This is a genomic window from Lysobacter sp. CA199 (assembly GCF_052078715.1).
In the GTDB taxonomy this organism is placed as follows: Bacteria; Pseudomonadota; Gammaproteobacteria; order Xanthomonadales; family Xanthomonadaceae; genus Lysobacter.
In genome coordinates this window covers 113683-170338 of sequence record NZ_JBQJIL010000001.1, presented here as the reverse complement: position 1 = coordinate 170338, position 56656 = coordinate 113683, and the positions used below count along the sequence as shown (strand labels likewise).

Annotated in this window: 48 protein-coding genes, 3 tRNA genes and 2 pseudogenes (2 of these 53 running past the window's edge); 27 read left to right on the top strand and 26 right to left on the bottom strand. The window is 66.3% G+C overall.

Translation table 11 applies throughout. The features are described from left to right. The 14 genes from murB to ACTOWJ_RS00705 form a co-directional block, all read right to left on the bottom strand. Nucleotides 1-334, bottom strand: the beginning of a protein-coding gene (murB, locus tag ACTOWJ_RS00770) for a UDP-N-acetylmuramate dehydrogenase (protein ID WP_441332674.1). The gene continues 707 nt to the left of window position 1, outside the view; 334 of the gene's 1041 nt are visible here — the first part of the coding sequence; its start codon is at nucleotides 332-334; the stop codon falls past the left edge of the window. 45 nt (nucleotides 335-379) lie between these two features. After that, nucleotides 380-1438 (bottom strand): quinone-dependent dihydroorotate dehydrogenase, encoded by a 1059-nt coding sequence (locus tag ACTOWJ_RS00765; protein WP_441332673.1) that lies wholly within the window; start codon nucleotides 1436-1438, stop codon nucleotides 380-382. 164 nt (nucleotides 1439-1602) lie between these two features. Next, nucleotides 1603-1824, bottom strand: a complete 222-nt coding sequence (locus tag ACTOWJ_RS00760) for a hypothetical protein (protein ID WP_441332672.1) — start codon at nucleotides 1822-1824, stop codon at nucleotides 1603-1605. Between the two features lie 101 nt (nucleotides 1825-1925). Then, nucleotides 1926-2216, bottom strand: coding sequence for a DUF4190 domain-containing protein (locus ACTOWJ_RS00755; RefSeq protein ID WP_441332671.1), 291 nt, complete (start codon nucleotides 2214-2216; stop codon nucleotides 1926-1928). A 143-nt stretch (nucleotides 2217-2359) separates the two neighbouring features. Further along, entirely contained in the window at nucleotides 2360-2587 is a 228-nt protein-coding gene (locus ACTOWJ_RS00750; protein ID WP_441332670.1) for a hypothetical protein, read from the bottom strand. A gap of 179 nt (nucleotides 2588-2766) precedes the next feature. Next, nucleotides 2767-3657: a hypothetical protein gene (locus ACTOWJ_RS00745; RefSeq protein WP_441332669.1), complete on the bottom strand. Its 891-nt coding sequence runs from the start codon at nucleotides 3655-3657 to the stop codon at nucleotides 2767-2769. An 84-nt stretch (nucleotides 3658-3741) separates the two neighbouring features. Further along, a complete protein-coding gene (locus ACTOWJ_RS00740; protein WP_441332668.1) occupies nucleotides 3742-4056 on the bottom strand; it encodes a hypothetical protein in 315 nt (104 codons plus the stop codon). A gap of 17 nt (nucleotides 4057-4073) precedes the next feature. Then, the gene (gene amaB / locus ACTOWJ_RS00735; protein ID WP_441332667.1) at nucleotides 4074-5606 is read right to left on the bottom strand and encodes an L-piperidine-6-carboxylate dehydrogenase; all 1533 of its coding nucleotides are present in this window, start codon (nucleotides 5604-5606) and stop codon (nucleotides 4074-4076) included. A gap of 117 nt (nucleotides 5607-5723) precedes the next feature. Beyond that, a tRNA-Arg gene (locus tag ACTOWJ_RS00730) sits at nucleotides 5724-5800 on the bottom strand. Between the two features lie 57 nt (nucleotides 5801-5857). Then, on the bottom strand, nucleotides 5858-6064 hold the full coding sequence (locus tag ACTOWJ_RS00725) for a tyrosine-type recombinase/integrase (protein WP_441332666.1): 207 nt from the start codon (nucleotides 6062-6064) through the stop codon (nucleotides 5858-5860). A 58-nt stretch (nucleotides 6065-6122) separates the two neighbouring features. Beyond that, entirely contained in the window at nucleotides 6123-10070 is a 3948-nt protein-coding gene (locus tag ACTOWJ_RS00720) for a zeta toxin family protein (protein ID WP_441332665.1), read from the bottom strand. After that, nucleotides 10067-10456 (bottom strand): hypothetical protein, encoded by a 390-nt coding sequence (locus ACTOWJ_RS00715; protein ID WP_441332664.1) that lies wholly within the window; start codon nucleotides 10454-10456, stop codon nucleotides 10067-10069. The genes ACTOWJ_RS00720 and ACTOWJ_RS00715 overlap by 4 nt, the downstream gene beginning before the upstream one ends. A gap of 450 nt (nucleotides 10457-10906) precedes the next feature. Then, on the bottom strand, nucleotides 10907-11155 hold the full coding sequence (locus ACTOWJ_RS00710) for a hypothetical protein (RefSeq protein ID WP_441332663.1): 249 nt from the start codon (nucleotides 11153-11155) through the stop codon (nucleotides 10907-10909). Continuing rightward, a complete protein-coding gene (locus tag ACTOWJ_RS00705) occupies nucleotides 11152-11541 on the bottom strand; it encodes a hypothetical protein (RefSeq protein ID WP_441332662.1) in 390 nt (129 codons plus the stop codon). Before ACTOWJ_RS00705 ends, ACTOWJ_RS00710 begins: the two co-directional genes overlap by 4 nt. A gap of 683 nt (nucleotides 11542-12224) precedes the next feature. Between ACTOWJ_RS00705 and ACTOWJ_RS00700 the strand changes: the two genes are divergently transcribed. Next, nucleotides 12225-12686, top strand: coding sequence for a hypothetical protein (locus ACTOWJ_RS00700; RefSeq protein WP_441333063.1), 462 nt, complete (start codon nucleotides 12225-12227; stop codon nucleotides 12684-12686). Nucleotides 12687-12932: 246 nt separating this feature from the next. On the opposite strand, the gene ACTOWJ_RS00695 is transcribed toward ACTOWJ_RS00700, so the two are convergent. Next, a complete protein-coding gene (locus tag ACTOWJ_RS00695) occupies nucleotides 12933-13103 on the bottom strand; it encodes a hypothetical protein (protein ID WP_441332661.1) in 171 nt (56 codons plus the stop codon). Nucleotides 13104-13597: 494 nt separating this feature from the next. Here ACTOWJ_RS00695 and ACTOWJ_RS00690 point away from each other — a divergent pair, with 494 nt between their 5' ends. The 9 genes from ACTOWJ_RS00690 to ACTOWJ_RS00650 all read left to right on the top strand — a co-directional run bounded on the left by ACTOWJ_RS00690 (nucleotide 13598) and on the right by ACTOWJ_RS00650 (nucleotide 22519). Further along, complete coding sequence (locus ACTOWJ_RS00690; RefSeq protein WP_441332660.1) at nucleotides 13598-14029, top strand: hypothetical protein; 432 nt, start codon at nucleotides 13598-13600, stop codon at nucleotides 14027-14029. 214 nt (nucleotides 14030-14243) lie between these two features. After that, a complete protein-coding gene (locus tag ACTOWJ_RS00685) occupies nucleotides 14244-14693 on the top strand; it encodes a helix-turn-helix transcriptional regulator (RefSeq protein WP_441332659.1) in 450 nt (149 codons plus the stop codon). Nucleotides 14694-14717: 24 nt separating this feature from the next. Further along, nucleotides 14718-15134, top strand: coding sequence for a VOC family protein (locus ACTOWJ_RS00680; RefSeq protein ID WP_441332658.1), 417 nt, complete (start codon nucleotides 14718-14720; stop codon nucleotides 15132-15134). Next, nucleotides 15134-17551 (top strand): ATP-binding cassette domain-containing protein, encoded by a 2418-nt coding sequence (locus tag ACTOWJ_RS00675; protein WP_441332657.1) that lies wholly within the window; start codon nucleotides 15134-15136, stop codon nucleotides 17549-17551. The genes ACTOWJ_RS00680 and ACTOWJ_RS00675 overlap by 1 nt, the downstream gene beginning before the upstream one ends. A gap of 232 nt (nucleotides 17552-17783) precedes the next feature. Then, nucleotides 17784-20069, top strand: a complete 2286-nt coding sequence (locus ACTOWJ_RS00670; protein ID WP_441332656.1) for a TonB-dependent receptor — start codon at nucleotides 17784-17786, stop codon at nucleotides 20067-20069. A gap of 27 nt (nucleotides 20070-20096) precedes the next feature. Further along, entirely contained in the window at nucleotides 20097-20375 is a 279-nt protein-coding gene (locus tag ACTOWJ_RS00665) for a hypothetical protein (protein ID WP_441332655.1), read from the top strand. After that, on the top strand, nucleotides 20365-20640 hold the full coding sequence (locus ACTOWJ_RS00660) for a hypothetical protein (protein ID WP_441332654.1): 276 nt from the start codon (nucleotides 20365-20367) through the stop codon (nucleotides 20638-20640). Before ACTOWJ_RS00665 ends, ACTOWJ_RS00660 begins: the two co-directional genes overlap by 11 nt. Next, nucleotides 20637-22172, top strand: a complete 1536-nt coding sequence (locus ACTOWJ_RS00655; protein WP_441332653.1) for a PepSY-associated TM helix domain-containing protein — start codon at nucleotides 20637-20639, stop codon at nucleotides 22170-22172. Before ACTOWJ_RS00660 ends, ACTOWJ_RS00655 begins: the two co-directional genes overlap by 4 nt. Continuing rightward, on the top strand, nucleotides 22157-22519 hold the full coding sequence (locus ACTOWJ_RS00650) for a hypothetical protein (protein ID WP_441332652.1): 363 nt from the start codon (nucleotides 22157-22159) through the stop codon (nucleotides 22517-22519). The genes ACTOWJ_RS00655 and ACTOWJ_RS00650 overlap by 16 nt, the downstream gene beginning before the upstream one ends. A gap of 156 nt (nucleotides 22520-22675) precedes the next feature. On the opposite strand, the gene ACTOWJ_RS00645 is transcribed toward ACTOWJ_RS00650, so the two are convergent. The 3 genes from ACTOWJ_RS00645 to parC form a co-directional block, all read right to left on the bottom strand. Next, a complete protein-coding gene (locus ACTOWJ_RS00645; RefSeq protein WP_441332651.1) occupies nucleotides 22676-23152 on the bottom strand; it encodes a hypothetical protein in 477 nt (158 codons plus the stop codon). An 89-nt stretch (nucleotides 23153-23241) separates the two neighbouring features. Further along, nucleotides 23242-23676 (bottom strand): hypothetical protein, encoded by a 435-nt coding sequence (locus ACTOWJ_RS00640; protein WP_441332650.1) that lies wholly within the window; start codon nucleotides 23674-23676, stop codon nucleotides 23242-23244. Next, a complete protein-coding gene (gene parC / locus ACTOWJ_RS00635; RefSeq protein ID WP_441332649.1) occupies nucleotides 23673-25916 on the bottom strand; it encodes a DNA topoisomerase IV subunit A in 2244 nt (747 codons plus the stop codon). Before parC ends, ACTOWJ_RS00640 begins: the two co-directional genes overlap by 4 nt. A gap of 132 nt (nucleotides 25917-26048) precedes the next feature. Here parC and ACTOWJ_RS00630 point away from each other — a divergent pair, with 132 nt between their 5' ends. After that, nucleotides 26049-26864: a glutaminyl-peptide cyclotransferase gene (locus tag ACTOWJ_RS00630; RefSeq protein ID WP_441332648.1), complete on the top strand. Its 816-nt coding sequence runs from the start codon at nucleotides 26049-26051 to the stop codon at nucleotides 26862-26864. 152 nt (nucleotides 26865-27016) lie between these two features. Here ACTOWJ_RS00630 and ACTOWJ_RS00625 read toward each other — a convergent pair whose 3' ends face one another. Further along, nucleotides 27017-27199: a hypothetical protein gene (locus tag ACTOWJ_RS00625; protein WP_441332647.1), complete on the bottom strand. Its 183-nt coding sequence runs from the start codon at nucleotides 27197-27199 to the stop codon at nucleotides 27017-27019. A 391-nt stretch (nucleotides 27200-27590) separates the two neighbouring features. Between ACTOWJ_RS00625 and ACTOWJ_RS00620 the strand changes: the two genes are divergently transcribed. From ACTOWJ_RS00620 to ACTOWJ_RS00555, 14 genes and pseudogenes are all read left to right on the top strand, one after another. Next, on the top strand, nucleotides 27591-28799 hold the full coding sequence (locus ACTOWJ_RS00620; RefSeq protein WP_441332646.1) for an efflux RND transporter periplasmic adaptor subunit: 1209 nt from the start codon (nucleotides 27591-27593) through the stop codon (nucleotides 28797-28799). Then, nucleotides 28796-31933 carry a multidrug efflux RND transporter permease subunit gene (locus ACTOWJ_RS00615; protein WP_441332645.1) on the top strand — a complete coding sequence of 1046 codons (3138 nt, stop codon included), beginning with the start codon at nucleotides 28796-28798 and terminating at the stop codon, nucleotides 31931-31933. The genes ACTOWJ_RS00620 and ACTOWJ_RS00615 overlap by 4 nt, the downstream gene beginning before the upstream one ends. 47 nt (nucleotides 31934-31980) lie before the next feature. Continuing rightward, nucleotides 31981-32688: a heavy metal response regulator transcription factor gene (locus ACTOWJ_RS00610; RefSeq protein WP_441332644.1), complete on the top strand. Its 708-nt coding sequence runs from the start codon at nucleotides 31981-31983 to the stop codon at nucleotides 32686-32688. Further along, complete coding sequence (locus ACTOWJ_RS00605) at nucleotides 32685-34100, top strand: heavy metal sensor histidine kinase (protein ID WP_441332643.1); 1416 nt, start codon at nucleotides 32685-32687, stop codon at nucleotides 34098-34100. Before ACTOWJ_RS00610 ends, ACTOWJ_RS00605 begins: the two co-directional genes overlap by 4 nt. A 598-nt stretch (nucleotides 34101-34698) precedes the next feature. Continuing rightward, on the top strand, nucleotides 34699-35277 hold the full coding sequence (locus tag ACTOWJ_RS00600; protein WP_441332642.1) for a sigma-70 family RNA polymerase sigma factor: 579 nt from the start codon (nucleotides 34699-34701) through the stop codon (nucleotides 35275-35277). A gap of 10 nt (nucleotides 35278-35287) precedes the next feature. Then, nucleotides 35288-36061, top strand: a complete 774-nt coding sequence (locus ACTOWJ_RS00595) for an anti-sigma factor (RefSeq protein WP_441332641.1) — start codon at nucleotides 35288-35290, stop codon at nucleotides 36059-36061. Nucleotides 36062-36227: 166 nt separating this feature from the next. After that, nucleotides 36228-36312 (top strand) — tRNA-Leu (locus ACTOWJ_RS00590). Between the two features lie 294 nt (nucleotides 36313-36606). Continuing rightward, a complete protein-coding gene (locus ACTOWJ_RS00585) occupies nucleotides 36607-37296 on the top strand; it encodes a winged helix-turn-helix domain-containing protein (protein ID WP_441332640.1) in 690 nt (229 codons plus the stop codon). After that, a complete protein-coding gene (locus ACTOWJ_RS00580; protein WP_441332639.1) occupies nucleotides 37293-38687 on the top strand; it encodes an ATP-binding protein in 1395 nt (464 codons plus the stop codon). Before ACTOWJ_RS00585 ends, ACTOWJ_RS00580 begins: the two co-directional genes overlap by 4 nt. A gap of 308 nt (nucleotides 38688-38995) precedes the next feature. Further along, entirely contained in the window at nucleotides 38996-39613 is a 618-nt protein-coding gene (locus tag ACTOWJ_RS00575) for a porin family protein (RefSeq protein WP_441332638.1), read from the top strand. A gap of 158 nt (nucleotides 39614-39771) precedes the next feature. Then, a pseudogene (gene asnB / locus ACTOWJ_RS00570) lies at nucleotides 39772-41691 on the top strand (asparagine synthase (glutamine-hydrolyzing)); the annotation flags it as partial. 689 nt (nucleotides 41692-42380) lie between these two features. Continuing rightward, on the top strand, nucleotides 42381-44198 hold the full coding sequence (locus ACTOWJ_RS00565) for a SpoIID/LytB domain-containing protein (RefSeq protein ID WP_441332637.1): 1818 nt from the start codon (nucleotides 42381-42383) through the stop codon (nucleotides 44196-44198). A 115-nt stretch (nucleotides 44199-44313) separates the two neighbouring features. After that, nucleotides 44314-45897, top strand: a complete 1584-nt coding sequence (locus ACTOWJ_RS00560; protein ID WP_441332636.1) for an N-acetylmuramoyl-L-alanine amidase — start codon at nucleotides 44314-44316, stop codon at nucleotides 45895-45897. Between the two features lie 271 nt (nucleotides 45898-46168). Further along, nucleotides 46169-47791 carry a dihydroxyacetone kinase subunit DhaK gene (locus ACTOWJ_RS00555; protein ID WP_441332635.1) on the top strand — a complete coding sequence of 541 codons (1623 nt, stop codon included), beginning with the start codon at nucleotides 46169-46171 and terminating at the stop codon, nucleotides 47789-47791. Nucleotides 47792-47897: 106 nt separating this feature from the next. On the opposite strand, the gene ACTOWJ_RS00550 is transcribed toward ACTOWJ_RS00555, so the two are convergent. The 3 genes from ACTOWJ_RS00550 to rnd form a co-directional block, all read right to left on the bottom strand. Then, nucleotides 47898-48851 (bottom strand): Vps62-related protein, encoded by a 954-nt coding sequence (locus ACTOWJ_RS00550; RefSeq protein ID WP_441332634.1) that lies wholly within the window; start codon nucleotides 48849-48851, stop codon nucleotides 47898-47900. Nucleotides 48852-49062: 211 nt separating this feature from the next. Further along, nucleotides 49063-49138 (bottom strand) — tRNA-Ala (locus ACTOWJ_RS00545). Nucleotides 49139-49241: 103 nt separating this feature from the next. Continuing rightward, the gene (gene rnd, locus ACTOWJ_RS00540) at nucleotides 49242-50345 is read right to left on the bottom strand and encodes a ribonuclease D (RefSeq protein WP_441332633.1); all 1104 of its coding nucleotides are present in this window, start codon (nucleotides 50343-50345) and stop codon (nucleotides 49242-49244) included. A gap of 213 nt (nucleotides 50346-50558) precedes the next feature. Here rnd and ACTOWJ_RS00535 point away from each other — a divergent pair, with 213 nt between their 5' ends. Then, entirely contained in the window at nucleotides 50559-52379 is a 1821-nt protein-coding gene (locus ACTOWJ_RS00535; RefSeq protein WP_441333062.1) for an SUMF1/EgtB/PvdO family nonheme iron enzyme, read from the top strand. A gap of 145 nt (nucleotides 52380-52524) precedes the next feature. Further along, entirely contained in the window at nucleotides 52525-53448 is a 924-nt protein-coding gene (locus ACTOWJ_RS00530) for a M48 family metallopeptidase (protein ID WP_441332632.1), read from the top strand. A gap of 450 nt (nucleotides 53449-53898) precedes the next feature. Here ACTOWJ_RS00530 and phbB (ACTOWJ_RS00525) read toward each other — a convergent pair whose 3' ends face one another. The 4 genes and pseudogenes from phbB (ACTOWJ_RS00525) to gluQRS form a co-directional block, all read right to left on the bottom strand. Then, a complete protein-coding gene (gene phbB / locus ACTOWJ_RS00525; protein ID WP_441332631.1) occupies nucleotides 53899-54639 on the bottom strand; it encodes an acetoacetyl-CoA reductase in 741 nt (246 codons plus the stop codon). A 201-nt stretch (nucleotides 54640-54840) separates the two neighbouring features. Further along, nucleotides 54841-55340: pseudogene (gene phaR, locus ACTOWJ_RS00520) on the bottom strand (polyhydroxyalkanoate synthesis repressor PhaR); the annotation flags it as partial. A 294-nt stretch (nucleotides 55341-55634) separates the two neighbouring features. Further along, a complete protein-coding gene (phbB, locus tag ACTOWJ_RS00515; RefSeq protein WP_441332630.1) occupies nucleotides 55635-56375 on the bottom strand; it encodes an acetoacetyl-CoA reductase in 741 nt (246 codons plus the stop codon). 42 nt (nucleotides 56376-56417) lie between these two features. Continuing rightward, on the bottom strand, nucleotides 56418-56656 hold the end of the coding sequence (gluQRS, locus tag ACTOWJ_RS00510) for a tRNA glutamyl-Q(34) synthetase GluQRS (RefSeq protein ID WP_441332629.1). 718 nt of this gene lie beyond the right edge of the window; 239 of the gene's 957 nt are visible here — the last part of the coding sequence; the start codon falls outside the window, past its right edge; the stop codon is at nucleotides 56418-56420.

The following is a 56656-nucleotide window of genomic DNA, read 5'->3' as shown; positions in this document are numbered from 1 at the left end:
CCGCATAGCCCAGCGCCAGCGATTGCAGAACCAGGCCGTGCCATTGCACCCCGGCGTCGGCGCGCACGATCGCGCGCTCGCCGTCTTCGCTCAGTACACGCACCTGGCGGCCGCTGAGTTCGAGCACCGCGCCTTCGGGATCGCCGGCGAACAGCAGATTGCTGCCGCCGCCGAGCGCCAGCGCCAGGCCGTCGCGCAGCGGCGCGGCCTGCAGCGCGTCCGGCAGCGCGGCGGCATCGTCGACCGATACCAGCCACGGCGCGCGCGCGTCGACGCCGAAGGTGTTGCGTTGTCGCAGGCTGGCATCGCGCACGATGCGGACGTTCGGGCTCATGCGCGGGATTCTGGGCGGGCGAAGAATCGTGGGATGGCGGCGCGCTCAGATCGTCGGCGGCACGTGGCCGCGGCTGGGCGCTTCCTTGCGGCGGCGGATCGCTTCGACGCATTCGTGGACCAAGCCCGGTCCGCGATACACCAGACCGGAATAGCACTGCACCAGACTCGCGCCGGCGGCCATCTTGGTGACCGCGTCGGCGCCGGTGAGGATGCCGCCGACGCCGATCATCGGGATGCTTTCGGGCAGCCGCGTGCGCATCTTGCGCAGGACGGTGGTCGACTGGCTCATCAGCGGAGCGCCGGACAAGCCGCCGGTTTCGTTCGCGAACGGACTGGCTTCCACGCCTTCGCGCGCGATGGTGGTGTTGGTCGCGATCACGCCGTCGACCTGCAACTCGCCCAGAACCCGGCCGGCGGCCTCGATATCGTCGTCGGACAGGTCCGGCGCGATCTTGACCAGCATCGGCACGCGCTTGCCCTGGCGCGCGGCGAATTTTTCCTGCGCCTCGCGCAGAATGCCGATCAGGCGCCGCAGCGATTGCTCTTCCTGCAACTCGCGCAGGCCCGCGGTATTGGGCGAGGAGATGTTGACGGTGATGTAGTCGGCCAGCGGATACACCCGTTCAAGGCAGTAGAGATAATCGTTCTCCGCGCTCTCGTTGGGCGTGTCCTTGTTCTTGCCGATGTTGATGCCGAGCAGGCCGCCGCGGCGCCGCGCCTTGGACACGTTGCGCACCAGCGCGTCGACGCCTTCGTTGTTGAAGCCCAGGCGATTGATCACCGCCTGCTGCTCGGGCAGGCGGAACATGCGCGGCTTGGGGTTGCCGGCCTGCGGCTTGGGCGTGACCGTGCCGATCTCGATGAAGCCGAAGCCCAGGGCGAGCAGGGCGTCGATATGGGCGCCGTTCTTGTCCAGACCGGCGGCCAGGCCGACCGGGTTGGGGAAGCTCAGGCCCAGGACCTTGGTCGGCAGCGGCTTGGGCTGGCGCGACATCAGCGGGTTCAGGCCGCTGCGATAAGCCGTTTCCAGCGCGGTCAGGCCGAGGCCGTGGGCTCGTTCGGCATCCAGGCCGAAGAGAAAGGGTCGGGCGAGGCTGTACACGTGGTCGATGGTGGCCCAAGCGGTCGTTGGGCCCGATTATCGCCCAAGCCGTGTGCCGCAGGCGAGCATCGCGGGCGATTGGAGGGACCGCGCAAACGACACCGCCGGCCCGAAGGCCGGCGGCGGGAGCGCTGAGCGGTACGGCGCGACTCAGCGCCAATGGATCAGATCGGCTCGAGCTGGCAGCCGTAGGCGCGCAGGCACTGACGGTATTTGACGAAACACTTGTCGTCCGGCGTATTGGCCAGGCAAGGTTCCAGGACGTCGGTGCGGCAGCGTTCGCAAAGCGCCGGATCGCCGGCGGCGAACGCGGTCAACGAGGCGGCGAAGCCGAACACCGCGAAAGCGACAGCGGCGGTACGGTTGCGGAGGGTGGATTTGTTCACGGCGCAATTCCCTGTGTGTTAGCCAGTCCTTCTGGCCGGTGCACGTTAGGCAGATGCGGGCGTTCCCACAAGTTGCGCCGCAACACGGCCTGGCGGCCGCTTCAGTGGTTGCCGGCGAAAGCCAGGATCGCGGCCAGGCCGCCGAAGAACGCGATCACCACCACCACCGTCAGGATGCCCATGATCACCGAAGCCCAGCCCAGGACCAGACCGCCGATGGCCAGGCCGTCGCCCTCAAAGCGCTCGGGTTCGCGGCGGATCTGACCGCGGGCCATATGGCCGGTGACGATCGCCGCGATGCTGCCTATGAACGGCAGCAGGCTCCAGCCGAGAATGCCGAAGATCAAGCTGAGGATGGCCAGGACGTTGGTCTGGCGGGCGGGGTTGTGCATAGCGACCTTCCATGAACAGTACCGGCCGCAGGATACGCCGCTGCGCCGCAGGCTGTGAATGCGCTGACGCGACGAAGCCCACGGCCTCGCGGCCGTGGGCTTCGGGCTTCGTGGCGATGGCGGCCGCGTCGCGGCCGCGAGGCTCAGAAATCCGGCGGCAGGCTGATGGCGCAGCCGTTGGCCATCTCGCACGACCAGAACGCATTGACGCAACTGTCGTAATCGCCACCGGCCGAGCGGCAGGCGTAATACTCGCCCAGGCAGTGATCGCAACCCTCGCCGGCGCTGGCGGTGAGCGTGGCGGCGAAGCCGAACGCGGCGATGGCCAATGCGCCCAGGCGCAGGCGGATGCTACGGTTCCGTGTGTTCACAAGACTTCCCTCATGTGTCGCCAGTCCATCTGGCGAAATCACGCTAGGCATGCCGGCCGAGCCGGTCAAGCGGCGGCGTCGCAGTCTGGGACCGCCGGCTCATGCTCGGCGCGCAGGCGCATCGGGCCCGCGTATTCAGCTGTTTGCGGTCCTCGCGAACGGCCCGAACCGGACGCTACTCAGCGTCTCACGGTAGCCTTGCCGTCGGCGATCGCCTGGCGGTAGTCGTGCACGTTGCGGCTGCGGTCGGGGGATTCGCGGGTGAGTTCGGGGATTGCTTCCGGCTTCATCCGTCCCGAGCGCAAGGCGTTCTTGTTCGCGGCGATGAACCGCAAATGCTTGTCTGTTTCCAGCTGCCGGATCCGATAGCGGTTCAGATCGACCCGGTGCGGATCGGTAAAACCGAGCAAGCCGAGAATCCGGCTGTTGGCGTCGGGTGGCTTGCTCATTCTGTAACGGGCCGACAAGGCCATGCCGCCGAAAACGACCGCGTTGCCGATCAGGAACCACGCCTGGACTTCCAGCGGATCCCGTTGCCTCGCTACTGCCGGCCAAGACGCCCACTGGATTATCGCGGCCATGCCCACCGAACACAGGCAGAACAGCCATAAGGCCAGTTTCCGCTCCGCTTTCGCATCCGCGGCGCTGCCCCGCGCATGGTGCATCCACAACCAGCCTTGTTGCGGATCCAAAATCGCATGTGCGTACAGCACGCCGCCGCTGCGCGAAACCGCGGCTTTCACCCGATGACCCGGCTTGAGCTTCTCGGCGCCGGCGAATTCCCCGCATACCACCTGACCGTCGATCAGGCAAGCGAAGTACTGCATGTCTTCGGCGAAATACAGCGCGCGTTCGATGTCGTCCGCGGCGCGCGCGATCGGGTCGTCGGGTAGGGCATCGGTATCGGTGTGTTTGCGCGCGATCTCATCGCGATCCTGCTGCGCGATGCGGGATACGAGCCGCTCGGACTCGTCTTCGACGTACAGCCGATCCAACACGCCTTCGATCAGAAGCAGCGCGTCCTCGCGCTTCGGCACGGGCGGGAGGCTTTCACGGATGCCGATGGTCATGCTCCCTCACCGATGGCTGGGGCCGCCGTGTCGAAATCCGTCGACCGGGCAGTGCGCAGCGCGGGCGGCCGAAACTGCTTTCGATCAATGGTCCGTGGCTTTACCGGCTGGGACGGATTCGCTGTCGAGCGTTACTTCGGTTGGCATCAGGCAGAACCACGGATCGTGATCGCCGAACCACAGATAGCCGAAACCGTCGATTTCCAGCACCGGCAGCACGCGGCCTTCGACCGCGCGCAGACGGGCGACGTCTTCGGCGGGCAGATCGTGGATCAGCCATTGCGGCATGACCCCGATCCGCACCCGGCTGCCTTCGACGATCGCTTGTCCCGACGAATCCGTCGCCGCCAGGGGAAACCCCGGCGGCAGCGGATCTTGCGGCGGATCGAAGAAGCTCATCGTCCGCCGCGTCGCGCTTACAGATCGAACTTGATGCCCTGCGCCAGCGGCAGCGCATCGGAGTAGTTGATCGTATTGGTCTGACGGCGCATGTAGGCGCGCCAGGCGTCGGAACCCGACTCGCGGCCGCCGCCGGTTTCCTTCTCGCCGCCGAACGCGCCGCCGATTTCGGCGCCGGAGGTGCCGATGTTGACGTTGGCGATGCCGCAATCCGAGCCCGCGGCCGACAGGAACGCTTCGGCGGCCTTGAGGTTGGCGGTGAAGATCGACGAGGACAGGCCCTGCGGCACGTCGTTCTGCAGCGCGATGGCTTCATCGAGCGTCTTGAACTTCATCACGTACAGGATCGGCGCGAAGGTTTCGGTCTGCACCACTTCGGCGTCGTTGGTCAGGCCGGTGATGATGGTCGGCAGGACGAAGTTGCCCTTGCGCTCGATCGCCGCGCCGCCGGTGGCGACGGTGCCGCCGCTGGCCTTGGCCTTCTCGACCGCGTCCAGATACGCCTGCACGGCATCGCGGCTGTTGAGCGGGCCCATCAGATTGGTCGGGTCGGTCGGGTCGCCGATTTTCTTCTCGACCTGCTTGAATGCGGCGACCAGCTTGGCCAGCACGTCGTCATGGATCGACTCGTGCACGAACAAACGGCGCGTGGTGGTGCAGCGCTGGCCGGCGGTACCGACTGCGCCGAACGCGATCGCCGGGATCGCCAGCTTCAGATCGGCCGAAGCGTCGACGATGATCGCGTTGTTGCCGCCCAGTTCCAGCAGCGAGCGGCCCATGCGGCGCGCGACGCGCTCGCCGACGATGCGGCCGACCTTGGTCGAACCGGTGAAGCTGACCAGGCCGATGCGCTTGTCGTCGACGAAGTTCGAGGCCAGCTCGGTGCCGGCATCGTTGAACAGGAAGAAGATGTCCGGGAAGCCGCCGGCGCGCAGGGCTTCGTTGCAGACCTTCATCGAGGCGATCGCCGACAGCGGGGTCTTGGGCGAGGGCTTCCAGATGGTGATGTCGCCGCAGATCGCCGCGATGAACGAGTTCCACGCCCACACCGCCACCGGGAAGTTGAACGCGGAAATGACGCCGACGATGCCGAGCGGATGCCACTGCTCGTACATGCGGTGGCCCGGGCGCTCGGAATGCATGGTCAGGCCGTACAGCTGGCGCGACAGACCGACGGCGAAATCGCCGATGTCGATCATTTCCTGCACTTCGCCGTCGCCTTCGGGCTTGGACTTGCCCATCTCCAGCGCGACCAGCGAACCCAGCGCGTCCTTGTGCTTGCGCAGCGCGTCGGCGCACAGGCGAATGGCTTCGCCGCGGCGCGGGGCCGGGGTCGTGCGCCACACCGCGAACGCGGCCTGGGCGCGCTCGACGATGGTGTCGTAGTCGCTCTGCGAGGACGCCTGCACGCGCGCGAGCACTTCGCCGTCGGTGGGATTGACGGGTTCCAGCACGCCGGCGTCGGCGGTCTTGGACCATTCGCCGTGGCCGAGGTAGGTGCCGGACTCGTTGTCTTTGAGTCCCAGGGCGGCGAGAACGGGGTGGGTCATACCGAAAGCTCCAATGTGGTGGCACGCCGGGGGGCGTGGCGGGGCGGGCGTAGCAAAAACGGGAAGACGGCCACGGCGGGCGCGGCGGCAAGGCGCGGGGCGCGCCTTGCCCGGGTGTGGCGACCCCGACACGATTCGAACGTGTGACCTTCCCCTTAGGAGGGGGATGCTCTATCCAGCTGAGCTACGGGGCCGTTGTTTAAAATCAATGGCTTAGGTCAGCCACTCCAAATGGTTGTGCTATGCGTGTGCTAGAACCTGAGCTTATCCACAGCACCCTTCGCCCCTTCGGGCGCCAAATGAGCGTAGATCTCAGTGGTCTTGTAGTCGGCATGGCCGGCCAGCAATTGTACCCGTCGCAGCGGTACGCCGGCCATGACCAGGTGCGCGCAGAAGGTATGCCGGAGGCGGTGGAGGCTGCCGCCGATCTTGGGGACCCTGGTGACCGATAGGCGCACATCACGATGGGCGCCTATATGTGTCGCACGGCTCGTAGGATTGGGACAGGGCGCCTCGTCAAAGCTGCGGTCGCATCGCGTGCGTCTGCTTTTCGTTCTGGTGTTGCTGCTCCAACTGCTGCGCTTGCGATTGCAACTGTGCCTGATGCTCGTTGAACGCTTCTGCTTCGCGCAATGTGTCCTGCAAAGGTGGAGCAGGTGCGTTGACGGGTACGCCGGTGTGGTGACCTGGAACGTCGCGGTCTAGCCACAAATTGCCGTCGACAACACCCACCGGTCCGATGCTTTCAGCTTGAAGAATCCCGTTGCGCTTACCCGCGAGCATTGCGGCGGCAATGTGTTCTTTCGAGATCCCATCCGGCACGTTCGCCTGAATCTTCGCCATCATCGCCAGATCGTTACGCGAGAAGTCGGAAAGTCTGATCTCCGCTTCGGGTTCGATTGAACTCGCGTTCCCAGGTTGCAGGGCATGATCAGGTGCTGCCGTGGCATTGGCCGCACGCGCGCCCAGAGACGATGGCTGCTGTGCTGCCTTTGGTGCAAGAGGCGGGGATTCGGCATCGAGCAGCGAGCCTACGGGCTCAGCCGCTTGAACGACGCCAATCGGTCGAACATCCGCGGTCTCGCGCTCGGATCGCGTTGAGTTGTGCGTCAGCGGCGCGTCGGGGATCCCTTTCGGCTCGCGCGATAACTCTACTGCCTGGTCAACTTCGGCCGCCGATCGGTTGTCGCCCCACGGACCCGCAGGCGCAGACGCAATGAGGGGTGGCGCCACATTGTATGGCTGTTCCCGCTCGGAACTATCGGGCGTTGTTGGCGAGCGTCGAACCGGCTCGCGCGCGACGACCGTCTGTGTTGTGTGCGGTGCGTCTGGAGCCTCGTCGGCGCGTGCGGGCTCCGCTGCGGGGCCTTCCGACTTCGTTCGTGCAATGCGTGCATGGTGCGCGTGCGAGATCTCGACTTGCATGTCGGGGGCGGCGACACCGTTCTCGGGACGACCCCGATCGCGCTGAAACTGGCGCACCGCGTGATCGGTTGCGGCGTCAAACTGGCCGTGCTGGGCCAGAGGTTGATCGTCGGGTCCGCGGTACCCGATGCGATGCAGTCGGTACTGCAGCAACTCGACCGCGGGGCTCTGGTCGCCTTGGCGCAGCGTGTCGTCGTTGACGGTGGTGGCCGTGTCCTGAGGAGCGGAGGACGAGATGGTGTTCGCTTGTTCCGCCGGGCGCTGCGGCGCTGGGGCAGGCGACTCGATCGAGGGTGCCGATGCGAAGCTCGCAAGCGGCGTTTGCGCTCGTGAGGCCGCTGTGTCTGTCTGCGAGGTGCTTGCGGGTGGCTGTGATGCCGTCGTGCCCCCCAGAGCCTGCGCTGCAAGCGTTGGCCCAACCGTGTGATCCATTCGCGGGTCGACCGTGCCCGATTCGACCTTCGAGTTCGGCTGTTGTGACCGTGGCGATGCGTCAGGCGCGATCAGCGCCGGCGGCTCAGCCTCTGGCTTAGGTGGGGGTGTCGCAGGCAAGGGCTCGCGCAGCAATGGGGTGTCGATCTTCGCCGCAGGTTCGGTAAGTGCCGCGGCTGCCGCGAGTGTGGTCGGTGTCGCCGGGGACGTGCTGCCTGTTACCACCGCTGCCTGGTGCGCAACTTGTTGCACATTGCTGTTTGAAAGCCCTTGACGTTGTGCCTCGCGCACAGCCTGCTCTTGCGCGTCGCGCTGCTGCGCCGAGAGCGCCGCGATTCGCAGTTCGGGTGTGTCCGGGATCGGGGCAGGGTGGCTCTGCCGAGCTGCGAGTGTAAGGGCGATATCTTCTGGGCTTGTCTGCGCTGCGAGTCGCACCACGCCGTCAGCGTCTTCGCGCATATGTTGAATCGGACTATTAAGACTGAAATTCCTGCTCTCATCGGGCCCCAGCCTGAGCGAAGTGGTCGACGGCCCAATCCCATGTTCGACTCGCGTGTTCTGGACCGCCGCGTATGCGGCCTCGAACTGCTCTGGCTTGAGCTTCCAGCCGTGATCGGAGTACGCCTGCCGGAGCATTTGGCGGTCGAGGGCCTCAGGTGTCGGAGCCTGCCAAGGCGGCACCTCGGCCAACTGTTCTTGGTGTAGCCGCAAGGCCGGCCGCAAGCGCTCGCGGGTCGTTTCAAGCTCCAGGGCGAGATTGCCTTGGGCGAACTCACCTTCGTGCGACCAGCGCCCTTGCACATCGCGCCCATACTGTTTGCCGTTGGACCCTTCCAGGGTATCCGGATTCAATGCCGTCTTGACCACGGGCGGCTCCGGCCCCACAAAGTCGAAGCCTCTGCGCTTGTGTCCGATCTGATAGTGCGCGGCCATGGCCGCTGGACCCTGTGCGATGTTTTGGTCGATGACTTGCAAGGCCTGCCGGTCCAACGCGGCCGCGCGCTCAGGCGTCGCGTACTCTGGCTCCGAACTCCAGCGCGGGGCGTCGTTTCGACCCACCTCGTCGGCGTACATCCGCGACCATTGCCCGGACTCTGGATTGCGCGTCCAATCGCGCGTTGCTAAATGCGAAGCGTCCTGATCGTTGGGCGGCTGGACAAACGGGTTCCGCGGGTCCGCTTTGCCGATGGCTTGGCCCACGGCTTCCACGCTGGCGAAGTAGCTCAACTCGCGCGCTTTGTCGGGCAGCGCGGAAAACTTCTGGTCCTCCGTTACGTCCCGGCCATCGTCAATCAGGTCGGCGCGAAGATCCTCGCGTATCCACTGGCGGCCGTTGAACTCCCAGTCCACGCCGTCACGGGTCTGCTTGACGATCTGCTGTCTGTCAAGCAACTTCGCTCCACGCTCGAAGGCTTCAGACAAGAGATAGGCGTCCGCCATTACCAGCGCCACAGCCGGGGCGCTGCTGGCGCCAATCGCATAAGCCGTCAGGCCGGCCGCCGCACCGCCGCCACCGCGGCCGAGAAGATGCGTCGCCTCGGATCGCGCTGCGGCCGGATTGTCTTGGGCGAATGCCGTGCTGATTCGCTCGCCTGTTTCTCTTGCATCGACGGCGGCCGCGGCCAGCCCTACACCGGCCAAGCCAGCGACAGTGCCGGCGCGGTTGAGGCGAGGAAGCAAAGGCTCGACAGCCTGCGCAGGTGCCTCGATGGCGTGGAGAGTCTCGGCTCGCACCGTGGCGCGTTCGAGCTTCCCGCGCTCGGCGTGGCCATCGATCAGCGCCTGCACGGCGGTCGGAGGAAGGTCGGCCCGCGCGCGGGCCGCATCAGGCATCGCTTCGTGCCAGGACTGTTGCTGGGTCCAACCGTTCTGCAAGCGTTGTCGTACTTCCGGATCTTCGACGCGCCCACTACGCAGCTCGCGCAGCACTGCATTCGCTGGCTCAAGGTCTCGACGGCTGTCGTAGAGTCCGTTGAGCTCGCGATCGTAGATTCGGACGGGCACGCCGGTCGCTTGAGCGACCTTATTGAGATTGTCGGGAAGGGCGTTGTAGACGCGGTTGTGGAATTCCATGTCGACATCGCGGGCGACACCACTTTTGCTGATATCTCGGGTGAAACGTTGGTCGATGCCCAGCTCGCTCTCGAGCCAGTGTGCAGCTATCGCGCGGACTTCGACCTGACAGCCCTTTTTTTGCAAGTCACGGATCGTGCGAATGCTGTTATCCGCGTCGCTCATCGAGCCGTCAATCACGATGTTGGCGCCATGCCGAATGCCGGCGTCGCGCAGGCCGTTGGCCATGCGGAACGCGTCCTTGTTTGTTTCCTGAGGCCAGCCGAACGGATTGTCGAGTTGGAGCTGTTTGGCGTTAGGGAGGTTGTCTCGTAGGCGGTCAGGATCAATTACGAGGATGTCGTCATTGAATTCCAGCACGGCGGCTCGTACCAGCGTGCTCTTGCCAGAGCCTGGCTGGCCAGCGAGGACTATTGCCGTGGGACGTTCGCGCGATTCAAGTTCAGTCAAGCCTGACTCAGGAATAACGATTTCGCGCAGTAGACGATCCAACTCTTCCCTGGTGTTGGTGCGCGTCTCATTGCTGGGGTTCACTCGATGATGTCCTTGTGTTCTTCGAGATAGTTCCAAAGTTCATGCGGCCCCTTCAATCCTCCATTTGGGCTTCCTGCTATTCGCATTAGGCTAGCCTTCGCCTCAGCCTTGGAAATCGTCTCAGGATCGCCACTGGCCTGGGCTGCCTCCAACTCGTCCTGGGCTTGGCGAATAAACGCGCTTGTGCAGCCTTCAAGAGCCCACATCATCTGCTCGAAGATCGGAGTGACCAGATACGGCTTTTCAACAACTTCATTCAACTCATCCTGCAGGCGCTCAAGGTGTTTGGGATAATCCTTGAGCATCTCCCGCAAGCGCGTAGGAATCGGCGGAGGCGGAAGGCCATTGCTGAGTGTTTGTTCTGGATGGTCTGCTGGTGTCGTCATATCGGTCGTCTAATGCCGGTTGCGGTGTTCGAATGGGCCACGGGCGGCGCGGCGAGGCCAACTGGACACAGAAACGCTCACTGCCCCCAGTACAGGGCTGCGCGCGCTGGTGTCTGTGTATGGCAGATTTGCTGCATAAACTGTCCGTGTTAGGCCGGCGTGAAAGCGTTCGCAACGCATCCCGCGCGGTTCGGTCTCGAATGCGCCGGAGGCCGGCGCGAGCCCTATGAATACCACCCGATTCGGAACGCCGCGATCGGGCCAGTCCGAACCAATGAACAGAACTCAAGGGGAGCTTGTACCGTGCGCCAAGTGGGCGTCAAGGCCGAGCGATGGCCTGTGTGCCACGAGCGTGAGCAGATGACTATTTTGGATTCAACGGCCAATCGGGCAGTTGGAGGCGCAGGTGAGCTGAGTCGGGATTTGATGCCAAAAGGAGCGCGAGTCTCCTCACAGCCGCTTTACGCCTGGAAGGTTGTCGCGGTGTCGGCCGGGATCAATGACAAGGACGTCGCCGTTGAGTTTCCAGCACGGCCGCTCGCACAAGCGTGCCCTTGCCAGATCCGGGTTGGCCTGCAAGTGCAATTCTTTGGGGCGTTCGTGCGATGTCAACTGACTCAAGCCAGACGCTGGAACAACTTTCTCGCGCAAGGTGCGGTCTAGTTCTTCTTTGTCGAGCCTGTCACTTGCGTTGTTCATTCCATCACATCCTTGTATTTCTGAAGGTAGCTCCGGAGATCCTCCAGATTGCCGAGTCCGCCGTTGGCACTCCTAGCCTTGAACATCAATCGTTCTTTCGCCTCAGCTGAGGCGATGGCCACGGCATCGCCACTGGCCTGGGCTGCCTCCAACTCGTCCTGGGCTTGGCGAATAAACGCGCTTGTGCAGCCTTCAAGAGCCCACATCATCTGCTCGAAGATCGGAGTGACCAGATACGGCTTTTCAACCACTTCATTCAACTCATCCTGCAGACGCTCAAGGTGTTTGGGATAGTCCTTGAGCATCTCCCGCAACCGCGGAGGAATCGGCGGCGGCGGAAGGCCATTGCTGAGGGTTTGTTCTGGATGGTCTGCTGGTGTCGTCATATCGGTCGTCTAATGCCGGTTGCGGTATTCGAATGGGCCACGGGCGGCGCGGCGCGGCCAACTGGACACAGAAACGCGCACTGCCTCCCAGTACAGGGCTGCACGCGCTGGTGTCTGTGTATGGCAGATTTGCTGCATAAACTGTCCGTGTTAGGTGGGCGTGAAGGCCTTCGCAACGCATCCCGCGCGGTTAGGTCTCGAATGCGCCGTAGGCCGGCGCGAGCCCTATGAATACCACCCGATTCGGAACGCCGCGATCGGGCGAGTCCGAACTAATGAACAGAACTCAAGGGGAGCTTGTACCGTGCGCCAAATGGGCGTCAAGGCCGAGCGATGCCTGTGTGCCACGAGCGTGAGCAGATACTATTTTTGGATTCAACGGCCAATCGGGCAGTTGGAGGCCGGCCATCCATCTATTGTACCCACGGCCGAGCTCCCGACGTCAGGGGCTGGTTGGCCGCGGCGACCGGATCGGATTCGAATGCGTATGTGCCCTTATCCGTAACGATTCGCTCACAAGAATCCGTCAGCCGGTGGCTATGCTGGCCGCGACGCAATCGGCCGGCACCGCGTCGCGCTCGAATTCGATCGCGATCGGCCGCTGCCAGGGACCCGATCCGCCGTTGCGTCGGACGCCGCATCTAACTAAGGAGCAGTGCATGCAATCCGATCGTATTCACCAGATGTCCGCCTCTTCGCGTTGGTTCAAGACCGCCGCCGCCGTCGCCCTCGCGTTCGCCGCCCAGTCGGCTTATGCGCAAAGCGACGCGCAAGTTTACGAATCGGCGATCGCCGAGGCCGCGCGCCTGTGTCCCGGCCATTCCAAGGAACGCACCACGCCGGGCATCCGCGCGGTTCCGGTCGGCGCGCTGCGCGTGCTGGCGCAACGCAGCTACACGATGTGCCCGGACCGCCGGCTCGACGCCGCGACGCCCGCGGTGTGGTACGGCGCCGCCGGCGTATTCGCGTGGAATCCCGAAGTGCCGGCCGCGGTCAAGCTGATCGCCGGCAAGGTCGATGCGATGACCCGCAAAGAAGATTTCCCGGCCGAGACATTGGTGTGGAAGACCGACGGCAGCGAGGTCAAGGGCGCGGTGGTGCCGATGTTCGAGCGGCGTCCCCGTCCGGCCGGGGCGTCGTACTGAAGCGCCGGCAACAGATCCCTCGTTAGGCGGCGAGCGCCCCGGAATACGCTTCCGGGCGCTCGACTTCCGCCCGTACTGGATGTACGAGTACCGGCAATCGCTCGATGACCGCAGCGACGTGAATCTGAATTACGTGATCATGCCGGTGGCCAACGATTACCTGCCGGCATGCACAGCTACGGCGACAATGCCTTGACCTGTGGCGCGGGCATCGACATGGAGCCGGCCGCGCGAGAGTGCGAACGCTCAGCCCGCGTCGTTGGCGCGCGCCGTCGCCAGTTTGTCGACGATGGCGTTGTACAGCGTAGCGACGAACTCGGCATCGTTGCCGGTGTCGTCGGTCATGGCGTACTGGCCGCTGGCCAGCATTCCCGCAGCCAGATGCGCTGCGACTTGTTCGGCTTGTTCGCGATTCATATCCATCTCCGTTGATGTCGTGCGCGATCCGCGCGGCGCCCCGAGGGCGTGAGCGAAGGCTACTCCGGCGTGCGCTTGCCCTGGTTGGCGCAAATGGAACTGATCGGTTCAACGGCATCGTTCGGGCAGAGTCGGCAAGCCGAAGCGGGTGGAATGGGTGAGATAAGTGAAATTAGCCAGACGCCGCTTCATCGGTTCTGGCCGCGAAGCGGTGGACGATCTTCGTATTCGCGACACGCCCGGCCTGTGTTTGCAGGTCGGATTCGATCGCCAGACGCGGCCGATTCGCGCGATCTGAGACGGGGCTTCGGCAAAATAATTGGGCCGGAATCGACAAGCGAACGTGTCACGCCGATGTTGCTCAGGCCAGTGGCGAGCCAGCGATATGCCGTGAAAGCAGGTTTACCGCGAAGTACGCGCCGCCCATGTTCGAGGCCGGGCCAAGCACCGCAATTCATCGCGACACCAGGAATTGAACCCACTAAGGAAAGCCCATGAAACTTGTTCACGTCGCAGCATTGGTCATCGCCGGCATCGCATGCGTTTCTCTGAATGCGGTGGCCGGCCAGAAAATTTCCAGCGAAGTTTCGGTCAACAACTCCGGCTTCGGCCCGTACAAAGGCCGGGGATCGTTGCCTGGCGCGCGCAACAGCGCCGACGATCGCCAGAGAATCGGCTGTCAACTCGCGACCACGGAGGGCTCTACGATCATCTACGGCAGATGCGAGGCCGCCGACGCGCAGGGGACGTATGTGCAGTGCGGGACCACGGCGCCGCACTTGCTCGGAGTGATCAAGGCGATCGATTCCAATTCGTTGATTTCCTTCCAGTTCGATCCGGGCACGACATTGCCGGGGAGCGCACTGCCGGTGTGCACCTCCATCACGCTGGACAAGAATTCGCTGTATGAGCCGAAGAATCCCTGATTGAGATAGGAAAGGCCGATGCGGCTCGGAGCGATGCGTCGCCGACGCCTCGCTTCGAGCTGTGTTTTTTTGTATCCGCGTCGCAAGGTGTCTGGTCGGGCATCGGCTCGATGGCCGTGAAGCTTGCGGGCCGTCCGTCCCGATCGCCGAGTCGAGCGCGCACCCATGCGAATCGGACTTGAGCCCCGCGCGGTGCGATGGCAGGATCGCGCGGATGAATAACCGTCCCGCCGTGGATACGCATCTGCGCGACCTCGCGCGGCTGCGCCGTGTCCGCGACCGGATCGATCGCGAATACGCGCAGCCGCTCGACGTCGAGGCGCTGGCGCGCGGCGCGAACATGTCGGCCGGGCATCTGAGCCGGCAGTTCCGCCTGGCGTTCGGCGAGTCGCCGTACTCGTACCTGATGACGCGGCGCATCGAGCGCGCGATGGCCTTGCTGCGTCGCGGCGAACTCAGCGTGACCGAGGTCTGTTTCGAGGTCGGCTGCGCCTCGCTGGGCACCTTCAGCACCCGTTTCAGCGAACTGGTCGGAATGCCGCCCAGCGTCTATCAGCGCGAGGCGGGCCAGGCGACGGCCGGGATGCCGCCGTGCGTGGCCAAGCGGGTGACGCGACCGATCAGGAATCGAGAAGCGCCCGCCGGCGATACCGTCCTAGACTGAGCGCCCGCAACCGGAGTGACCGCCATGGACCTCGCTATTCACGCCACATTTCTCCCGCAAGACAACCCGGACGCCGCGCTGGCCTTCTACCGCGACACCCTCGGCTTTCAGGTGCGTAACGACGTGGGCTACCAGGGGATGCGCTGGATCACCGTCGGCCCGGCCGCGCAGCCGGAGATCAACATCGTCCTGTACCCGCCGGGCGCCGATCCGGGCGTCACCGACGATGAGCGCCGCACCATCTCGGAGATGATGGCCAAGGGCACCTATGCCAGCGTCGTGTTGGCCGTCGCCGATGTGGATGCCTGTTTCGAGCGCCTGCAGGCCCGCGACGCCGAAGTCGCACAGGAACCCACCGACCAACCCTACGGCGTGCGCGACTGCGCGTTCCGCGATCCGGCCGGCAACATGGTCCGCATCCAGCAGAAAAGCCGCGTGTGATGGCGAGCAAGAAGCCGAGCAAGAGCCCGAGCAAGAGCCCGAACAAGAAGGGCGCGCCTCCCGGGCACAACATCGCCGACGCCCACGACCTGATCCGCGTGCAGGGCGCGCGGGTCAACAACCTCAAGGACGTCAGCGTCGAGTTGCCCAAGCGGCGGCTCACCGTGTTCACCGGCGTATCCGGCTCGGGCAAGAGCTCGCTGGTGTTCGGCACCATCGCCGCCGAATCGCAGCGCTTGATCAACGAGACCTATAGCGCCTTCGTGCAGGGTTTCATGCCGACGATGGCGCGGCCGGAGGTCGACGTACTCGACGGGCTGACCACCGCGATCATCGTCGATCAGGAACGGCTGGGCGGCGACCCGCGCTCCACGGTCGGCACCGCCACCGATGCCAACGCGATGCTGCGGATCGTGTTCAGCCGGCTCGGCAAGCCGCATATCGGCTCGCCCAGCGCATTCGCCTTCAACGTCGCCACGGTCAAGGCAGCCGGTGCGATCACGGTCGAACGCGGCGCCAAGACCAAGACCGTGCGCGAGACCTTCACCCGCACCGGCGGCATGTGCCAGCGCTGCGAAGGCCGCGGCTCGGTGTCCGACTTCGACCTGAGCGCGTTCTACGACGACAGCAAATCGCTCAACGAAGGCGCGCTGACCATTCCCGGCTTCAGCATGGAAGGCTGGTACGGACGCATCTACAACGGCTGCGGCTTCTTCGATCCGGACAAGCCTATCGCCAAGTTCAACAAGAAAGAACTGCACGATCTGCTCTACAAAGAGCCGACCAAGATCAAGGTCGACGGCATCAACCTCACCTATGCCGGCCTGATTCCGCAAGTGCACAAGTCGTTCCTGTCCAAGGACGTGGACGCGATGCAGCCGCATATCCGCGCCTTCGTGGAGCGCGCGGTGACCTTCACGGTCTGCCCGGAATGCGACGGCACCCGGCTCAGCGCGGCGGCGCGGTCGTCGAAGATCAAGGGCGTCAACATCGCCGACGCCTGCGCGATGCAGATCAGCGATCTGGCCCAGTGGGTGCGCGGCCTGAAGGAACCGTCGGTGGCGCCGTTGCTGGGCAAGCTGGCGCATACGCTCGATTCGTTCGTGGAAATCGGGCTGGGCTATCTCTCGCTCGATCGGCCTTCGGCCACGCTGTCCGGCGGCGAGGCGCAGCGGACCAAGATGATCCGTCAGCTCGGCTCCTCGCTCACCGATGTGACCTACGTTTTCGACGAGCCGACCATCGGTCTGCACCCGCACGACATCCAGCGCATGAACGAGCTGCTGCTGCGGCTGCGCGACAAGGGCAATACGGTGCTGGTGGTGGAGCACAAGCCCGAAGCGATCGCGATCGCCGATCATGTGGTCGATCTGGGGCCCGGCGCCGGCAGCGGCGGCGGCACAGTGTGTTTCGAAGGCAGCGTCGAGGGCTTGCGCGCCAGCGGCACGCTCACCGGCCGTCATCTGGACGACCGCGCCAAGCTCAAGAAGAAAGTGCGCGCCGCGTCCGGCGCGCTGAAGATCCGCGGCGCGGCCACCCACAACCTGCGCAAGGTCGATGTCGATATTCCGCTCGGCGTGTTGGTGGTGGTCACCGGCGTCGCCGGCTCGGGCAAGAGTTCGCTGGTGCACGGCTCGATTCCGGCCGGCGCGGGCGTGGTGTCGGTCGATCAGGGCGCGATCCGCGGCTCGCGGCGCAGCAATCCGGCGACCTACACCGATCTGCTCGAACCGATCCGCAAGGCCTTCGCCAAGGCCAACGGGGTCAAGCCGGCGTTGTTCAGCGCGAACTCCGAAGGCGCCTGTCCGAGTTGCAACGGCGCCGGCGTCATCTACACCGACCTGGGCATGATGGCCGGCGTCAGCAGCGTATGCGAGGAGTGCGAGGGCAAGCGCTTCCAGGCCGAGGTGCTGAAGTACAAGTTCGGCGGCAAGGACATCAGCGAAGTGCTGGCGATGTCGGTCGCGCAGGCGCGCGAATTCTTCGGCGGCGGCAAGGCGCATACGCCGGCCGCGCACGCGATCCTCGAACGCTTGGCCGAGGTCGGGCTGGGCTACCTCAGTCTGGGCCAGCCGCTGACCACGCTGTCGGGCGGCGAACGGCAGCGGCTCAAACTCGCCACCCATATGGCGGACAAGGGCGGCATCTACGTTCTCGACGAACCGACCGCCGGCTTGCATCTGGCCGATGTCGAGCAACTGCTGGGTCTGCTGGATCGTCTGGTCGAAGCCGGCAAGTCGGTCATCGTCGTCGAGCATCACCAGGCGGTGATGGCGCATGCGGACTGGATCATCGATCTAGGGCCGGGTGCGGGGCACGAGGGCGGGCGGGTCGTGTTCGAGGGCACGCCGGCCGACTTGGTCAAAGCGCGCGCCACGCTGACCGGTAAGCACCTGGCGGCGTACGTCGGCGGCTGAACTGCTACGTCTGCGAGGAGCCGCGACCACCGGCTCCAGCACGCGGGCGGCATTGCCGCTTGTGCGGTCGCGCTTGCGCACCGGCCGGCTTCGACGCCGGATACGGCAAAAGAGAGTGAAAAAAATGTGAAACGCGTCTAGGATGTTCGCCGCGATCCACGGGTCGTGGCCGCTCCGCGGCCGGCACAGCCGTCGCCATGCCAATCCTCTGAACTTGTAGATGGAGATTCGCATGCGCGTCACCCGCCTGGCCGCCGCCTTGTGCGCGGCCCTGTTGCCCGCCTCGTTCGCATTCGCTCAAGCGCCCGCCCCGGACGCCGCCCGGCCCAACCCGGCCACGCTCGATGCGATCGTGGTCAAGGGCGAGAAATCCGTCCGCAGCCTGCAGGACACCACCGCCAGTGTCGCCGTCACCACGACGCAGCGGATCGAGCAGGAAAATCTGGTCAGCCTTTATCAGGTGTTCGACCGCACCGCCAACGTCAGCAAGACCTACGGCGATGCCGGTTTCACCCTGCGCGGGATCAACAACAACGACGGCGAAGGTTCGCCGCTGTCCACGATTTATCTGGACGGCGCGGCTTTGTCGCACGTCATGGTCGCCACCGGGCCGAGCACGCTGTGGGATCTGTCGCAGGTGGAGATCTTCCGCGGCCCGCAATCGACCATTCAGGGCGAGAACGCACTGGCCGGCGCGGTGGTGTTGCGCACCCAGGATCCGGACCTCAACGCATGGGGCGGGCGCGGCCGGCTGCTATGGTCGGATCCGTCCGATCGCAGGTTCGCCGTAGCCGTCGGCGGCCCCCTGGTCGAAGACGAACTCGGCCTGCGGGTGGCGGTGGAGCGGCGCGATTTCGGCGGCTTCGTCGACAACCCCACCCGTGGTACCGGCGAGGATGCGCTGGACTCGGTCATGGCCCGGGCCAAGTTGCTGTGGACACCGTCGGCCATTCCCGGGCTGACCGCGCGCCTGAGCTTCAACCACTTCGATCGCACCGGGCCGTACTCGTTCACCTATAGCAGCCTGGACGTGCCGGATTACTACGATCATCGGGTGAACTATTCCGACGCGCCGAACATCGACGATACCCGCACCGACAGCGCCACGCTCGAAGTCGAGTACGACCTGACCGACCGCTGGTCGCTGCATGCGGTCAGCGCCTGGAGCGATGCCGATAGTCATCGCCGCTACGACAACGACTACACCGCCAAGCCGGGGTCGGACGGCGGCTCCGACCTCGACTCCAAGGCCTTCTCGCAGGAGTTCCGCATGGCTTTCCAGGGCGAACGCCTGCGCGGACTGGCCGGGCTCTACTACTCCCAGCGCAAGACCCACAACGTGACCGCGAGCCGGACCAATGTCGATACGCCGAGCGCGACCATCGCCGGCTTGCTGCAGTCGATCGGGTTGGCTCCGGCTACCGCCGGTTCGATCGCCCGGCAATACGTCGCCGCGCTACCGGTGATTCCCGTCGACTATCGCGGCGTGTCACCCTCGCGTTCGGAAAACAAGGCGTTCTTCACCGATTTCGGGTTCGCCTTCAACGATCGCTACACCCTGTTGGGCGGCTTCCGCTACGACCGCCAGAGCTACGGCTTCGGCAGCCAGACCTCGGCCGTGTTCACCGGCACGCTGCCCGCGCCGGCGCGCTTCGGCCCGCAACTCGCGCCGGTGATCGCGGGCATCAACCAGGCGGTGCTGGGCTTCGTCGGCGCGGCCAACGGCGTCTCGCCGTACTCCACGCGCAACTTCGACACCTTCCTGCCCAAGCTGGGGCTGCGCTACCAGGCGACAGACGACGTGTCGCTCGCCTTCGTCGCACAGCGCGGCTACCGCTCCGGCGGCTCCAGCTTCAACCGCGCACGCAGTCTGGTCGTGGCCTACGACCCCGAGTACACCGACAACTACGAACTCTCGCTGCGTTCGCAATGGCTCGATGGCCGGGTCACGCTCAACGCCAATGCGTACTACATCGATTGGAAGGATAAGCAGGTAGGGGTCAACTTCGGCCAGGGCACGTTCGATTCACATACGGTCAACGCCGGTCGCGCGCATCTGTACGGTTTCGAGGTCGAGGCCACGCACAAGGTGTCGGCCGCTTTCGATTGGTACGCTTCGCTCGGCCACACGCGCACCCGGTTCGACGAGTTCGAACCGGTGCTGGGTGGCAATATCGCCGACTATTCCGGTACCGAATTCGCCTATGCGCCGCACTGGACCGTGGCCGTGGGCGGCAACTGGCGTCTGGGCGATCACTGGGTCGCCAATCTCAATGCCAACTATCGCGCCTCGGTCTACAGCGATACCGGGATCGTGCAGGACCGGCTCGGCGGACGCACCGTGGTCAATGCCCGCTTCGGCTACGAAACCAGCGCATGGAGCGCCTGGTTGTTCGCCGACAATCTGCTGGAGGCGCAGTACATCCAGTATCGCTATACCGACCAGAACCTGGGCCTGAGCCACGGCGTGCTCGGCGCGCCGCGTGTGCTTGGCCTGGGGCTCGAGGCTCGCTGGTAGGTTACGTCGCAAGATGAGGCAAACCCGATGACCGCTCTGTATCTGTTGTTCTCGCTGCTTTCCGCGGCGGCCTTCTACCTGGGGACCGGGCACCAGCGCCTGTGGACGCGCATGCTCGGGCACCGCGCCCGCATGCGCGCGTTGGGTTGGCTGTGCGCGGGATTGGCGATCGCCATGGCCGTGTTCGCGCTGGGCGTGTGGGCGGGCGCGTTCTGCGCGTTGACGGGGTGGATGTTCGGCGCCGTGCTGCTGCCTTACTTCGATGCGTGGCTACAGTCGCGCAAGGGAGCTTCTCATGTGGAGTAAGTCGCTGGCCGCGGCGCTGCTCGGACTGCCCTTGACGGTCGGCTTCATCGGCCTGATGGCGCTGCTGTGGCCAGGGGAACTGCAGCGCATCACCTTGCCGTGGCTGCTGTTGTCGTTCCCGCTCTGGGTCGCAGTGATGTCGCTGGCATTGATGGCCAAGAGCGGCTGGCGCGCATGGGCGTGGATGGGCGGCACGACGGCGTTGTGCTTCGGCCTGATTCATCTGGCCAAGCTGCTGGGCTGGGCCGCGGAGCTGCCGGCATGAAGGCTGCGACGCTTCGGATTTTCCTATCGGTCCATACCTGGGTGGGGCTGGCGTCGGGGATGCTGCTGTTCATCGCGTTCTACGCCGGCGCGATCACCGTGTTCGTGCACGAGTTGCAGGGATGGGAACGTCCGGCGCAGGCGACGCTGTCGGGGCCTGAGGCGATGGCGGCCTCGCAGGCCTTGGTCGATCGCGTGCTGCGCGAGCAGCCGCAGGCGGCGCACGGCCTGACGTTGTCGCTGCCCGGAGATCACGGTCCAAGACCGTCCGCTTACTGGTACGACGGGGCGACCGGCGTCCAGCACAAGTTCGTGCTCGAGGAGGGCGGCGATCTGCACCGATCGCCCGGTCGCGGCGGCTTCGTCGAGTTTATCTACGACCTGCATTTCACCGCCGGCCTGCCGCGAACCGTCGGCAGCTATTTGTTCGGTGTGGTCTGCATCCTGTACGGATTGGCCCTGGTCAGCGGCGTGGTGATCTATGCGCCGGTGTTCCTCAAGGATCTGTTCGCGTTGCGGATGGGGCGCAACATCAAGCGTTTCTGGCAGGACGCGCACAACGTCGTGGGAATGCTGTCGCTGCCGTTCCACATCATCTTCGCGTGGAGCGGCGCGGTGCTGACGATCGGCTTCCTTATGTTGGCGCCGTTCCAGTTCCTGGTGTTCGAGAACAAGCTGATGACCGTGCTGGAGCGGGATTTCGAGATCGCCCCGCATGTCGAGCCGGCCGGCATCGTCAGACCGACGCTTCCGGTCGCTGAGCTGGTCCGTCGGGCCGAACGCGCATTGCCGGGCATGCACGCCGAAAGCCTGTTCTACCACGACGTCGGCGACGCGAACGGCCGGGTGACCGCCTATGGCGCGATCGCGCAGCGTCGGCTCAACGGCTTCGGCGGCGTCGTCCTGAACGCGGCCACCGGCGAGGTGGTCAACGCGCTCGGGCCGAAGGATTTCCAGCCCGGCATGGCGATGCTGCGCGGCCTGCAGACACTGCACTACGGCAACTTCGGCGGGTTCGCGATGAAGTGGCTGTACTTCCTGCTCGGGCTGGCCGGCGCGTTCTTGTTCTACAGCGGCAACCTGCTGTGGATCGAAGCGCGGCGCAAGCGACGACAGGTAGCGCAGCCCCGGCGCACGCGCCTGGTCGCGGCATTGAGCATCGGGGTGTGCCTGGGCTGCGTCGCCGGCGTCTCGGCCGTGTTTCTGGCTGCCGCGCTGCTGCCGCAAGCCTGGATCGCACGCAGCTATTTCCTGGTGTTCTTCGCCGCCATCGCCTGGGCGTTCGTGCGCTCGCCGGCACGCGCCGCGCACGAACTGCTGTGGCTGTGCGCGCTGCTGACGGCGGCGATCCCGCTCGCCGGCTGGATCGGGTCGGGCGAACACGTGTTCGGCGCACTGCTGCACGGGCGCTGGAACCGCGTGCTGGTCGATACGACCGCGCTGGCCATGGCGATCGCGTTCTGGCGCATGGCCGTGACGACCTTAAGTCGTGGCCGCACCGGCGACCCGAACAGCGTTTGGGCTTTGCGCTGAATGAACAAACGCCCCGCAATGCGGGGCGTTGTTTCGAGAAACGGCCAATGGTGCGTGGAAGCTTATTCCACAGCCAACCCTCGACTTTCCGCCACCCACGCGGCGGCAATCTGGCCGATGTCGAACAGCTGCTGGGCCCGCTGGATCGTCTGGTCGAAGCCGGCAAGTCAGTGATCGTCGTCGAGCATCACCAGGCGGTGATGGTGCATGCGGATCGGATCATCGATCTGGGGCCGGATGCGGGTCACGACGGCGGGCGGGTCGTGTTCGAGGGTACGCCGGCCGATCTCGTCAAGGCGCGTTCCACGCTTACCGGCAAGCATCTGGCGGCTTACGTAAAAGCGTGAGCCTGCGCGCTGCGAGGCGATCTTTCTGTGGGGCTTCAGCACCGACTCGCTCAAGTTGCGCCGCAGGGTCGTGCGGCTTCGCCGCTTCGGTTGGGCTGAAGCCATCCCACAAAAGACTTCGGGGCGTTCAAATGGCTTGGATATCGACGAGGATGCTCAGGCTTTACGCGGCAGCAGGAACCACAGTACCGCCAGAAAATAGAAGGTCAGCCAGAACCCGCTGGCTCTGCGCAATTGCGAGAGCTGTGCGACTCGGTATTGTTCGGGCGTGAGCTCCCAGAGCACCCTGCCGTTCTTGATCAACACGTACCCGCCTTGCCTGATCTCGGGAGATCCGCCGCCCAGGGCGAAGGAATTGATCAGGGCGTAGGCGACCAGCAGCCCGCCGGCGAGCTTCGCCCAACGAGGAATCCGCTCGGAAAAACCGAGCCGATAGCTCTGAGATGCCGGAGTGAGCATGGTGTAGTACACAAACGGCGCGGAAATCACGAAGATGGCGATCGGCATGATGCGCGAATCGAGCATCGGTACGGACAGATCGACGCCGAGACAGGTCGCGACGTGCACGACCAGCGATACGACAAGCCCGATCAGTGCGGCGATGCCGAACACCTTGAACAAAACACGTTCCATCGTGCGTTCCTGTTTGGCAAAACGTGTCCAAACGATCGGACGCGTTATGACTGTCTATCGGCGGATCCCGGCGACGGGCGCTGCGTCGATTACCGGTCCACTTCTATTTGCGCAGGCTTGATGAAGTAATGCGAAGGCAGCGCGGCCCAGGCCGGGTCACCGGTATGTTCGGACTTTCGAGCGGTGTAGTGCTCCAGTGTTCCTCGCGCAACGATTGCCGTGCCATAGGGGATGCGCGAGTCGTCGGATCCGGCCACAAACAGGTACACGGTTTCGTCGTCTACGACGATGAAGTCGGCCAGTTTTCCTGGGCCTGACCAGGTTCCCCGCAGAGTGACTTGAGAGCCGGTCTGGCTCGCCAATCGGTCGTGTTTGTGCGGGAGCAGCGAGCAAGCAGCCAGCACAGTCGCGCCAAGGAGATAGCTGGTCAAGCGAAAACCAGTCGTCATGACCGGTTTTCCGAAACGGCGTTGGACGCGTGTCGAAGCTTGACCGTTCGATCCGCGTCCGTCGCAGGTGTTCATTCCACCGCTAAGCCTTCAACCTTCTGCCACCCACGCGGCAACAAACCGCCGCGCGTGGCGCGAGCGCCCAGATACGGCTCCAGCTCCTTGAACGACAAGCTCATCGTCCGCGAACCCGACTTGATGCTGAGCGTGGTGCCCGGTGCGACCACCGCCACCGCGACCACGCGCTCGGTGCCGAGCTTGGCCTTGGGGATGTCGATGATCTTGTTGCCTTTGCCCTTGTCGAGCTCGGGCAGTTCCGACACCGGGAACGCGAGCAGGTGGCCGACGTTGGTGACCGCGACCACGCGATCCTGTTCGACGTCGCCGACCTGCGCCGGTTGCAGCACCTTGGCGTTGGGCGTCAGCGACAGCATCGCCTTGCCGGCCTTGTTGCGGCCAGTGAGGTTTTCGAAGCGGGTGACGAAACCGTAGCCGTGACTGGTGGCGAGCACGAAGCGGTTGTCGTTGTCGCCGGCCGCCAAGGCCTGGAACGACGCGCCCGCGGCGGGCGAGAAGCGCCCGGTCAGCGGTTCGCCATTGCCGCGCGCCGAAGGCAGGCTATGGATCAGCGTGGAATAGGAGCGGCCGGTCGAATCAAGGAACGCGACCTGTTGGGTGCTGCGGCCGCGCGTGGCGCTAAGCACGCCGTCGCCATCGCGATAGCTCAGCGTCGCCGCATCGATCTCGTGGCCCTTGGCCGCGCGCACCCAGCCCTTTTCGCTGATGACCACGGTCATCGGCTCGCTGGCGACCAGTTCGGTTTCCGACAAGGCCTGCGCGGCGGTGCGCGAGACCAGCGGCGAACGGCGCGCGTCGCCGAACTTCTTGGCGTCGGCGATCAGCTCGTCCTTGATCAGCTTCTTGAGCTTGGCCTTGCTGCCGAGGATGGCGATCAGGCTGTCGCGCTCGACGGCCAGCTCGTCCTGCTCGCCGCGGATCTTCATTTCCTCCAGGCGCGCGAGCTGGCGCAGCCGGGTTTCCATGATGTAGTCGGTCTGCTCCTCGCTCAGGCCGAAGCGCTTCATCAGCACCGCGCGCGGCTCGTCCTCGGTGCGGATGATGCGGATGACTTCATCGAGGTTGAGGAACGCGACCAGCAAGCCTTCCAACAGGTGCAGGCGGCGCTCGACTTTTTCCAGACGGTGGGTCAGGCGGCGGGTGACCGTGTCGGTGCGGAAGCTCAGCCACTCGCTGAGCAGCGTCTTCAGGCCCTTGACCTGCGGACGGCCGTCCAGACCGATGATGTTGATGTTGACCCGGAAGCTCTTTTCCATGTCCGTGGTGGCGAACAGATGGCCCATGAGCTGATCGACGTCGACGCGGTTGGAACGCGGCACCAGCACGATCCGGGTCGGGTTGGCGTGATCGGATTCGTCGCGGATGTCTTCCAGCCACGGCAGTTTCTTGGCCCGCATCTGGGTGGCGATCTGTTCGATCACCTTGCCCGGCGACGCCTGGTAGGGCAGCGCGGTGATGACGATGTTGGCGCCGTCCTTCTCATAGATGGCGCGCGCACGCACGCTGCCCAGGCCGGTTTCGTACATCTGCAGCAGGTCGCTGCGCGAGGTGATGATCTCGGCCGGAGTCGGGTAGTCCGGGCCCAGCACGTGCTCGCACAGATCGCGCGTGGTCGCGTCCGGGTCGTCGAGCAGGCGCACGCAGGCGCTGACGATCTCGTTGAGGTTGTGCGGCGGCACGTCGGTGGCCATGCCGACCGCGATGCCGGTGGTGCCGTTGAGCAGCAGGTGCGGCAGGCGCGCCGGCATCCAGGTCGGCTCTTCCAGGGTGCCGTCGAAATTCGGCGTCCAGTCGACCGTGCCGTGGCCGAGTTCGCCCAGCAGCACTTCGGCGATCGGGGTCAGCTTGGATTCGGTATAGCGCATCGCCGCGAACGATTTGGGATCGTCGCTGGAGCCGAAGTTGCCCTGGCCCTCGACCAGCGGATAGCGGTACGAGAACGGCTGGGCCATGAGCACCATCGCCTCGTAACAGGCGCTGTCGCCGTGCGGGTGGAACTTGCCGATCACGTCGCCGACGGTGCGCGCGGATTTTTTCGGCTTGGCCGCGGCGTTGAGGCCGAGCTCGCTCATCGCATAGATGATGCGGCGCTGCACCGGCTTGAGGCCGTCGCCGATAAAGGGCAGGGCGCGATCCAGGACCACGTACATCGAATAATCGAGGTAGGCGCGCTCGGCGTATTCGCGAAGGGGGATCTGTTCGAAGCCGTGGAACACCGGACGTACGGGATCAGTCATGGAACCTTGGGGCTGGGTGGGGCTGAGCCCGGGATTCTAACCGGGGACGGGTTTCACAGGGTGCGACGGGCCGTGGACGCAGGCCGGACAAGGCTTTGGCGTATCCTCTTGGGTCGGTAAACGGGAGGTTTCATGGCGATCGGTCCCTTCTGGATGCGTCCGGCCGCGGTCGCGGCGTTGAGCCTGGCGCTGGCCGCGGCGTGTTCGCAGCAACCCGCGGCGGCGCGTGGGCACCTGCCGGTGTATTCGTACCGGGTGGTGGCGGCCTTTGCGCACGACCCGCAGGCCTTCACCCAGGGTCTGATCTATAAGGATGGCTTTTTGTACGAGAGCACCGGCCTGAACGGTCGCTCCTCGGTGCGCAAGGTCGAGCTCAAGACCGGCCGGGTGCTGCACAAGATCGATCTGCCGGCCGAAGTGTTCGGCGAGGGCCTGACCGATCGCGGCCAGCAACTGCTGGTGCTGACCTGGACCAACGGTTCGGGCTTTGTGCTGAATCTGCCCGGTTTCGACCTGGCCGACACCTTCCGCTACCAGGGCGAGGGCTGGGGCCTGACCCGTTCGGCCGACACCGTCTATATGAGCGACGGCAGCGCGCAGATCCGCCTGCTCGATCCGCAGACGATGAAAGAACGCTCGCGCCTGCCGATCAGCGATCAGGGTCGGCCGGTGGATCAGCTCAACGAACTGGAATGGGTCAAGGGCGAGCTGTACGCCAATATCTGGCAGACCGACCGCATCGCCCGCATCGATCCCAAGACCGGGCACGTGCTGGGCTGGATCGATCTGAGCGGCCTGCTCGAACAGCACGGCCGTTCCAGCCGCGATGCCGACGTGCTCAACGGGATCGCCTACGACGCCAAGAGCGATCGTTTGTTCGTGACCGGCAAGCTGTGGCCGGACTTGTTCGAGATCGAATTGGTGGCGCCGGCCAAGGCCAAGCGCTGAGTCCGCGTTCGCCGGGCCGGATCGGCTCGACTCAGCGGTTCGCGGCGCCCGCTCTCGGCGGACACGGCTGGGCGCCCCCTTGAAGCGCGGGTTGGCGCCTCGACCCGCTGCAACGCGGCGTCCTCGGCCGCGAAAAAACGCAACATCGAACGTCAGGGCCGGGTCAACAATTCGATCCGTCCGTCCTTGAGAAAGCACAGGTCGTCCGAGCGTAAATCCGGATCGCCCGAATGCCGGCGGTTGAATCCGGTTTGCCCGAGCAGATAAGCGGTGTAGGCGGAAAACTCGCAGGCGCACTGATCGTAGTGCTGGCCGCCGATCTCGATTTCGGGCATGGATTCGAAGGTTCCGCGCGGAACAGCGCTCGAATGCGCGCCAGCAGGTCGGCGGTATCGGGACGGGCCCGATTCGATCCCATGGAATCGGAACCAGAGATGGGGTTGGTATCGTGCGGATCGGACTGTGAGGCGCGGCAGCGCGCGATCCTGGCAGGTCACACGCCGATCGATGGAATCGCCCCGCGGCGGCGCCGATGCGCGTGCCCTGCCGGAAGTCATCCCCGCGCAGATGACATCAGCTTACGAATTTGTCAGCCAAGCGACAGCGTGGCGTAGGCGGGGCGAGCCTAGAGTCTCCCGCATGGTTCGCGTCCTCCCCTCGCGGACCATCGGCGGCGTTTTTCTCCAAGGGCGCCGCCACCTCTTTCCTCTGCCACGGATGCCGGATATGCCGCCTGAACCCGCACTCGCTGTGTCGCCGCGCGCCCGCAAGAGCGCTTATGCCGCGCTCGCGCTGCTTGCCATCGTCGGCGCCGGATTCGCGCTGGGCGCATTCCGCAGCCGCGGCGCCGCGCCGCCGAAGGCGCCGCCTCCGGTGCCTGTGAACCTGACCGTGGTCGAGCGCCGCGACGTGCCGCATTGGCAGGAAACCATCGGCACGGTGACCTCGCTGCAAAGCGCGGTGTTGCGCACGCAGGTCGACGGCGTGCTGACCGATGTGCTGTTCCGCGAAGGCCAGACGGTCAAGCGCGGTCAGTTGCTGGCGCGGATCGACGACCGCGCCATCGCCGCCAGCCTCAACGGTGTGCAGGCGCAACTGGCCCGCGACGACGCGCAACTGCGTTCGGCGCAGTCCGATCTCAACCGCTTCCGGCAATTGTCGGGCGGACAACTGATCGCGCGGCAGATGCTCGACCAACAGGCCGCCTCGGTGCAGCAACTGCAGGCCACTACCCGGGCCAACCAGGCGGCGATCGACGGCACGCGCGTGCAGTTGTCCTATACCCGCATCGTCTCGCCGATCGACGGACGCATCGGTCTGCGCCGGGTCGATCCGGGCAATGTGGTGCGCACCACCGATCCGGATGGATTGGTAACCGTGCAGCAGGTCGATCCGATCTCGGTGGTGTTCACCTTGCCGCAGGACCAACTGCCGCGTCTGCGCGACGCGCAGGCCAGCGGTAAGGTCGAGGTGCAGGCGCTCGATCGCGATGCCGGCACGGTGCTCGGCGACGGCGAGTTGCGGGTGATCGACAACCAGATCGACGACGCTACCGGCACGGTGCGGATCCGCGCAGTGTTCGCCAATGCGCAGGACAAGCTGTGGCCGGGCCAGTTGGTCAGCGTGCGCGTGCGCACCGGTTTGAGCCCGGATGCGATCGTGGTCGCCTCCGAAGCGGTGCAGCGCGGACTGGATCAGAATTTCGTCTACCGGCTGGATGCGGGCGACAAGGTCGCGCTGGTGCCGGTGAAAGTGCAGTACCAGAACGACAAGATCGCGGTGGTGCAGGGGCTGCAGGCCGGTGATCGGGTGGTGCGCGACGGCCAGTCGCGGCTCAAGCCGGGCATGACCGTGGCGCCCGTCGCCGCGGGCGGCGCGGCCGAAGCCACGGCCGCGGCGGCCACCGCCGGCGCCCGCGTGGTGGCGGCGCCATGAGCGCTTCCGACGGTCGCGTTTCGATTTCGGGCTGGTTCGTCCGCCATCCGGTGGCGACCACGCTGCTGACCGCGGCGGTGCTGTTGCTGGGCATGTTCGCGCTGCCGCAATTGCCGGTGGCGCCGTTGCCTCAGGCCGAATTCCCGACCATCCGCATCAACGCCAGCCTGCCCGGCGCGAGCCCGGAAACCATGGCCTCGGCGGTGGCCACGCCGTTGGAAACCCAGCTGACCTCGGTGCCGGGGATCAGCGAGATGACCTCCACCAGCGCGCTGGGCACCACCTCGATCACCCTGCAGTTCGTGCTCGACAAGAGCATCGACACCGCCGCGCAGGAAGTGCAGGCGGCGATCAACAACGTCTCCGGCCGGCTGCCGAGCGATATGCCGAGCCTGCCGAGCTGGACCAAGGTCAATCCCGCCGACAGCCCGATCATGGTGCTGAGCATGCAGTCCGATCTGATGCCGCTGACCGAACTCAGCGATCTGGCCGAGACCGTGCTCGCGCGCAACATCAGTCAGATCGACGGCGTGTCGGAAGTCTTCATCGCAGGCCAGCAGCGCCCGGCGATCCGCATCCAGGCCGAACCCGAACGGCTCGCCGCGGTCGGCCTGACCCTGGCCGACGTGCGCACCGCCGCGCAAGGCACCAGCGTCAACCAGGCCAAGGGCGCGGTGGTCGGTCCGCAGCGCATGTCTTCGTTGGAAACCAACGATCAGTTGTTCAAGCCCGAGGACTACCAGCGCCTGGTGGTGACCTATCGCAACGGCGCGCCGGTGCGCCTGGGCGAGGTCGCGCACATCCGCTTCGGCGCCGAGAACGACTACGTCCGCGCCTATCCCAACGGCAAGGACGGCTTGATGCTGATCGTGTTCCGCCAGCCCGGCGCCAACATCATCAAGACCACCGACGCGGTACTGGACGCGCTGCCCAAGCTGCGCGCCAATCTGCCGGCCAGCGTCAACGTCGACGTGTTCAACGACCGCACCCGCACCATCCGCGCCTCGCTGCACGAGGTCGAACTGACCCTGGTGCTGACCGTGTTGCTGGTGGTCGCGGTGATGGGGCTGTTCCTGCGTCAGCTGTCGGCCACGCTGATCGTCGGCGCGGTGCTGGTGGTGGCGCTGGTGGCGACGTTCGCGGCGATGTACGTGCTCGGATTCAGTCTCAACAATCTGACCTTGGTGGCGCTGGTGATCGCGGTAGGCTTCGTGGTCGACGATGCCATCGTGGTGGTCGAGAACATCCACCGCCATCGCGAAGCCGGTATGCCGATGCTGCAGGCGGCACTGCAAGGCTCCAGCGAGATCGGTTTTACCGTACTGACCATCGGCCTGTCGCTGATCGCCGCCTTCATCCCGCTGTTGTTCATGGGCGGCGTGGTCGGGCGTTTGTTCGCCGAGTTCGCGCTGACGGTGACCGTGGCGATCCTGATCTCGATCGTCGCCTCGCTGACCCTGGCGCCGATGCTGGCCTCGCGCTTCATGCGCAGCGCGCCCAGCCATGGCGGAAGCGGGCCGGGACGGCTGCTGCGCGGCTACGATCGCAGCCTGCGCTGGGCCTTGTCGCACCAGCGCATGATGCTCGCCGGTTTCGGCGTGACCCTGGCGATCGCGATCGGCGCCTACGTCTACATTCCCAAGGGATTCTTCCCGCTGCAGGACACCGCTTTCGTGTTCGGCACCACCGAGGCCGCGCAGGACGTGTCCTTCGACCAGATGATGGCTAAGCACAAGCAACTGGCGCAGATCGCCTCGACCGATCCGGCGATCCAGGCCTACGGCCATTCGGTCGGCGCCACCGCCGGCAGTTCGACCATGTCCAACGGCCGCTTCTGGTTCGTGCTCAAGGATCGCGGCGATCGCGACGTATCGGCCGAGCAGTTCATCGACCGCATGCGCGGCAAGCTGTCGAAGGTGCCGGGCATCTCGATCTATCTGCGCTCGGCCCAGGACATCAACATCGGCGCCGGCCCCTCGCGCACGCAGTACCTGTACGCGCTGCGCGATGCCGACAGCGCCGAGTTGTCGCTGTGGGCCGACAAGCTGACCCAGAAACTGGCGCAGTTGCCGCAACTGCGCGATGTCTCCAACGATCAGCAGATCGGCGCCAGCGTGGTGCGCCTGGCGATCGACCGCACCGCCGCGGCGCGCTTCGGCTTCACCGCGCAGGACATCGACCAGGTGCTCTACGATGCTTACGGCCAGCGCCAGATCAATGAATTCCAGACTCAGACCAACCAGTACAAGGTGATTCTGGAGATCAGCCCGCGCATGCGCGGCAGCATCGACAGCCTGGCGTATTTCCACCTGCGCTCGCCGCTGACCGGGCAGATGGTGCCGCTGTCGGCGCTGGCGCGGGTCGAACCGCCGGCCAACGGCCCGCTGTCGATCAGCCATAACGGACTGTCGCCGGCGGTCAACATCTCCTTCAATCTGGCGCCCGGCGTGGCCTTGGGCGATGCGGTCGACGCGGTCAACCGCGCCCAGACCGAGATCGGCATGCCGGCCGGCGTCACCGGCAATTTCCAAGGCTCGGCGCAGGCCTTCCAGGATTCGCTGGCGACCCAGCCGCTGTTGATCTTCGCCGCGTTGCTGGCGGTCTACATCATCCTGGGCGTGCTGTACGAGAGCTTCGTGCATCCGCTGACGATCCTGTCGACCTTGCCCTCGGCGGGCATCGGCGCGGTGCTGATGCTGATGCTGTGGAAACTGGATTTCTCGATCATGGCCCTGATCGGTCTGGTGCTGCTGATCGGCATCGTCAAGAAGAACGGCATCTTGCTGGTCGACTTCGCCCTCGACGCGCAGCGCAACCGCGGACTGGGGCCGCTGGAGGCCATCCACGAGGCCTGCCTGACCCGGTTCCGGCCGATCATGATGACCACCATCGCCGCCTTGCTCGGCGCGATCCCGCTGATGCTGGGATTGGGCACCGGCTCGGAGCTGCGCCAGCCGCTGGGCGTGGCGGTGGTCGGCGGACTGCTGATCAGCCAGCTGCTCACGCTGTACAGCACGCCGGTGATCTATCTTGCCCTGGACCGCTGGTTCCTCAAGCGCCGCCGCGAAGCCAAGGCCGGCGAGGCCGTTCCGGTCCTGGCCGGCCCGGTCGGCGCCGCCCCCGGCGGGGCATAGAGGTAGGATGCCGTCAGGCCCGCCACCGCGATGAACTCTACGCCGCAATGAAACTGTTGATCGTCGAGGACGAAGTCAAGACCGCCGACTACCTGCGCGACGGCCTGGCCGAGCAGGGCTGGGCGGTCGATGTCGCGCGCGAAGGGCTGACCGGCCTGCATCTGGCGCGCGAATTCGATTACGACGTGATCGTGCTCGACGTGATGCTGCCCGGCATGGACGGCTTCAGCGTGCTGCGCGAATTGCGCGCGCGCAAGCAGACGCCGGTGATCATGCTCACCGCGCGCGACCGCGTCGACGACCGCGTGCATGGTTTGAGCGCCGGCGCCGACGACTATCTGGTGAAACCCTTCTCCTTCATCGAGCTGCTCGCGCGCCTGCAGGCCTTGGTGCGGCGCGGCCGCCAGCAGGAGTCCACCGAACTGCAGATCGGCGATCTGCTGATCAATCTGATCGCGCGCCGCGCCTTCCGCGACGGCACTCGCCTGGATCTGACCGGCAAGGAATTCGCGTTGCTGGCGCTGTTGGCGCAGCGGCGCGGCCAGATCCTGTCCAAGACGGTGATCGCCGCGCAGGTGTGGGACATCAATTTCGACAGCCATACCAATGTGGTGGAGGTCGCGATCAAGCGCCTGCGCGCCAAGATCGACGGCCCGTTCCAGAACAAGCTGCTGCATACCGTGCGCGGCATGGGCTATGTGCTGGAAGCGCGCGACGACGACGATTTCGAGCCCGACGGCAAGGGGTCGGCATGAACCGCTTGCGCGAATTGTCGATCGCCCAACGCCTGGCGGCGATGTTCGCGCTCGCCGCGCTGCTGGTGTTCGCCCTGGTCGGCACCACCTTGTACAAAGTGCTGGAGACGCAGATCGTCCGCTACCAGCACGCCGAACTGGAAACCAAGCTGCGATACGTGGCCGGCAGCGTGGCGGTGTGCGATCTGCGCGAGCGCTGGTACAAGGTGCAGGACAAGGTCGAGAACCTCACCTCCAGCGACCGCAGCACCAAGATCTGGGCGTGGAGCGACGATGCCGGCTTCCGCATCGGCGCGCAGACGCCCAAGATCGAGGCGCCGACCAAGCGCGATCGCGGCATGGGCCGGTTGTGGCTGAGCGACAGCGATGCGCCGTATCGCACCTTGGAAGAATGGATTCCCGCCCGCGGCGAGCGGCCGCCGGTGCGGCTGTGGATCGGTATCGATTCGCAGCCTTATGTCGCCGCGCTGCGGTCCTTCGCCTTGGCCCTGGTTGCGTTGGGCGTGGTCGGCACCGCGCTGGTGGCGCTGCTCGGGCATTGGATCGCCCGGGTCGGTTTGCGGCCTTTGCAGCGCCTGTCCGGCCAGGCGCAGACCCTGAGCCCGAGCAATCTGTCGCAGCGCCTGCAGCCTACCGATCTGCCGCCGGAGCTGTGCCGGCTGACCGATGCCTTCAACGGCGCGCTGGACCGATTGGAAGCGGCCTATGTGCGCCTGGACGCGTTCAACGCCGATGTCGCCCACGAACTGCGCACGCCGCTGACCAATCTGATGGGCCAGACCCAGGTCGCGCTGTCGCGGCCGCGCGAGGCGGCGCAGTTGGAGGACGTGCTGCAGTCGAATCTGGAAGAACTCGAACGCATGCGCGGCATCGTCAACGACATGCTGTTCCTGTCGCGCGCCGACCAGGGCGACATCGCCCTGGACCGGGTCTGCGTGCCGCTGGCCGAAGAAGTGGCCAAGACCGGCGAGTTCCTGGAGTACCTGTTGGAAGAGGCGGGCATGCGTCTGCGCATCGAAGGCGTCGCCGATGCCTGGATCGACACCTCGCTGTTCCGCCGCGCGATGACCAACCTGCTGCACAACGCGGTGCAATACGCCACGCCGGGCTCGGAGATCGTGGTGGAACTGCGCGAAGCCGGCGAGGCGCCCAGCGATTGCGGCAGCGGCGTCCGCGTTGCGGTACGCAACCAGGGCAGCAGCGTCGACGCCGAACATCTGGTGCGGATTTTCGATCGGTTCTACCGAGTGGACGCCGCGCGCGAACACCGCGGCGAGCGCCATCATGGCCTGGGCCTTTCGATCGTCAAGGCGATCGCGGCGCTGCACGGCGGCAAGGTATTCGCCAGCAGCGACGACGGCGCGACCACGGTCGGATTCAACCTGGCCCCGCCGCGCAACGCCGCGGCCTGAGAGTGCCGCGGCTAGGGCGTATGGTGGCTTGAGCGCGCTATGCCCCCAGAACGGCGCCGGCCCGAAGTATTTTGTGGGAGGGGCTTCAGCCCCGACGCTTTGGCCACAACCGTGTTGGATACTCACGGCTTCCGGTGCAAAGGGGGCGGGCCTGAAGGCCCTCCCACAACAGGCCTCGAAACCGCGTCCTTTCACAAGCGTCGCGGGTTGCGGAAGCTTTTGTGGGAGGGGCTTCAGCCCCGACGCCTTTCGATCCGATGAGACGAAGGGACCGCGAAGCCGCTGGCCATTCACCTGTTCGCCGCCGCATCGCATAGCGCTCCGCTGTCGCGCATCCGCCGCCGTCCGGCCCGCGTATCTGTACGCGTAGGCCGGACCGCGGCCGCGATGCGAAACCGCGATGCACTTCGTTGCGCATTTTCCAAGTCGTGCCGAGCCACCGTCGCGCGTGGCGGCCACCGGCGCCCGTCCAGGGCCGCAACCGCGCCATGGCTCACGCTTCGCGGGGGCGATTCGCGCAAATTTGCCGAATCTGCCCGAAGCATGGCTAGAATCCCGGGCAAGCCGCGCCGGCTCGGCGCACAGGAGCGAAACGCACATGACCGAATCGGCGGCAACGCAGTCTGGATTTTCAGACCCTTCCGATCCGACCGGCGAGCTCCTGCGGGCGGTCGGTCGCGGCGATACCGCCGCCTTCGAGCGGTTGTACCGCGACACCTCCGCGCGTCTGTTCGGCGTGTGCCTGCGCCTGTTGCCCGAGCGCGCCGAAGCCGAAGACGTGCTGCAGGAGGTCTACGCCATCGTCTGGCGCAAGGCCGGCCAGTTCGATGCCAGCCGCGCCAGCGCCATCACCTGGTTGGCGATGATCGCCCGCAACAAGGCGATCGACCGCCTGCGCTCGCTGCCCACGCTCAAGCGCGCGCCGCTGGAATCGATCGACGAGATCGCCGACCTGGCGCCCACGCCGTCGGCGCAGGTGGAAAGCGACGATGAACACGCGCGCCTGCGCCAATGCCTGGACGAACTCGATGCGCGCCGGCGCACGCTGATCCGCACCGCGTTTTTCGACGGTTCCACCTACGAAGAACTGGCCCAGCGCAGCGGCTCGCCGCTGGGCAGCATCAAGAGCTGGATCCGACGCGGCCTGATTCAGCTGCGCACGTGCCTGGAACGGTGAGCCCGACGCCATGACTATTCGCGAACACGAGATCGATGGCGAACCGCCGAGCGCGGATGTGCACGCGGGCGAGTACGTGCTGGGCGTGCTGGACCAACGCGAACGCCGGCTGGCGGAATTGCGTGAGCAAACCGAGCCCGCATTCGCGCGGCTGGTCGCCGAGTGGGAGCGGCGGTTAGGGGCCCTGATCGCCGAGATCGATCCGGTCGCCGTGCCCTCGCACCTGTGGCCGCGTCTGCGCAGCCGTCTGGGCTGGGCGCCGGTGGAAGGCGCGCCGTCGCGCGGACTGTGGAACAGCGTCGGCTTCTGGCGCGGAGCCGCGGCCCTGGCCGCCGGACTGGCCGTGGTGGCGTTCTTGTTCGGCCGCGCGCCGGAATCGCTCGCGCCGCCGGTGGTGCAGCAGCCGCCGGCTCAGCCGCCGGTGCAGGTACCGGTCGACCACCAGCCGACCTATCCGGTCACCCAATTGGCGCGCGACGACGGCTCCACCGGCTGGCTGGCTTCGATCGACCAGCGCCACGCCAAGGTCATGATGCTGCCGGTGCCGGCGCCCCAGGATACCCAGGGCCGCGTCGCCGAGTTGTGGCTGATTCCCAAGGGCGAGGCGCCGCGTTCGCTGGGCCTGATTTCCACCGAATGGGCCGATTCGGTGCCGATCCCGACCGATGCGCTCGCCAAGCTCGCCGCCGGCGCGACCCTGGCCATCACCCTGGAACCGCCGGGAGGCGCACCGCACGGCGCTCCGACCGGGCCGATCATCGCCAAGGGCGGTATTTCGCTGTGATTCCCGGCCACGGCGGCCCGCGCCGCCACCGGTGCCGGTACCGCGCCCGATCGGCCGGTGCCGGCGCGTGAAAAATAGTTGTCACGCAACCGTTGACAGCGGCGCCGCCGCAACGCAACATACGCGTCCTCGCAGCGGCGACGGTTCATCGAAACCGCTGCGATTGGCCCAGGTGGCGGAATTGGTAGACGCACTAGTTTCAGGTACTAGCGGGTAAAACCGTGGAGGTTCGAGTCCTCTCCTGGGCACCACTACATCGGTCATCGCCAACGCGGTGATCTTTAAATAACCCCGCCGACGCGGGGTTTTTTATTGCCTGAATTTCGTCCGCCGGCATCGCCGCAAACTTAACGGCAACCGCACGGTCTCCGACTTCCAGCTGAAGCGCGCGGCGCACGGAAGCCTTATTTTCGGTGCCGCCGGTCAATACTTGACCGCTCCCCACGCCCGGCACGGCCCTGGCCCAGGTACATCGCGCTCACCCGTCGAGCCCGCGATGTCCGCCCGCGTCCGCGTTTCGTCCTCGCCTCGCCCTTGCCTCGCCCATGACCGACATCCTGCTCATCGAAGACGACGAACGCCTGGGCACGCTGGTCGCCAACTATCTGGGCAAGCACGGCTACTCGGTGGCGGTGGAGGGCGACGGCGCGCAGGCGGTCGGCGCGATTCTCGAACACGCGCCGGCGGTGGTCCTGCTGGATCTGTCGCTGCCGGGACAGGACGGCTTCGAAATCTGCCGCAGCGTGCGTTCGCGCTACAGCGGAGTGATCTGCATGCTGACCGCGCGCACCGACGATATCGATCAGGTGCTGGGCCTGGAGCTGGGCGCGGACGACTACATCGGCAAGCCGATCGAGCCGCGCGTGCTGTTGGCGAAGTTGCGCGCGCATCTGCGCCGCGACAGCGTCGTGCGCCAATGCGGCAACGCGCTGCGCTTCGGTCAGTTGCGCATCGATCGCGACACGCGCGAGACGACCTTGCGCGAACGGCGCATCGATCTGACCACCGCCGAATTCGATCTGCTGGTGCTGCTGGCCGATCGCGCCGGCCAGATCCTCAGCCGCGACGATCTGCTGCAGAGCCTGCGTGGCATCAATTTCGACGGGCTGGACCGTTCGATCGACGCGCGCATCTCAAGGCTGCGGCGCAAGCTGGGCGATCTGGCCGAGGAGCCGGAACGGATCAAGACCGTGCGCGGCAAAGGCTATCTGTTCAATCGGGCGGCCTGGGAGTGAACGGCTCCGAGCCGCGCACGACCGCCGCGCCGCGCGGCAAGCCCAACTGGCTGCCCGCCTGGCTGCCGTGGCCGCGTTCCGCCGCTCAGCCGCGGCACGGCCATTTCGGCCTGTTCGTGCGTTATTACCTGATCGTGGTGCTGATCTACGCGGCGGTGATCGTCGGCGGCATCTCTGCGTGGTTCTTCGTCACCTCCGAGAACGCCCGCAAGTATTACGAAGCGCAGATGCACGGTACCCACGCGCTGATCGAACAGCGCTATCTGAGCGCGCCGCGCGAGGATTGGCCGGCGCTGACCCGCGAGCTGCGCGGGCATTTCGCCTATCCGCTGGAACTGCTGCCGATCGATTCGCTGCGCGACGGGCTGACCGATGCGGAGTGGCGACGCCTGCAGCGCGGTGAACTGGTCATGGAAAGCGAGGACGAGGCGCATACCTATCAGCGCCTGCCGGGCACCGACCAGGCGGTGGCGCTGGGCGATTTCGACGATGTCACCGTGCAGGGCGTGCCTTGGCGCGATCTGGATTTCATCGACACGGTGGTGATCATCGCGATGTACTTCATCGCCATCGCGCTGCCGCTGTACTTCCTGGTCTACCGGTTCTGGCGCGATCTGCGCAAGCTGCGCGCCACCGCCGAGGCGCTCACTGCGGGCGAGCTGGACGCGCGTGCGCCCGTGGTCACCACCCAGTTGGTCAATCCGCTCGGCCACGCGCTCAATCAGATGGCCGGACAGGTGCAGCAGGTGCTGGAAAGCCAGCGCATCCTGGCCCAGGCGGTCGCGCACGAGATCCGCACGCCGCTGGCGCGCATGCGCTTCGGCCTGGAGATGCTGGAGACGGTGGAAGAAGGCGAACGCGCGCATCTGCGCGAGGGCCTGGAATGCGACATCCAGCGGCTGGAGCATCTGGCCGCGCACAGCGTGGCGTATGCGCGGATCGGCCGGATGGTCGGAATCGAGCGCGCGCCGATTCCGGTCCGCGCGCTGTTCGCCGATCTGGCCGATGTGTTCGAACCCCAGGCGTCGGTATCGCTTTGCTTCGGCTGCGGCGCGGTCGACATGGTGATGGCCAATCGCGAAGCCCTGGATCTGGCGCTGCGCAATCTGATCGCCAATGCGCTGCGCCACGCGCGCAGCCAGGTGATGGTGAGCATCGTCGAGGAAGGCGAGCGCCACGTGCTGCGCGTGGACGACGACGGCGACGGCGTACCCGAGGCCGAGCGCGAACGCGTGTTCCAGCCGTTCACCCAGTTGCAGAAACATCCCGAAGGCTTCGGTCTGGGATTGGCGCTGGTGCGCGTGGTCGCGGAGAAACACGGCGGCAGCGCCGGCGTGACCGACTCGGCCCTGGGCGGGGCCAGCTTCCGCATCGAGCTTCCGCTGCGCTGAGGCGACGGCCACGACCGGCCGTCAACCTTTCTGATTCGCGTGCGTTATCGGCACAGTGCGGCGAACCGCACCGACTGCCGATGCGCGTGTCCGTCGCTCGCATCTTTCGCTCGACAGGCTGGAAACAAGCCCGATGCGAGCCGAGCGCAGCCACCAAGCGAACGAACCGCCGCGGCTGCATCCGCTTCGCGCCGTTACACGCGGTTACGCATCGTCCAACACGGTTACGCGAGGGACTAGAGACTGCAACTGAAGTCTCGTTTCCGCTGCCTCAGCATGGTGCCGTCCCCCAACGACGGAGTTCCCCCATGCAACATCCGCTGTTCGCGATCGGCGCTGCCGTGCTCGCGCTCTCCCTGTCCACCGCCGCCTGCGCGCAGAGCGCGGGCGATCGCGAAGGCGCCTACGTATTCGGCGGCGTCGGCGCGGCCACCACCCAGTGGGAGGCCAAGCGCTCGGCCGTCCCGGTCGGACAGAAGCGCAGCGAAGACAAGTCCAGCACCAGCTACGTGCTCGGCGGCGGCTATCGCTTCAATCGCTACTTCGCCCTGGAAGGCTCGTACCACGATCTGTTCGGCGACGTCAGCCGTCGCGGCATCGGCAACTTCGACACCAAGTCGCTGCAACTCAGCGCGCTGGGCATCCTGCCGATCGGCGATCGCTTCGAACTGTTCGGCAAGGTTTCGGTGGGCCGTTCGCGCAACGAATTCACGCCGGCCAAGGGCGCGCCCGGTCTGAGCAAGGCCAGCGAGAACGTCAACATCGCCTCGCTCGGCGTGGGCGCGAACTATCACTTCAACGATCACTTCGCGCTGCGCCTGGACATCGACGGCCTGACCAAGGCTAGCAACAGCTTCCGCCGCAAGGCCGGCGCCGACGACATCAAGACCGGTGAAGCGACGTTGAGCCTGGCCTACCGTTTCTAAGCGCCACCGCACGCGCGCGCCGCGACCCGGCGGCGCGCGCGTCGCGGTCATTCACTCGCGGCGCTGCGGCGCTGCGCATCGCATCGCATCGCAGGAGCGTCGAGCGTGAATACCCATTCCATCCAGACCCGGTGCCGGGCCCATGCGGGAAAGCGGCCGTGAGCGGTCTGGCCGGTTTGTGGTGTCCACGCGAAAACGGCGACGCCGAACAATTGCGTTACCGCGCCCGTTCGATGATTCACTCGTTGCGGCATCGCGGCGAACACGATCACGCGGTCTGGACCGACGCCGCGGCCGGCGTCAGCCTGAGCCACTGCCGTGCGCTCGAAAGCGACATCGCGCAGCCGGCGCAATCGGCCGATGGCCGCTATCTGCTGAGCTTCGACGGCACGCTCTACAACCGCGAATCCCTGCACCGCGAACTCGCCGCGCTGGACCCCTCGACCGACGGCGCCAGCGACGCGGCGGTGCTGCTCGCCGCGATCGGCCGCTGGGGCCTGCAACGTTCTCTCAGCCGCTGCAACGGCGCGTTCGCGCTGAGCCTGTGGGACCGCCGCGACCGGCAACTGTGGCTGGCCCGCGACCGGGTCGGCAAGCGCCCGCTGTATTACGGCTGGGCCGGCGAAGACTTCGTCTACGCCTCCGAACTCAAGGCCTTGCACCGGCATCCGTGCTTCGACATGACGGTCGATCGCCATGCCTTGAGCCTGTTGTTGCGTTACGACTACATCCCCGCGCCGCATTCGATTCATCCGGGCGTGTTCAAACTCGCGCCCGGCACTGTGCTGCGGATGAATCCGGCGGCGATGCGCGCCGGCGCCGGCGCGCACGATCCGGCCCGCGACACTCAGGCCTATTGGTGCGCGCGTCAGCGCATGACCGAGGCGGTGGTCTTGCGCGGCGAGATCGCGCTGGAAGAGGCGGTGGACCAACTGGAAATCCTGTTGCAGCAGGCGGTGAGCACGCGTATGGGCGGAACGCGTCCGGTCGGTGCGTTCCTGTCGGGCGGCACCGATTCCTCGCTGGTGACGGCGATGATGCAGGCGCAGACCTCGGTGCCGGTCGATACCTATGCGATCGGCTTCGACGACGACCGTCACGACGAGAGCGACTGGGCCCGCGGGGTCGCGCGCGCGCTGGGCACGCGCCACACCGAACACCGGGTTCGCGGCTGCGATGCGCTGGCGGCGATCGAGCGTCTGCCCGAGGTGTGGTGCGAACCTTTCGCCGATTCCTCGCAAGTGCCGACCCTGATCGCCAGCGGCATCGTCGCCCGGCGCTCGCCGGTCGCGATGACCGGCGACGGCGGCGACGAATTGTTCTTCGGGCATTCGGCGTATTGCCGCGCGCTGCGCAACGCGCGTTGGAACAGCCGGTTGCCCGGCCCGTTGCGGCGGCTGGCCCAGCGCCGCGGCAGCATCAATGCCGAACGCTCGCGACTGGGCGGAATGCGCGCGTTGTGGGCCGAACTCGGCGCGCGCGAGGTCGAGGACCACTATCTGCAGCGGGTCTCGCGTTGGCGCGATCCCTCCGCCGTGGTGCTCGGCGCGAACGAGCCGCTCACCGTGTTCGGCGACCCGCAGCGCCGGCTGCGGATCGGCGACGCCGCAGACCGCATCCAGTTCCTGGATTTCCAGATGGATCTGCCCAACGGCATCCTGACCAAGATCGATCGCGCCGGCATGGCCTGCGGCCTGGAGACGCGTTCGCCCTTGCTCGATCGGGCGGTGATCGAATTTGCCTGGTCGCTGCCGACCTCGCTCAAACATCATCGCGGCGAGCAGAAGTACATCCTCAAGAAACTGCTCGAGCGTTACCTGCCTTCGTCGCTGATCTATCGGCCCAAGAACGGTTTCGGCGCCCCGGTCGCGGCCTGGTTGCGCGGGCCGCTGCGCGATTGGGCCGAGACCCTGCTCAACCCGTCGCGGCTGCGCGCGGAAGGGCATTTCGATGCGGCGATGGTCCGCGGCGTGTGGGACGAGTTTCTTGCGGGCCAGCGCAAATGGCATACGCATTTATGGAACGTGTTGATGTTCCAGGCGTGGCTGGAAAAGCATCGTGTCGCGCCCGCGGCCGTCCAAGTGACGTTGCCAGGACCCGAGCCGGTGTCGATCGAATCAGTCGCAACCTTGCGAGCCATGGCCTGAATGAAGCGCGCGGTCGGACCCCGGCCACGTATTTCGATGGAAAACGCCGGCGCCAATGCGCGTCGATGCATCGGTAGCGCCGCTTCCCATCGGCGGGTGTCGAATCGTCGAGTTGATCGCGCTCGATGAGCTGTCCCGCGACCGGGTCTATGAGTTCGCCTTCATCGGCGGGCCGCTGAAGATCCGCGGCGGCGATGCCGCGATGCCGCGATGCCGCGGCCGGTGGCGATTGCGTTGCGCTGACCGCATCGACGATCCGCACTGCGCACAGGCCGGGCGATGTCCCGGCCTGTGCGCGTTTGCGAGCGGCCAGCCCGCGAGTCAGAAAGGCCGTCGCGCCGCCTTGCGCGCGTTCGCCGCGATTGCAATCGCAACGCGTCGTCTTGCCTGGTTCGTCTCCAGTCCCAGCGCATCGCACACCCGCGCAGTGATCGCGGTCGCGATACCGCACATCGATCCGGCCCGAACCGCGCATCGACAGGTGCGCGACAGGCCTGCGCCGTAAAACACGCTACACGGGCGATGTCCGTCGCGAACGAAGCGGCTGCCGATCCATCGTCGGCCGCTTCGCTCGACGCCACCGGATCAGTGCACACAATCCGCCAACCTGGGGCAGTGGAATGAACAGCAGTACCGATTACACGAATTACGGTTCCAACCGCAACCGCGCCGCGGCGGCGAGCGTGTCTTTGCTCGCCTGCGCGCTGGCGATGGGCGGCGCTTTCGCCGGTCAGACCTTGGCGGTGGCCGACAAGAGCGGTCCGGCGCCGAAGATCGCCGTGCGCGGCACCGCGACGCAAGCCGCGATCGACATCCGCGTCCGCGACATCGTCACAGGCCAAGCCTTGCAAGCCGAGCTCAGCGTGGCTGCGGTGGGGCGTTCGGATACGCGGCAGACGCTGGCGTTGGCTGCGCCGGGCGGCCGTGTCGCCGGCCTGGCCAAGGGCGAATACCAGATCACGGTCAGCGTTCCAGGGTACGAGTCGCTGATGACCCGAGTCCATTCCGACGGCGCCATCGGCCTGCCGACGACGGTGTGGCTGTCGCCGCGGCGCGAATCGGAGCGGTTGGATCTGCTCGCGCTCAAGGCTGCCGAGTGCAGCGACTGCGCGATCTTCAGCGGCAACGTCTACGACCAGCGCGACGGCAAGCCGCTGGCCGGCGTTTCGGTGCGGAGCGGGCAGGGCGAGCGCGCGGTCACCGACGGTGCGGGTTACTTCGAGCTGCGCAGCAAGTTCGTCGCCACCACGCTGAAGGACGATGCGCCGCCGCCGACCACCACCATCGAGATCGAGGGCAAGGGATATCGTGCGCATCGTCTGTCCGGGGTGTCGATGGTCAACGACAGCGCGCATTTCATCGTCGATCTGCGTGCCGGCAGCGGCCGCGACGAAGAAAACCTCACCCATGTGCAGACGCTGGCCAAAGAGCGGCCGCTGATCGACCGCGAGGCGGCGATGCAGCGGTTGGACGCGGCCAATGCAAGCCAGGCGATGAAGGCCGGCGAGCGCGCCGCTGCGGCGGACGTCTCGGCCGCGGTGGTCACGGTGCCTTCCAGCATCCGCGTCGGCACCAGTTGCTCGGGCCGTTCCTGCTCGGGCGTGTCGGTGTACAGCTTGGAGGACTACGTCGGCAAGGGCTTGGACAACGAATGGGTTTCGGGTTGGCACGCCAATTCGCTGGCGGCCGGCGCGGTGGCCTATCGCACCTACGGCGCCTACTTCGTCGCCCATCCGATCAGCAGCCGCTACGACATCTGCAACACCACCTCGTGTCAGGTGTTCAAGTCCGACTCGTTCTCCGCCACCGTCGCCGCGGCCAAGGCCACCAAGGGCGTGATTCTCAGCCGCGACGGCAAGAGCGCGGCGTTCAGCGAGTACTCCTCGGAGAACAACGCCTGGGACAACACCAGCGACAATCTGTCGTGCAGCAACAACGATCTGAGCTGCGGCAACGGCAACAACGGTTCGCCGCGCAACAACTGGCCGTGCCTGAGCGATTCGGTTGGCAAGGGCAAAGCCTGCTTCGGTCACGGCCGCGGCATGAGCCAGTGGGGCACCCAGCGCTGGGCGGCCAACGAAGGCCGCGATTGGAAGTGGATCACCGATCACTACTTCAACGGCAACAACAAGCCCGGCGGCATGCGCAACGCCTATCGCTCCAATTCCAGCGGCAATCCCAATCCGGGCGCGATCACCGGCACGGTGAACACCAACGGCACACCGCTCAACGTGCGTTCGGGTCCGGGCACCAGCTACTCGGTGGTCGACACTCTGGCCGACAACGCCAGCGTGACCATTCAATGCCAGACCAACGGTAGTTCGGTCACCGGCACCTACGGCACCAGCAAGATCTGGAACCGCATCGGCAGCGGCCGCTTCATCCCCGATGCCTACACCTACACCGGCTCGGACACGTCGGTGGCGCCCTCGTGCTGAGTGCGCAGTCGCGGACTTAGATCCAACCGGACATTGCTGCCCAATGCCCGCGGTGGCCGGAGCGACCGGCCACCGCGGGTGCGAACTCCGACGACCTTTCATCACAAGGACACCCGTGAACCGATACCTCACCACCGTGCTTTGCGCCGCACTGACCGCCGCGTTCGCGCCGGCGGCGATGGCCGGGAAACCCGCCGCCGCCGTCGACGTGCTGGCCGACCCCGCGCTCAGCCAAAGCCTGAACTCCGCGCAGAACGTATTGCGCGTCGAGCGCGCCCACTATCCGGCGTATTTCCGCCAAGCCTATGCGCGTTATCCCTCGATTCCGGCCGGTACCCTGGAGTCGCTGGCCTATGTCGCCAGCCGTTGGCAGCACCTGCGTCCGGCGGCGTCGGATGCGGCCGGCAATCGCGAGATGCCGCGCGCTTACGGCGTGATGGGCCTGTACCACGGTGAAGGTTTCGCCGATCAGGTCGGCGAAGCCGCGCGTGCGCTCGGCGTGCCCGAGTCGCGCGTCTTGAACGAGGCCTCGACCAACATCCTCGCCGCGGCGGCCTTGCTCGATCGCGAGATCGCCCGCGAAGGCGTCCGGCCGAGCGACGCCGAGGCCTTGCGTCCGGCTTTGCAACGCTACGCCGGTTTCGTCCACGCCCAGGCCAAGAGCGCGATGCAGGATTACGCGCGGCTGAGCTTTGCCTTCGATGTATTGCTGACCCTGGACCGCGGCGTGAACGAACACGGCATCGCCGTGCCCGCGCGCGCGGTCGCTTGGGAGCGCGCATTCGATGCGCCGGATCTGGTGCGCCTGCGCGCGCCGCTGCTGCGATTGAACGCCGATGAAGACCGAATCGAGACCGAGCGCTACTTCGTCGATCCCGACACCCAGACGCTGCGCGACAAAGACCCCTCGGCCGCCGCGACAGCGGCAGCGGCGGTGGACTACGTGCCGGCGCGTTGGGTCGCTTCGCCGTATCACTCCGAACGTACGTCCTACGATTCGGTGACGATCCACACCGTGCAAGGCTCATACGCCGGCAGCATCTCGTGGTTCCAGAACAATCCCAACCGCGTCAGCATCCATTACCTGGTGCGCAGCAGCGACGGCCAGATCACCCAGATGGTGCGCGAGAACCGCGCGGCGCATCACGTGCTCTCGCATAACAAGACCACGTTGGGCATCGAGCACGAGGGCTATGTCGACAATGCCTCGTGGTACACCACCGCGATGTACAACGCTTCGGCCGGCATCACCCGCCACTTGTGCGCCAAGTACTCGGCGATCAAGTGCAATACCGCGTTCCAGGGGCCGGCGACGCGCACGGTGAGGGTGCTGCCGGCCAGCGTCAAGGTCAAAGGCCATCAGCACTACAGCGGCAACGACCACACCGATCCGGGCGTCAACTGGGATTGGTCGCGTTACTACAAGCTGCTCAATCCAGGCGGCGGCACCGGCGTGACCGGCACGGTCGCCACCAACGGCACGCCGTTGAACGTACGCTCGGGCCCGGGCACTAGTTTCGCAGTGGCCGGCACGCTCGCCGACGGCGCCAGCGTCACCATCCAATGTCAGACCAACGGCAGTTCGGTGACCGGCACCTACGGCACCAGCACATTGTGGAACCGCATCGGCAGCGGCCGCTTCATTCCCGACGTCTACACCTATACCGGCTCGGACGGGCGCGTCGCCCCGGACTGCTGACCGGTTCATTTTTCAAGCGGCCAATCACCCGGTCGAGGTGGACGGGCGCGGCGACGAGCGGTTGGCGTCGTCGCGCCCGTTTCTTTTCGCCGCAGTCGGATCGCCTGATTCAGATCGCCAGAACCCGATCGGCGCAAGCCAATAGCGAGAACCCGATCGCGGGAATCCGACAACGAGCGCCGGACCGCCAGAACCGGACAGACCGACGCCGCGGCATGCGCGTGCGGCTGATCTACCATGCAATCAATCCGATCTTAAGAGCCCCCATCCGATGGATCGTTTCTTCAATCGCCCGGCCGATGTGGTCACCCAGATACTGAACAGCACCGCGGCCGGCGCCGCGGTGGACATGGCCGATCCGCGTTCGGGATTGCGCATCCTGGTGCGCACCGAACTCGATCGCAGCCGCGTCGCGGTACTCTCCGGCGGCGGCGCCGGGCATGAGCCCGCGCACGCCGGTTTCGTCGGCCGCGGCATGCTCAGCGCGGCGATCTCCGGCGAGATCTTCGCCTCGCCCAGCGTCGCGGCGGTACTGGCCGGCATTCGCCATTGCACCGGCAGCGGCGGTGCGTTGTTGATCGTCAAGAACTACACCGGCGATCGGCTCAACTTCGGTCTGGCCGCCGAACAGGCGCGGCGCGAAGGCCTGCAGGTGCGCATGTGCATCGTCGCCGACGACATCGCCCTGGCCGACGCGCCGCGGCCGCGCGGTATCGCCGGTACCGTGCTGGTGCACAAATACGCTGGTTATCTGGCCGGGCAGGGCGTCGAGCTGGACGAGTTGGCCGAACGCAGCCAGGTCTTCGCCGATCGCTTGTCCTCGCTCGGCTTGTCCTTGTCGAGCTGCACGCTGCCGGGCCACGTGCCCGAGCCGCGCGGCGCCGAACTCGGCCTGGGCATCCACAACGAGCCCGGCGCGCGCCGGATCGATCCGCAAAGCGCCGCCGATGCCGTGCAGCAGGTGCTCACGCCGCTGCTGGAGCGCGGCATGCAGCGCTACGGCAGCAGCCAGCGCTGGATCGTGATGCTCAACGATCTGGGCGGGTGTTCGACCCAGGAACTGGCGGTGCTCACCGATGAAGTGCTGTGCCGGATCGGCCGCGAGCGCATCGCGCTGATGGTGCGGCCGGCCGCGCTGATGACCTCGCTGGACATGCACGGCTTCTCGCTGACCTTGTTGCCGGCCGAATCGGGTTATGTGCGGGCGCTGTCGATGCCGGTCGAGCCTCTGGCCTGGCCCGGCGTCTACGTGCCGCGCGCGCCCGGCATTCTGGCATTGAACGCGCGCGCGGCCGATCGGCCGGTGGGCGCGCAGGATGCGGCGAATGCGGCGGCGATCGAGCGCCTGATGCACGCTTTTCTGGAGTCCGAGCAGACGCTCGACGAACTCGACGCGCGCATCGGCGATGGCGATGCCGGCAGCACCTTCGCCGCCGGCGCGCGCGCGGTGCTGGAGAAACTGCAACGGCAATCTCTGAGCACCGGCGAACCGGCGCGGCTGTGCGACGAACTAGGCGCGCTGCTGGCGCATGCGATGGGGGGCTCCAGCGGCGTGCTGCTTTCGATTCTGTTCACCGCCACCGGCACCGCGCTCACCGCCGGCCGCGATTGGAAACAGGCCTTGAACGAGGGCATCGTGCGCATGCAGCACTACGGCGGCGCGGTATCGGGCGACCGGACCATGCTCGATGCCTTGATTCCCGCGGTCGAAGCCCTCGATGAAGGACTCGCCGCCGCCGCGCGCGCCGCGCGCGCGGGCGCCGATCGCACCGCGACGATGACGCGCGCCGGCGCGGGGCGCGCATCGTACGTGCCCGAGCATGCGTTGGCCGGAGCGATCGATCCGGGCGCGGAGGCGGTGGCGCGGGCGTTCGCGAGTCTTGCCGGGACTTGATCGCGCGGCGGCGATCGATGCCGCTGTCGCGGACGTTGGTTGCCAGGTAGCTGTCGGTGCGCGGTCGCGGCTTGCGCCGCTCCTACAGGAGGCAGCGCGGTAGACGTCAGCGCGGGAAGTTCGGGATCAACGGACCGAACGGGCCGAACGGGAGCAGGCCGGGCACTTCGACCTCTTGCGGTTGCAGGCTGCGATCGGCCTGCGTGATCGGCCCCTTGTCCGGCGACGGGCCGGTCGGCCCGCTGGTTTCGCCGATGCCCACTTCGCTGGCGCTGCCGCGTTCGCCCCACAGCACATGGCCGCCGTACCAGGCTTGCTCGGTGACGTCGGTCAAAGGCTGCTCGGACAGATCGAAACGGCGTCCGCCCGCGCGCGCCTGGTCGTCGACCCCGGGGAAATTGGTGGCCCAGCGCCCGGTCTCGGGGTAGTTGGCGTGCGAGCCCTGGCCGACGTAGGAGACCGGGCGTCCGTCTTCTTTCGGCGCATCGGCCCACGAGCGCGCGACTTGCAGACCGTTATGCGCGCTGTAGCGGACTTCGGTCGGCTGCATCTGGCTGTCGAGTTGGACGGTGATCTTTTCCCAGTCGCCTTCGTGATTCTGCACATCGCCGAGCCCGGGCGGACCGTCGTTGTAGGCATAGAACAGGTGATAGGTGATGGTGTTGGTTTCGGCGTCGTACTGATACAGGTTCTTGCTGTTGCCCAGATCGCCGTTGCGCACGCCGTCGCCGAGGTCTTCGTTGCCATGATCGAGGAAGATCTGGCTGTCGGCGTCCTTGTTGCCTTTGCCGATGCCCGCCAACTCTTCCGGCGGCACTTCGCCGCGTCCGTGCAGTTCGCGATCCGGACGCCAGTCCAGTTCCTGGCGCAGGCTCGACTGCTGGATGTAGGTATTGGGATCCTGCAGAAAATGCTGTTCGTCCGGATGGAAGTACAGGATCGGCGCATAGCGCTGCGCCAGCGCCTGCTGTTGCGGCGGGGTCAGCGTCGCAGGCGCGAGATCGACGGACGGCAGGGTCGATGGCAAACGCGAAGGACCGATCGCATCGGAAGGCAACATGGCGGCTGCTCCGGCAGGGCGTAAAGTGCGGTCAGGGTAGTCCGGCCAAGGCGAGCGTGACCACCGGGGCCGACCCTAGGCCGCCGACCGTGGGCAACAAGACCGCGGGCAACAAGACCGCGGGCAACAAGACCGCGGGCAACAAGACCGCGGGCAACAAGACCGCGGGCAACAAAAAAGCCGACGATCGCTCGTCGGCTTTCTGCAAAAGTGGTGGAGCCAGGGAGGATCGAACTCCCGACCTCGTCATTGCGAACGACGCGCTCTCCCAGCTGAGCTATGGCCCCACTTCAATGCGGGACCAAGTTTAGCGGGCCGCAAACGGCTGCGCTAGTCCTGGGGTGAATTTCCCGGGACGTGTCGCAAAACCGGCCGCGCGGCGCGCGGGGGTCAGTGTCCGCCGGCCAGCAGCGGTGCCAGTGCCGGTTCGAGCGCCTCGCGGCGCCAGCCGGACAGGGCGTCGGGCCATTCGCCGTGATCGAGGAGGGCCTCCAGCCAGCGGCGCGAGGCGAGCACGCCGTCGGGCAGGCCGAGCGCGGCGCTGCGGTCGGCGACGGCTTCTTGCAACTGGCGCAGCCTCTGCTTGTCGCGGGTTTCGGCGACGCCGGCGTCGGGCGCCTGGTCTTCGTCGTCCAGCGGCGTGCTCAGCGCGGCCCACAGCGGTTCGGAGAGTTTGCGCGGCGCCTTGGGATGGGCGTCGAGTTGGCGTTGCAACGCATCGCGATCGGCTGGGGCCTGGCGGGCCAGGGCCACGGCCAGTTCGTTGTCGAGAATCCAACTGCGCGGCTTGTCGCTGTCGCGCGCGTAGATGTCGCGCCAGCGCAGCAGACGCACCAGTCGGCGCTGTGCGGGCAGATCCAGGAACTGGGCGCTGCGCATGGACAGGTGCGGCCAGCGCTCGGGGGCTTCGTTCTCGGCGTTGACCACGGTGCGGGTGGCGTCTTCGCTGAGCCACGCGCCGCGGCCGAGTTGGTCGAGCAGGCCGGCCAGCGCGTCTTGCATCGCGAACAGATGGCGCACGTCGTCGGCTGCGTACTCCAACTGCGCGGGCGAGAGCGGGCGGCGCATCCAGTCCGAGCGGGTTTCGCCCTTGGCCAGGGCGACGCCGGTGAGTTGTTCGACCAGTTTCTGATACCCCAAGCCGCTGCCGATGCCGGCCAGAGCGGCCGCCTGCTGGGTATCGAACAGCGGCTTGGGCACCACGCCGCAGGCGTGCTTGAAGGCGACCAGATCCTCGCTGGGGCTGTGCACCACCTTGAGGATCGCGGTGTCGGCCAGGATCGGCGCGAGCGCGGCGGCGATGCCGGGGCGCAGCGGGTCGACCAGCAGGATCGTCGGCTCGTCCTCGCCTTCGCGCTCGATGGCGATCTGCACCAGGGCCAGTTGCGGCCAGTAGGTGCGCTCGCGGATGAACTCGGTGTCCAGCCCGATGCGCGCGGGTTTGACCTCGAAGTGCGCCAGCAGCGCGGCAGGGGTGTTGATCCAGACGGACATGTTCGGTAGCGGGCGGAAGGAGAACCGGGCGGGCGACAATAGCGTACTAGGGGCCGGGAATGGGGAATGGGGGAGAAGCGGGAAAGCCTGAGGCGGCGCTTCGCTCCCATTCCCCAATTCCCCATTCCCGGCTTTTCCGGCATTAACGCGCGAAGCGATATGCTGCGCCGATCGCCCGCACCATTCAGGAGAGGTCGCCGTTTGCGCGCACTGATGTGGACCAGCATCGTGGCTCTGGGGCTGTTGGCCGGTTGCACCGACCGGGCCGGCAAGGGCGCCCAGCAGGACGCGGCCGCGCGCAAGCCGATCGTGACCGTCAGCGCCGATCAGGCGGTCTCGCCGGTGCCGCCCTGGCTCGCGCCAGCGGTCGCAGTGACCGAGCAGAACGCGGCGGCCCTGCGCAAGCGCGCCAGCGAGGCGCTCAAGGCCGGCGATCTGCACGCCAACGCCGATTCGGCGATCCCGATCTACCTGGCGCTGCGCGCTTTCGAACCCAACGATCGCGCCGTCGCCGCCGGCCTGGATCGCGCCATCGCCCTGCTGTTGGCCGAGGGCGACGCGGCGCTCAAGCAGATCGACGCCGACCCGCTGTCGCTGCGCGCCGCGCACGAAGCCGCGGCGGTCGCGCGCGCGATCGCGCCGGAGCATCGCAAGGTCGAGGCCTATCTGGAACGGGTGGATCGCGCCGATCAGGCGCAGGAAGCAGACCGCCTGGGCGAGGAGGATTTGAACGCCGGCCGCATCGGCGAGGACGGCGAGGGCGGGGCGTTGGCGCAGTTCCGCCAGGCGCTGGAACTGCGCCCCGTCGACGTGCGCGCCAAACAGGGCATCGCTGCGGCCGAGAGCGCGTTGATCCGTCGCGCCGAAATCGCTGCCGATCGCGACGACTACGCCGGGGCCGAGCGCTGGCTGGCCAAGGCCGCCCTGGTGCGGCCGAAGATGGAGACCGCGTCCGATGCGCAGGGGCGGATCGCCGCGCAGCGCGGGGCGCGGATCGGCGGCCTGCGCGATCTGGGCATCGCCGCGCTGCCCAAGTTCCGCGGCATCGACGAGGCGCGCGGGCATCTGGCGACCTTGCTGCGGATCGCGCCGGCGGGCGACCCGGCCGCGGCAGAGCTGCGCGAACGCATCGAACTGGCCACCCACTACGGCCTGTTCCGTCCGGGCCAGGTGTTCACCGACGCGATGGGCCTAGGCGGCCGCGGGCCGCAGATGGTGGTGATTCCGCACGGCGCGTTCCGCATGGGCGCCGACCTCGGCGAGGCTGGCTCCAGCGATGCCGAACGGCCGCTGCGCAATATCCGTTTCGAACGCGGACTGGCGATGTCGCGCTACGAGATCACCGTCGGCGAGTTCGGCCGTTTCATGAACTCCACCAAGCACCGCGCGCGCGCCACGCGTCGCGGTTATTCCACCGCCTACGACCAGCGCAGCGGCAATCTGGTGCGGCGCGGCGGGGTCGACTGGCGCTCGGACTATGCCGGCCAGCCGGCGGCCGACAATCTGCCGGTGGTGCACGTCAGCGCCAAGGACGCGGCGGCATACGTGGAGTGGTTGTCGGCGATCACCGGTCAGCGCTATCGCGTGCCTAGCGAGGCCGAGTACGAATATGCGCTGCGCGCCGGCAGCCAGGGCCGCTATCCCTGGGGCGACGGCGCGCCGCCGGCCAAGGTCGGCAATCTGACCGGCAGCCTGGACGTTTCGCCCAGCGGCCGCCGCTGGCGCAACGCGTTCGAGGGCTACGGCGACGGCGCCTGGGGGCCGATGCCGGTCGGCAGTTACACGCCCAATGCATTCGGTCTTCACGACATGGGCGGCAATGTCAGCGAGTGGGTGGCCGATTGCTGGCACGACAACTACCGCCGCGCGCCGCGCGATGGCGCGGCCTGGTTCAATCCGGGCTGCCGCACGCGCGTGTTCCGTGGCGGTTCGTGGTCGAGTTCGCCCGCGCAGACGCGCGCGGCGTGGCGTCAGGGCACCAGTGCGGACACCACCAACGGACGTCTGGGTTTCCGGGTCGTGCGGGATATTTGAGTTCGGCCCCGAGCGGTTCATGATGGAGCGTCGGGGCCGGTGGGCAGCAGCAGGGCGGGGTCGTCGCGGCGTTCGCGCGAGCGGACGCGGCACGGGCGCGAAACAGGGCGGTCGACGCCCGCAGGCAGGATTTGGGAGTGTGCAGATGAGGATCGATCCCCTCGGCAACCAGGCGCAGGGCGGACGGCGCGGATTCGGCGGCTTCCGCTGGTGGATATTGTTGCTGTTCGGCCTGTACGCGGCGTGGTCGTGGTTCGGCAACGCCGAGACCGATCCTTACACCGGCGAGAAGGCGCATTACGGCGCTTCCGCCGACGAAGAGGTGCAACTGGGCGAACAGGCCTTTGTGGAAGTACTCAACGACGCCAAGTCGCAGAGCGCGCTGCTGGCGTCGAATTCGCCGCAGAGCCAGGACGTCAGCGAGATCGCCCAGCGCCTGATCGACAAAGTGCCGCAGGTGACCCAGGCGCTGGCGCAGCAGAACAACCAGGAAGCGCCGACCGACTACCGCAACTTCAAATGGAGCGTGGCGGTCATCAATTCGCAAGAGGCCAACGCCTTCTGCCTGCCCGGCGGCAAGATGGCGGTCTACACCGGCCTGTTGCCGGTGACCCAGAACGACGATGCGCTGGCGGTGGTGATGGGCCACGAGATCGCCCACGCGCTGCTGCGCCACGGCTCGCAGCGGATGGCTCAGCAGAAACTGGTGCAGATGGGTCAACTCGCCGCCGGCATGGCGGTGGGCGGAATGGATCCGCAACAGCAGCAGATGGTCATGGGCGCGCTCGGCGCCGGCGCGCAGTACGGACTGGTGCTGCCTTACGGCCGCAATCACGAGACCCAGGCCGACAAGGTTGGACTGATGCTGGCCGCGGCGGCCTGCTACGACCCGCGCCAGGCGGTGCCGCTGTGGGAGCGCATGTCCCAACTCGGCGGCGGACAGCGTCCGCCGGAATTCGCCTCGACCCATCCGGACCCGGCCAACCGCATCCAGACCTTGCAGGCCTTGATGCCGACGGCGATGAAGTTCTACGAAGCCAACTGCGCCAACAAACCGTTGGCACGATAAGCGTATTGTCGCGTTTCAAACTGTAGGAGCGGCGCAAGCCGCGACCGCGAATTCACGCTTACGACGCAACTGCGGATTCGCGGTCGCAGCTTGCGCCGCTCCTACAGTCGCAAACGCGGCTGGCGAGGCGAACACGAAAAACCCGCCGTGAGGCGGGTTTTTCGTTTCTGCCGATTCAGTCAACCGCATCTAGACCTCGCAGGCCTTGATGCCGACGGCGATGAAGTTCTACGAAGCCAACTGCGCCAACAAGCCGTTGGCACGATAAGCGCGTTGTCGCGTTTCAAATTGTAGGAACGGCGCAAGCCGCGACCGCGAATTCACGCTTACCACGCAACTGCGGATTCGCGGTCGCGGCTTGCGCCGCTCCTACAGTCGCAAACGCGGCTGGCGAGGCGAACACGAAAAACCCGCCGGAAGGCGGGTTTCTTCGCTTCGGTCGTTCGCCAATCAGAAGCTCATGAACAACCCGCCATTGACCGGAATATTCGCCCCGGTAATGAACCCCGCGTCCTCGGCGGTCAGAAACTCCACCGTGCGCGCGATCTCGCTGGGCTTGCCGAGGCGGCCGACCGGGACGCTGTCGATGATCTTGCCGCGGATATCTTCGGGCACCGCCATCACCATCGCGGTTTCGCAGTAACCCGGCGATACCGAATTCACTGTCACGCCCTTGCGCGCGACTTCGCGCGCCAAGGCCATGGTGAAACCGTGCATGCCGGCCTTGGCCGCGCAGTAATTGGTCTGGCCGAACTGGCCGGTCTGGCCGTTGACCGAGCTGATGTTGACGATGCGGCCGAAGCCGCGCTCGGCCATGCCGTCCACCGCGTGCCGGCACAGGTTGAACACGCCGTCGAGATTGACGTCGAGCACTTCGTCCCAGGCGCGCTTGTCCATCTTGCGCAGGCTGCCGTCGCGGGTGATGCCGGCGGCGTTGACCAGGATGTCGATGCCGCCATCGCGGCCGACGATGCGTTCGATCGCCGCGCCGCAATCGTCGTAGTCGGCGACGTTGGCCGCTTCGAAACGAATGTCGGAACCGTCGGTGAGCGCGGCGAATTGCGCGATGCGCTCGGCGCGCGCGCCCAGGTCCAGCGCCACGACGCGACGGCCGGCGCGCGCCAGCGACAGGCAGATCTCGGTGCCCAGCCCGCCGATGCCGCCGCTGACCACGGCGATACGTTTGTTCATGCGTCTTCCCCAATGCATTCGGCGCGCCATCGCGCGGCGTGCCCAGGATTCATGGATGGCGGCCGCGGACTTGCGCGCGGACACGGAGGATTCACGCGTCCCAGCACCGTCCCCACGGCCCGCGAGCGGATGCGCGCCGGCGCGCGGCGCGCAAGAAAAAAGCGCGGCTCAACTCTCGCGCTTGGTATCGGTCTTGGGCTTGGGCGTGACCGGCTGGCCGACGCTGCCGGAAAGGTTCTGCTGGAACTCTTTCCAAAGGGTGAGGTTGCGCTCGGTGAGCTGATTCATCATCGCCCATGGGGTTTGCCCGAGCATGCCGCCCATCTGATTGCGGAACTGCTGCTGCTGATCGAGGAACACCTGCATCGACCGCTCCAGGTAGTTGCCCATGAAGCCCTGCAGCGAGTCGCCGTAGAAACGGATGATCTGACTCAGCAATTGCGTGGAGAGCACTGGTTCGCCGTCTTGTTCGTGCTCGGCGATGATCTGCAGCAGCACCTGGCGGGTGAGGTCGTCGCCGGAGCGCGCATCGCGCACTTCGAACTCTTCGCCGTCGACGATGAGCTGACGCACGTCCTCGATGGTGATGTAGCTGGAGATCTCGGTGTCGTAAAGGCGACGGTTCGGATACTTCTTGATGATGCGGGTCGAGGCCATTGAGCTTTGGCTCTAAAAACGTGGTGCCTTGCAGCATGGCGCAGGGCGCAGGGGCTTGCAACAGGGGCGTGCCGGGGGGCTCGGACGGTGGCCGCAAGCGCATGCGCGAAAGGCGCGCGACGGCCGTTCCGCGCGTGCCGCAGGGCACCCGCGGAAGCATAAAACCCCTGCGAATCAGCGCGCAACCGATCCGCTCGCGGCGACGTCCGAACGGTCGTGAACGAGTCGGGTTAGTGAACCGGGCGGTTCGCGATCCTCGCGTCCAGGATGGCCGCGCAAGGCCGGTTGCGCGGAGCCGGAGACCTGAACAGGCCTCCGGCGCGCGGCGATGCGAGGCTTTACCAGCCCATGTACTGGCCGCCGTTGGCGGACAGGTTGGCGCCGGTGATCCAGCTGGCCTCGTCGGGGATGAAGAACCCGACCGCGTAGGCGATTTCGTCCGGCGTGCCCAGGCGCCCGGTCGGGATCTGCGCGACGATCTTGTTGCGCACGTCCTCGGGCACGGCCATGACCATGTCGGTGCCGATATAGCCCGGCGAGACCGTATTGACGGTGATGCCGAACTTCGCGTTTTCCTGCGCCAGCGAAATCGTGAATCCGTGCATGCCGGCCTTGGCGGCGGCGTAATTGGCCTGGCCGTACTGGCCCTTCTGGCCGTTGATCGAGCTGATCTGCACGATCCGTCCCCACTTGCGCTCGCGCATGCCCTCGATCACCGGGCGGGTGACGTTGAAGCAGGAGTTGAGGTTGGTGGAGATGACGTCGCTCCACTGCTGCGAGGTCATGCGGTGGAAGGTCGAATCGCGGGTGATGCCGGCGTTGTTGACCAGAATGTCGACCGGACCGAGTTGGCGCTCCACGTCGCGGATCAACGCTTCGGCGTGTTCGGGCGAGGCCACGTCGCCATGGGCGATGGCCACATCGATGCCCTGTTCCTTCAACTGCGCCTGCCAGGCGTGCCCTTTGGCTTCGTCTCGGTAGTTGGTAGCGACCTTGTGCCCCATCTTGGCGAGGCGTTGGACGATCGAGGTGCCGATGCCACCGGTACCGCCGGTGACGAGTGCAACACGGGACTGCATGCTGAGCTCTCCTTGACCGCGAAGGGCGGTCTCGTCCCGATTCTAGACAGCATTCGCGCAAGGGTCGTTGTGCATCGCGGCGAGACCGGCGGCGGCTTGCGGAATCTGTGCCGGACTGAACGAAACCCGTGCCGCATCGAGCAGTTGAGTGACAGTTTCCACCGCAATCAACGCCTGTTCGTCCTGGCCCAGCGCCCGCCAGGCGGCGCGCAGCGCGGGCAGCGGATCGGCGGGGTCGAGCGGGTGGGCGGCGTCGGACTTGGACAGCTTGCGGCCCTGCG

Bases quoted from the DNA above. Each gene is read 5' to 3' on its own strand.
- ACTOWJ_RS00705 (WP_441332662.1), bottom strand. From the start codon at position 11,541: ATGACGACACCAGCAGACCATCCAGAACAAACCCTCAGCAATGGCCTT.
- ACTOWJ_RS00745 (WP_441332669.1), bottom strand. From the start codon at position 3,657: ATGACCATCGGCATCCGTGAAAGCCTCCCGCCCGTGCCGAAGCGCGAG.
- ACTOWJ_RS00695 (WP_441332661.1), bottom strand. From the start codon at position 13,103: ATGAATCGCGAACAAGCCGAACAAGTCGCAGCGCATCTGGCTGCGGGA.
- ACTOWJ_RS00565 (WP_441332637.1), top strand. From the start codon at position 42,381: ATGAACAGCAGTACCGATTACACGAATTACGGTTCCAACCGCAACCGC.
- ACTOWJ_RS00685 (WP_441332659.1), top strand. From the start codon at position 14,244: ATGAATAACCGTCCCGCCGTGGATACGCATCTGCGCGACCTCGCGCGG.
- phbB (WP_441332630.1), bottom strand. From the start codon at position 56,375: ATGCAGTCCCGTGTTGCACTCGTCACCGGCGGTACCGGTGGCATCGGC.
- ACTOWJ_RS00600 (WP_441332642.1), top strand. From the start codon at position 34,699: ATGACCGAATCGGCGGCAACGCAGTCTGGATTTTCAGACCCTTCCGAT.
- rnd (WP_441332633.1), bottom strand. From the start codon at position 50,345: ATGTCCGTCTGGATCAACACCCCTGCCGCGCTGCTGGCGCACTTCGAG.
- ACTOWJ_RS00640 (WP_441332650.1), bottom strand. From the start codon at position 23,676: ATGAACACCTGCGACGGACGCGGATCGAACGGTCAAGCTTCGACACGC.
- phbB (WP_441332631.1), bottom strand. From the start codon at position 54,639: ATGAACAAACGTATCGCCGTGGTCAGCGGCGGCATCGGCGGGCTGGGC.
- ACTOWJ_RS00550 (WP_441332634.1), bottom strand. From the start codon at position 48,851: ATGTTGCCTTCCGATGCGATCGGTCCTTCGCGTTTGCCATCGACCCTG.
- ACTOWJ_RS00660 (WP_441332654.1), top strand. From the start codon at position 20,365: ATGTGGAGTAAGTCGCTGGCCGCGGCGCTGCTCGGACTGCCCTTGACG.
- ACTOWJ_RS00645 (WP_441332651.1), bottom strand. From the start codon at position 23,152: ATGGAACGTGTTTTGTTCAAGGTGTTCGGCATCGCCGCACTGATCGGG.
- ACTOWJ_RS00690 (WP_441332660.1), top strand. From the start codon at position 13,598: ATGAAACTTGTTCACGTCGCAGCATTGGTCATCGCCGGCATCGCATGC.
- ACTOWJ_RS00615 (WP_441332645.1), top strand. From the start codon at position 28,796: ATGAGCGCTTCCGACGGTCGCGTTTCGATTTCGGGCTGGTTCGTCCGC.
- ACTOWJ_RS00665 (WP_441332655.1), top strand. From the start codon at position 20,097: ATGACCGCTCTGTATCTGTTGTTCTCGCTGCTTTCCGCGGCGGCCTTC.
- ACTOWJ_RS00595 (WP_441332641.1), top strand. From the start codon at position 35,288: ATGACTATTCGCGAACACGAGATCGATGGCGAACCGCCGAGCGCGGAT.
- ACTOWJ_RS00605 (WP_441332643.1), top strand. From the start codon at position 32,685: ATGAACCGCTTGCGCGAATTGTCGATCGCCCAACGCCTGGCGGCGATG.
- parC (WP_441332649.1), bottom strand. From the start codon at position 25,916: ATGACTGATCCCGTACGTCCGGTGTTCCACGGCTTCGAACAGATCCCC.
- ACTOWJ_RS00620 (WP_441332646.1), top strand. From the start codon at position 27,591: ATGCCGCCTGAACCCGCACTCGCTGTGTCGCCGCGCGCCCGCAAGAGC.
- ACTOWJ_RS00530 (WP_441332632.1), top strand. From the start codon at position 52,525: ATGAGGATCGATCCCCTCGGCAACCAGGCGCAGGGCGGACGGCGCGGA.
- ACTOWJ_RS00675 (WP_441332657.1), top strand. From the start codon at position 15,134: ATGGCGAGCAAGAAGCCGAGCAAGAGCCCGAGCAAGAGCCCGAACAAG.
- ACTOWJ_RS00700 (WP_441333063.1), top strand. From the start codon at position 12,225: ATGTCCGCCTCTTCGCGTTGGTTCAAGACCGCCGCCGCCGTCGCCCTC.
- ACTOWJ_RS00655 (WP_441332653.1), top strand. From the start codon at position 20,637: ATGAAGGCTGCGACGCTTCGGATTTTCCTATCGGTCCATACCTGGGTG.
- ACTOWJ_RS00610 (WP_441332644.1), top strand. From the start codon at position 31,981: ATGAAACTGTTGATCGTCGAGGACGAAGTCAAGACCGCCGACTACCTG.
- ACTOWJ_RS00755 (WP_441332671.1), bottom strand. From the start codon at position 2,216: ATGCACAACCCCGCCCGCCAGACCAACGTCCTGGCCATCCTCAGCTTG.
- ACTOWJ_RS00630 (WP_441332648.1), top strand. From the start codon at position 26,049: ATGGCGATCGGTCCCTTCTGGATGCGTCCGGCCGCGGTCGCGGCGTTG.
- ACTOWJ_RS00740 (WP_441332668.1), bottom strand. From the start codon at position 4,056: ATGAGCTTCTTCGATCCGCCGCAAGATCCGCTGCCGCCGGGGTTTCCC.
- amaB (WP_441332667.1), bottom strand. From the start codon at position 5,606: ATGACCCACCCCGTTCTCGCCGCCCTGGGACTCAAAGACAACGAGTCC.
- ACTOWJ_RS00555 (WP_441332635.1), top strand. From the start codon at position 46,169: ATGGATCGTTTCTTCAATCGCCCGGCCGATGTGGTCACCCAGATACTG.
- ACTOWJ_RS00715 (WP_441332664.1), bottom strand. From the start codon at position 10,456: ATGACGACACCAGCAGACCATCCAGAACAAACACTCAGCAATGGCCTT.
- ACTOWJ_RS00710 (WP_441332663.1), bottom strand. From the start codon at position 11,155: ATGAACAACGCAAGTGACAGGCTCGACAAAGAAGAACTAGACCGCACC.
- ACTOWJ_RS00535 (WP_441333062.1), top strand. From the start codon at position 50,559: ATGTGGACCAGCATCGTGGCTCTGGGGCTGTTGGCCGGTTGCACCGAC.
- ACTOWJ_RS00575 (WP_441332638.1), top strand. From the start codon at position 38,996: ATGCAACATCCGCTGTTCGCGATCGGCGCTGCCGTGCTCGCGCTCTCC.
- ACTOWJ_RS00585 (WP_441332640.1), top strand. From the start codon at position 36,607: ATGACCGACATCCTGCTCATCGAAGACGACGAACGCCTGGGCACGCTG.
- ACTOWJ_RS00625 (WP_441332647.1), bottom strand. From the start codon at position 27,199: ATGCCCGAAATCGAGATCGGCGGCCAGCACTACGATCAGTGCGCCTGC.
- ACTOWJ_RS00680 (WP_441332658.1), top strand. From the start codon at position 14,718: ATGGACCTCGCTATTCACGCCACATTTCTCCCGCAAGACAACCCGGAC.
- ACTOWJ_RS00670 (WP_441332656.1), top strand. From the start codon at position 17,784: ATGCGCGTCACCCGCCTGGCCGCCGCCTTGTGCGCGGCCCTGTTGCCC.